Below are 57,671 nucleotides of genomic sequence, written 5' to 3' on the forward strand. Positions count from 1 at the left end.
CCGCAGCGACAGGCGCTCACAGCAAGAAGCAGGATCAGAGACGAACGCTGTTGCCATACGACAAAATTCGCAAAAATCGGAAGATTAGCGGAACTTTTTGCACCTCTTTATAGTCTATATTTAATAGGCTTAGTAGATTAGGCTGCTGCTGTCATCCCTTTTTCATATTTTCGACAAGGATGGAGCGAGCCTGAGATGGGAGAGTTGCAAAAATAATGCGCAAGTTAGTAAGAGGATACGACCAAGGTAACCGCGGAATAGGCAAAAAGGTAGCTATTGTTATAATCGGAGGAGCGTTGCTCCTGCATCCAATTTCAGAGCTTGCCCCGGCAAGCTGGAAGATGATAAAAATAGAAACGGCCGCAGCTGCGAGCAGCGGAACGCTTAAAGAGCTGCAGCAGTCCTACGTGACATCAGGCGCCAAACGAATCGATTATCTTTGGACGACAACACGCAGCGGCAAAACGGCGCAAGCGAACGTCCATGTCATTGAAGTGGATCTCACGAATAAATATGTGCAATTGAATGCGCTGAGCGGCAAAAACAATACGATTGGCGATCGCGATACGATTTTGAATATGGCGAAAACAAGTGGAGCGGTAGCTGGCATTAACGGCGACGTCTATGTGACAACGGGCGAAGGCTCGCCGATGGGATCGCAGATTACTAGCGGAACGCTCATGACGACGCCAATGCAAATTAAGGGCATGTATGCTTTTGGAGTTACGAAGGACCGTCAGCCGAAAATCGACAGCTACAGCTTCAGCGGAACGGTTACGTCTGCAAGTGGAGCGACTTTCACCCTTTCAGGCATTAACCAGTCGTCTTATACGCCGGAGAGCGGAGACTCTACTTACAGCCACGCCAACACGATGTATATCTATACAAGTGCGTGGGCTGGCTCGGAGCGTCCGAAAAATTCCGCTGCATTGCCGACCGAAGTGCTTGTTCGCAATGGCGTTGTCGAGCAGATTTCCGACGGAACTGCACTTACGATGGCTGCGCCTAAAGACGGATATATTTTACGTGCCAACGGTACAGCAGCTAAATTCATCCGCGCCGAGATCAAGGTCGGAGACAAGCTGAAATCGGACTACTCGTTAGTTTCCCAAACGACTGGGAGCAAAGTAGATCCGAATCAATTCGAAATGATGGTTAGCGGGCATACGATTCTGGTTAATAATGGGGCAGCATCGGCATTCTCGCGCAGCATCACAGGTGTTAGCGGAGCGGCATACCTTTCCCGTTCAGCCGTAGGCTATTCCAAGGACGGTACGAAGGTATATCTGATTACCAGCGAACAGTACGGAGACAGCAAGGGCGTGAATTTGGCGGAGCTGCAGCAGATTATGGTGAAGCTTGGCGTCTACAAAGGCATGAATTTGGACGGCGGCGGTTCAACAACGATGATCGAGCGCCCGCTTGGGCAGTTTGCTCTGCAATCGGCTCATTCCACGACGTATGGAACGACGATGCGCAGCGTCGCGAGTGGGATTGGCGTATTTACGACGGCGCCTAAAGGTGATGTCAAGGGCATTACAGTAGGCGGCACGAATGTATTGCTGATTGGGCAGCAGGCGACTTTTACGGTAAAAGGGTACGATACGTATTACAACCCGGTAGCGGTTGATGGTACCAATGCCAAATGGAGCAGCTCCTCATCGGTTGGAACATTTAAGGGCGCGGACTTTACGGCGACAAAAGCAGGCTCCACGACCATTAGCGTCAAATCGGGCTCGGCGAGTGCTACATACAAGGTAGATGTTGTCGGACAGGATCAAATTGCTTCGATGACAATTGATAGCGCAGCGGGCATGCTTTCCAAAGGAGCAACCGTTTCGGTACCCCTAACAATGACCTTGAAAAACGGCAAAAGCTATAAGCTGAGCGGCGATTCGCTTAAATGGGAGTTTGTAGGCTTCACTGGCAAAGTATCGGGCGATACGCTTACCGTGCAATCGGTCAATGAGGGCACAACGACAGGCTATGCCATCGGTCGATATGACGGCTATCCAACGATGCTCCCGCTTACGCAGGGAGGCTCGGAGAAGGCGCTTGAGGATTTTGAAAATGTGAACTATGGCATTTCGACGCAGCTAACTCCGTCTGCGACGACTAAGGGCAGCGTCAAGCTGACTAGCGATCTGGCAGGCCAGACATCAGCTAAAGCTTTGCAGCTTACGTATGATTTTAGCGCAGGAACAGGGACGAAGGCCGTCTATGCTGTGTTTAACGGTACTTCCGGTAAAGCGATTGAAGGCTCGCCTACTGCCATGACGCTTGATGTTTATAGCGATAAGAGCCTCAACTGGCTGCGGGCGGAGTTCACCGATGCCGATGGCAAATCGCATCTGGTAGACGTGGCGAAGCAGCTCAATTGGAGCGGCTGGAAGACGGTGAAGGCTGATTTGTCGTCTTATGGCATGAAATATCCGATCAAGCTGAAGCGGGTCTACGTCGTTACAATCGCGGAGGGCGCAGATGAGCGTGCGGCAACCGGCACGATTGGCATTGACAATATGAAGCTGCAATATCCAGGTGAAGCCGTATCTTCTCAAGCGAAAAACATTGTCATGACGATTGGCAGCAAAGCGGCTTCCATCGGAGGCAAGGCGACAACGCTCGACGTGACGCCAATTACGCTAAAGGGAACAACCTACGTTCCAATCCGTTTTGTATCTGAAGCGCTTGGAGCCAATCTGCAATGGGACAATAAGCTGAACCGGGTGACGGTATTTGATGGCGCCCATTTGCTTGAGATGGTTATTGGTAAAAAAGAAATCGTGGCGAATGGCAAGCGTTCCACGACAGAGGTTGCGCCTATTGTGCGGAACAATCGGACGCTCATTCCTATTCGACTATTTTCGGAGCAGCTGGGACTTAAAGTAGGCTTTGATAATAGCACGAAGAAAATCACCATTAACTAGGGAAGAGTCCTAAACCGGGATTGCAGGAGCGAGAGCGGATAATATAGGAGGTTTTGCCCGAATATAATGGGTAATTTCACCTCTATTCCCTCACGTTCCCGCAGCATCTGGCAGCTAGAGTTCAAGGCCAAGGAGGCGGCGGACTATGCAATTGTGTTATGATAGTCTAAAAGAACCTTCTATTGGAAAGGTTGCCGAATTTTTATGGATCAACATATTTTAGATATTAACCGTGTTATTACGAATGCGACGCAGGTCATGGAAGACAGCAAATTTCAGATTTTTGAAATTTGCGAGGCTGCTCGCGCTGAATTGGAATCACTTGAGCAGGAGCTCGAAGTGGTTATTCAGGAAACGGTAAAGACGATTGAAAGAGTCGATCAGCTTGAGCTGGATTATCGGCAGGCGAGAATCCGTCTAACGGAAGTTAGCCGTGATTTCGTCAGATATAAGGAAGAGGATATTAAATCGGCGTATGAGAAAGCGACGCAGATCCAGCTGGATTTAATGGTTTGCCGCGAGAAGGAAACATATTTAAAATCGAGACGCGATGATTTGCAAAAGCGCGTGCGCAATGTAGAATCCTCGATTGAGCGTGCAGAGATGATCGCTTCCCAAATTAATGTCGTATTGGAATATTTGTCGGGCGACCTCAATCAGGTCACGCGTATTTTAGAATCTGCTAAAACAAGGCAGCTGATTGGCCTGAAGATTATTTTAGCCCAAGAGGAAGAGCGCAAGCGTATAGCCCGTGAGATCCATGACGGACCGGCGCAGTCCCTTGCAAATATTGTCATGCGTACGGAAATTGCAGAAAGAATGTTTCTAAAGAAGGAATTTCAGCTAGTACAGGACGAATTAGTAGATTTAAAGGGTCAGGTTCGTCTAGGACTCGAGGAAATTCGCAAAATTATTTTTAATCTGCGTCCAATGGCGCTTGATGATTTGGGACTTGTACCCACGCTGCGCAAATTTGTACAGGACTTTGAAGAGAAAACAAAAATACATACTGTATTTGATCTTACGGGCAGAGAGATACGGATGCCTTCCGCCATGGAAGCTGCTATTTACCGTTTGGTCCAAGAAGCCTACTCCAATGCGCTTAAGCATGCTAATGCCTCTTACGTTACTCTAGACATGGTTTATACCTCAGATTCAGTTACAATCACCGTATTCGACAATGGTAGTGGATTCCAACAAGAGCTTATCCAGGTGCATAACGGAGACAACTCGCATTTTGGGTTAGTTGGCATGCAGGAAAGGATTGATCTCTTGGAAGGGAAGATGGATATAGACTCAAATTTAGGAAAAGGCACGAAGATTATATTTAAAATCCCTATTACAGCGGAGAATAGAAAGGAGTAAGATGACGAATGAACCAAAGCGCACCTAATCATAAACGTAAAATTAAAATTTTGCTTGCTGACGATCATCAGCTTTTTCGTGAAGGATTGAAACGTATCTTGAATATGGAGGAGGACCTGGAGGTCATTGGCGAATGCGGTGACGGTATTCAGGTGCTCGAATTTTGCAATCATACGATTCCAGAAATCGTCCTGATGGACATCAATATGCCGATTGAAAATGGGGTCGTAACGACCGAGAGGCTTAAGACGATTTTCCCAGATGTGAAGGTTATCATTTTGTCGATTCATGATGATGAAAGTTATGTGTTCGAGACGCTTCGCAAAGGAGCGACTGGCTACCTGCTGAAAGATATGGAGGCAGAGGCCCTCATTAATGCTATACGCTCCGTAGTTAACGGACATGCTTACATACATCCTAAAGTCACAGGCAAGCTGATCAACCAGCTGCGTCGCATGACGTATTTGGATGAAATGGGTGTCGTGTCTGGCGCGGCAGCAGCGAAAGAGCCAGGCGTGAAATTTGTCGCTGGCGATGACAACCCATTAACGCGTCGTGAGGCTGAAGTATTGCGCCTGATGGCTGAGGGCAAAAGTAACAAGCTCATCGGTGAATTTCTATTCATCAGCGAAAAAACGGTTAAAAACCATGTTAGCAGCATTTTGCAAAAAATGGAAGTGGATGATCGCACGCAAGCCGTTATCAACTCCATTAAGTTTGGGTGGGTTACGCTGTAGTTCTTCTGACAGGGAAATTGAAACAATCTACATAGTGCTGCATAGGACGCCTATTGGACTAGGTTGTATGAGCGAGCAGCAGCATTCTTATAGAAGAATAACTAAAAACGATTAAGATCGAATGATTAAATGAAGAGCTTCTTGAACCATGTTCACATGGCGGAAGCTCTTTTTTGCTGTCTCTATAGTACTAAAAAGAGGATGAACTCCAAAATTTGATTGCATGAGTCGGATAAATGACGAAGAGAAAGCTAGGCACAGGATGGGCTTAGGTCGCAGCTTTAACTGGCATTATTTTTTCGGCAATAGCTGTATGCATGTCCGTTAAGGAAGGAACCACTGGGCGCCCGCAGGCATATAATGCAGAACAAGACAGGTTGGGAGCAGCAGTAAAACCGTCTGTAGAATACTTTAAACCTGCCAGATAATAATTCGGACTTATGGCAAGAGCAGCTTGTGGTAAAAGAGATGCCTGCAAAATAGGGCCAAGCATGTATGGGGAAATGTCTGGGAGTTGGATAGGGAAAGAAGGCTTATATTATTTTCAGGAGGTGCGGTGCCATGATCAAAATTTTCTTGCTAGTCGTGGGCTGCTATGTGCTGGCTGGCTTCATGGTGCATGCAGTTTACCGCTTGAAACGACAGCGGCGGCGCTCCGCCAAACATTATGTGCTGCTTGCGAGCCGCCAGCATTCCAATATGGAACGGATTATTCGCTCTTTTTTTTCCTTCTCACGGTGGATGGGAGTGGATGTTCACCTGACTGTCGTAGATGCCGGGCTCAGTGAGCAGACACGCGAAATCATTGAGCGGTTGAACCGTCCCGCTGGGGGAGTTCACCTCTATGTAGATGGTTTTGAAGAAAGTGAGTTAACACATCCGTTGGCTAAGCAATTGGAGCGGGACAGGAGATTCGAAGGCGGACTAGAGCAAGAGTTGAGTGAACGTGTGCCGCAGCAGCAATTCAAGCCGGATGTAAACAAACCAGATACAGGGGCTTCCAGCCTGCTATGGCGACTTCAGGCTGATGGAGTAATAACCAAAAATGACTGTCCTGTCGTCATCGATTTGCATAACCCAGAGGATTTAGGGAAGATTCCTTTTTGAGTGATGAAGATGGCCAGAGAAGAGGAATCTGCAGGTGAAAGTGGGCGAGATGAAGAACAAATATTGAAGGAAGAGAAGCAGCAAAAGCAAGACTAGAATTGAAATAATGCAGGAAGTAGGCCATTGATTAAAACGGTATAATCTATTATAGTTAAAACAATAAAATAACAGCTGCAGCTTGTTTGACTATGTTCCTATTGGTGTAAGTGGAACTCAGCAAGCAGAACAGTTTTTAGAAAATCGGGATGAAGCACATCTTTGATAACGCTTAGGCGTTGTTGAAGGGTGCTTTTTTTGCGTTTTCTATCGAAAAGGAGGATATCTGGATGAAAGCCTATATGTATGTTGTACGGCAATTCGGCAACTGGTCTTGCAAAGTAACGATTGCACCCGAGGTAGACATCGACTTCTGGCAGCATGCTGAGAGGATGCTTTTATGGAAAACTCGTCTTCCGCTTGGTATTGCGCTGGAGGCTGCTGAGCACTTCAATGAATATGAAAATAGAAATGACCAGTATATTAGTCAAAGTAAGCAGAGAGCAGATCAGAATGCCGGAATGAATAAGTTAAACTCTTTTAGAAAATGGCTGGATATACGCCTGAAGAAATGGCGGGGTGGAACAACTAAAGATACAGGATCAGGGAGTGAGGGCGGTGGATGGAAAGGAGAACAATTGGGAAAATCGCTAGAGAAAACGCTGGGAAAACAGAAAGAGTACTCCAAAGGGGCGGGAGCTATTGCTGGAAGCGCCTCACGCTGTGGGAATGAAAGCAATCAGGAGGTGTCAGATAGGCTTGATGCTGCTATCCGTAAGGCAAGCAGCGGAGTATCTGGGCAGGTCGAGCATATTCAGGAGGTGCTTGCAGGGGAGCAAATGCGGATGATGCCAGTCGGACAGGCTGGGCAAAGCCTGTCTGGTTTAGGTAGGCAGGTAGCGCTCGCTGCGGATAGCTGCGAGCGCAGTGGGCAAGCGCGCGGAGTGGAACGCGCGCCTGCAGAGGCGCTTGCCGCCGCCGCGCAGCAGGCGGCAGCGGCGCTGCAAGGCCGTGCGCTGCTGCGCGGCGAAGCGCACGCACTGCTTGATGGGACAGCGCCTGCGGCAGCTGTCCCTGCCATGGATAAGGACGCTGCGCTGCAGCTGGCGTCCTTGCAGGGCTTGATACAGCTGCGCAGCGCTGTATCAAAGAAGGCCAGCCGCGAAGCCGGCTGGCCTCGGCGCGCCAAGCGCGCGCTCCGCTGCCTGCGCTGCGGCAGCGGAGAAGAGCAGCTGCACAAGGCGCCCTGTGCAGCCTGCGGGCGAGAGGCATGCGCATATTGCACCGCATGCCTCACTATGGGGCGCAGCCGCGAGTGCGAGCTGCTCATCATAGGAGGAGGAGCTGGCAGCAGCCGCTCCTCCATCGAGCTGCCGCCCCCACAGCAGCGTCTCGCGCGCTGGGGGCTAAGCCATGCCCAATCAGCGGCGGCAGCAGCCGCACTTCATTTTACAGAGCAGCCGCTTCGCGATGCCTTAGGTGGCCCGCTCGCCACCACGCAAAACAGCTTCCTGCTCTGGGCCGTCACCGGCGCCGGCAAAACCGAAATGGTGTTTCCTATAGTCGAGTCTACTCTGCTAAGAGGTGGCAGAGTCCTAATAGCTACACCGCGCAAAGATGTCGTGCTGGAACTGAGCCCGCGCATTAGAAAAGCCTTCCCGGACTGCAACGTGGTCACATTATACGGCGGCAGCGAGCAAAAATGGGAGCAGGGCGACATTACGCTGGCAACGACGCATCAATTGCTGAGATTCAATTTTGCATTTGACTTGGTCATTATTGATGAGTTGGACGCATTTCCTTACTTAAATGATCCCCAATTGCACTATGCGGCCAACAAAAGCTGTGCTCCTGCGGGCTTCAAAATTCTGCTCTCGGCCACACCTCCAGCAGAGCTGCAACAGCTGGCACGGCGCGGAAAGCTTGGGCATGCGAGAGTTCCCGTGCGTTTTCACCGCCACCCACTTCCCGTTCCAAGACTGCTTCGCACCTTGAGTGTTGCAAAAATGCTGGAAAAGCGTCACCTTCCTCACAGGCTGCGAGCAGAGTTGCTATGCTCTTGGCAGCGAGGAGCCCAACTGTTCGTTTTTGTACAGCGTATTTCGCAAGTCGAACGTTTGGTTTTGTTGTTGAAAGCAGAACTTGGAGTATCTCAGGTTGCTGGTGCATCCTCGCAGGATATGGAGCGGATAGATAAAGTGCAGCGGTTCCGCGAAGGCGACATTCGTATTCTGGTGACGACCACTATTTTGGAAAGAGGCGTTACTATCCCTCGAAGCGATGTTTTTATTTTAGATGCAGATGGGCGACTGTTTGATGAAGCTTCACTTGTCCAAATGGCGGGAAGAGCCGGACGCTCAAGTCATGACCCGAAGGGCAGGGTGTTATTTTGTGCCAAAGAGCGTACTCGCCCTCAAATCATGGCTATTCGGCATATTGCAAAAATGAATCGAATAGCAAAGACTGAGGGTTATTTAATCAAAAGTTAAAGTAGGAAGAATTACATGCAAACTTTAGAGGAAGAGGGATTCTATTGGGACTTTCAAATCGATTGCAATTAAAAAAACAAACAGTTTACTATATTCAAAAAATGATAGGATTGCTGGCACCTTCTTTAAAAATATGCCTTTTCTGCAACAAAACGATTACTCAAAAGATGTATATTTCTCATTCAATTGCAGCCGATGCTCATAATGCCATTCCACAAGCTCTTATTCAATCAATATGTGGCAGCTGTTTGCAAAGTATTCCTTGGATAAACAAGCTTCAATGCTGGGTATGCGGACGAGCTATTGCTTGCCCAGACTGTTCAAGACGCAGCAATACCTATTTTGTATGCAACAGGAGTGCAGTGGAGTACAGCAGTCAGATGCAGGAGCTTTTAGCGAGATATAAATATCGCGGAGAGGAGAAGCTTGAGCTTTATTTGGGAGCGATGTTGTTTCCGTCTATTGAGCGTCTGTCCTGTGACGTAGTTAACAGGTTAGGGATTTGGAATGTCATTGATTCCAAAAGTATGAAAGGAAAGAAGGTGAATTTGGATACTCTCTGGGATGCAATTACGTATGTTCCTGTTAGCGTAGAGAGGGCTGAGGAGAGGGGATTCAATCAGTCGGAGAGATTGGCCGCCGCCATTTCCAACAAGTACGGCATTCCATTATTTCATTTGCTGCTGAGAAAGAAGCATTCTGTTAAACAAAGCTTTAAAACGCGCTCAGAAAGATTGAAAGATATGCAAAATATATTCATGGTTGATCCTGAGGGATGGAGGGAATTATTCAACCATCCTTCAAGAGAATTCCGAGAAATGAGAGCGATCAGGCTGCTGCTGATAGATGATATTTATACGACAGGGAGTACGATTCAAGCTTGTTCAAAAGAGCTTTACACCTGCTCATATGGGAAAATAGAGATTTATGCGTTAACATGGGCACGTTCTTGAGACATAGCGGCTATCTGAATGACCAAAGGATTTATAAAATAAATCGTTGGCTAAATCTTTTAAATTATGATGATTCTGTCGAATCATTTGATTTAGGCATCTTGAGCAGGGATATGAATCTGGCTAATGATATTAAAGTGAGAAGTAGGCCGGTGACAGATTGTAACATAATTAAGATCATGGCTGGGCTATTAGTGATATTAAAATTAGGTGAGCCGAATGTTGTCATAGTGACAAAACTCATATAAAATGCTTGAATTAGACTGAACTTACGATCAGCGACATCAAACCAGTTCATTAAAAGCAGATAAGAGGCTGTAAACCAAAAGATGATTTCCATAAAATTATGTATGAGTGAAAGCACGGATCTCCTGTAGCTGCTCACCTGTGCATTTTGTTTATAAGCATCGATGATGGTGATCTTTATTTGGTAAATAAAGATTTCAAATGTTCGCCATATGCCATAGTATAAAAGAATATACTTAAGAATAGAACTGCTGCCATATCGAACAACGAGTATAGCAACTATTGAAAGAAGAGTATGCCCCATCACCCATAAATCAACAAACAAATACTTTTTTTGTTGAGGCCAATTTAATTTATTAATAATCAAAGTTTGTATCAGATTAAATAAAGAAATTCTATAAAGAAAATTAATCAAATTCTCCCAAAACCAAACCATTAATGTAGTTTCCCCAGTCCAACACGGTCTGCTCAAAAAAAGTCCTCCTAATTTATGAATTCAACAGCCTGAATTTTCAGGCAGATCGTCTAATCAAGGTTTTATATCGACAGGTATAATTAAAAACATTAGCTATATTTTCAATGGAAGCCGTTTGTGATATAACTAGTGAAATTTCCTCTTTTCAGCTAAAATAGAACCAATAAGATATTTTGAAAATTTGAAGAGGATAGATTAGGGAGGTAATAAATAGAATGATGAATTTAGATAATTGTCCACGCTGCGGCAAGCTGTTCTCCAAGAACTTTCGTGACGTCTGTCCGGCTTGCATTAAGGAAATAGATAAAGAGTATGAGCTTTGCTCCGATTATTTGCGTAAAAACAAAGGCACGAATATAAATGATCTATCCAATGAAACGGGAGTATCGGTCCGCCAAATTACAAAGTTTGTTCGAGAAGGCCGGATTTCGATTGTGAATGCGCCTAATATGGCTTATCCATGCGAAGTTTGCGGTACCCTAATTCGGGAAAACAATATGTGCGATAGCTGTAGAGCTCGTTTAATTAGCGATACGGGGAAAATGCGCAACGAGGATACCAGAAGGGCGGAAGAGCAGGAAGCCCAGAAGGCTAATCAGAACATTTATAAAGGTTTGGACCGCTATAAGGATCGTTAGAATTTATTAATATTTGTCAATCGTCAATATACTATAAATTTCTTGAGGAATCAGCCGATAATACTTTTAAAGGTTATCGGCTTATTAGCATGTGTCCAAATAAATGAGGTGAATAAATTGAAGATAAATGAACCTGGTCGTATCCATTCCATTAACCAGTACCAGAAGAAGAATGAAATGGCTGTGAATAATGCCAATAAGAAGCAGAAGAAGGATGAGGTACAGATCTCAGCCGCCGCGAAGGAGATGCTCTCTACGAGTCAGATGAACAGCCCCGAACGCGCAAAGCATATTGAGAGCCTGAAGCAATCCATAGCATCTGGAACGTATCATGTTGATTCGGGCAAGCTGGCTGAGAAGCTGCTTCCTTATTTCGGCAACAATCCAAGCGAATGAGGATAGGTGAACGGAGATGTCTCTTGAGTTAATTGCAGATACTCTGCAGCAGCAGCTAAAGCTGTATCATTCACTTCTGGAAATTGAACTTAGTAAGAAGGACATGATTATTCAGAATCATGTTCTGCAGTTAAATGTACAGACCCAGAAGCAGAAGTTGCTTGTTGCGAAAGCGGAAGAGCTTGAACGAATGCGTACCCAACTGACTTCCCGTTATTTTAAGGATATTGGGTTTAGAATTCGCAGCGGTATTTTGGCTGAGCTGATTCGCTCCGTAACGAATCCAGAAATTAAAGTGCAGCTACTGCAGCTTCATAGCCAGCTCAATGATGTGCTGGGGAAGCTGAAGGAAGCGAATGATTTGAATCAGCAACTAATTAAACAATCATTAGATTTTCTGGATTTCTCTATTGGCCTAATGATGGATGACCCGAACGAGGATCTCACCTACCAGCATCCGATGAATCAAGGATATGGAAATAAGTTCAATAAACTATTTGATTCCAAAGCATGATGAGGAGATGAAACGATGAGATCAACTTTTCATTCGCTGGAAACAGCGAAAAGAAGTTTATTCACGCAGCAGGCGGCTATTAACACCGTTGGTCATAATATTGCGAATGCAAATACTGAAGGCTTCTCAAGGCAAAAAGTTACGATGGTAGCCTCTAGGCCAATTGAAGCCTATGGTATGGATCGGTCATTAGCTCCGGGTCAACTAGGAACGGGCGTTGAATTCACCTCAATTACTCGAATTCGAAATGCGTTTCTCGATTCACAGTACCGTGAACAAAGTCAAGGCTTGGGTAATTTATCTATACAAACAGATACTTTAAGTAAGCTTGAACAGTTTGTGAATGAACCCTCAGATACAGGGATAAGAACGGTATTAGAGAATTTCTGGAATGCTTGGTCTGACCTTAGCAAAGACCCTCAAAATGTAACGGGCCGCGAAATTTTGCAAGAAACAGCACGTGGCTTAACGGATACATTCAATGAACTGAGCCGCCAGCTTACTGATTTAGACGCAGATTTAACATCGAATATAGAAGTGAAGGCAAACGAAGCCAACTCTCTTCTTACTATCATTTCTTCTCTAAATATGGAAATTCGCAAAATAGAGTCTATTGGTGACGATGCCAATGATTTACGAGACCAACGGGATTTGATGACAGACAAGCTTTCCGCGATCATTAATATAACAGTTACTGATACGGATCAAGGATATACGATTTCCTTAGGTGGGAATGAACTTGTGGAAGCAGGCGATGTAAACCCTCTAACTTCTCTGGCTTTAGAGACAGCCTATGCGAACGGATCACTGATCGGTGGTGAGGCGTACGGGATGATCGTATCGCGTGATGTTTTTGTAGCAGATTTTTCCCAACAGCTGGATACGCTTGCAAATACGCTTGCAAATGGTGAATTTCAAGTAACGCTCCCGAAAGGCACGGTAAAACCGGGAGAGACAACGGGTATACTTGCTGATGAAGTTATCACGGTTAAAGGGATTAATGGACTGCATAAGCTTGGCTATACGCTTGGAAACCCTGTTGAAGTAGGGGAGAATTTTTTTACCTTCAAAACAGGCTCGACTGGAATTACAGCATCAAGTATACAGCTTAATCCTAATATTGCTGCCGACTCTAATAAAATTGCAACTTCTCTCCGTACAACCACTGATACTACAGGGGCTACTACTGTAGTCAAAGGTAATAATGGGTTAGCCCTTCTGATGTCAGAATTAAAGGGGAGCAAATTTTCCTTTGACGAGACAGCGCAGGGTGGAGGAATTACTGAAGCAACGGTTGGTGATTTTTATAGTGCGGTAGTCGGTGCTTTAGGGGTTCAAAGTCAGGAGTCCTCTCGTTTATATCAAAATACCCAGGCCCAACTGGATCAAGTTGATGCTAGCCGAGCGTCAGTTAGCGGCGTGTCTCTTGATGAAGAAATGTCTGAGCTCATTAAGTATCAATATGCCTATAGTGCATCTGCAAGATTTATGACTACTTTTGACCAAATGCTAGAGAAGCTTATTAATGGAACAGGTGTGGTTGGAAGATAATTCAAATATAGCTGAACGACAAGTAAATTAGATTTATTTGAAAGAGGAGGGCTACGAACATGTCACTACGTGTTACACAAGGTATGATGCACATGCAGCTTACTAGAAACCTGAATCGAAATATGTCCCAGATGGAGCAATTGCAGCAGCAAACGACAACAGGTCGCAAGTTAAATAAAGCTTCCGATGATCCGGTGGGCATTACTTATTCTATTCGTTACCGTTCGGAGATTTCCGCCAATGATCAATATCAGAAAAATGTAGATGCCGCTTTGTCCTGGTTAGATTTTAATGACACAGTAATTGGTCAAGCAGGCGATGTCCTTCAACGTGTAAAGGAATTAACGACACAAGGAGCGACGGGGACAAATCCGCAAATAGCCCTCGATAACATTAAAAGTGAAATACAACAACTGAAAAGTCAACTTATTGATATTGCTAATAGTAAATTGAATGGCAAGTATATTTTCAACGGGGAGCAATTTGATCAAATGCCTTACGATATCTCTGCTCCCGGATCGGATGCCAAAGCTCTAGAAACGGACGAAGGCAAGATTCAATATGCAGTAGGTGTGAATGTGAAGCTGGATATTAATCTGACTGGAAATCAGGTATTTGGAGAACCTGATCCAGCAGGTACTGGAGATAATGTATTCTCCGTATTGGATCGAATTATAACGGCGCTGGGCACAGGAGATTATAGCGGAGTTAGCGATGAACTTGGAAATATTGAAGCTAGCATGGATCGTCTACTGAATATGAGATCTGAAGTAGGGGCAAGAGTAAATCGAGTAGAATTGATGCAAAGCAGATTAAGCGATCTTAAAATTAATTTGACAGATATGCAGTCCAAAACAGAAGATGCTGATTTTGAGAAGCTGCTTATTGATACACAAATTAATGAGAATATATACCAAGCTTCGCTCTCCGTAGGTGCCAAAGTAATAAGCAAATCATTAGTTGACTTCTTGAGATAGAGATGAAGCTGCCTCAGCTGCAAATTCAATCGACGTCGGGTAAAATTGGTATACAGTCAGGTCTAGGCAAGTATGATATTAAACAAGGTCATGCAACGATGGATATATCGACCGTTAATACTATCATAGATGTTAAGTCTACACAGCCGGTTTTAATCATTGACCAATCTAAAATGTGGGACGCGTTAACTGGAGGAAAGCCTGAAGCTTTCTGGAATCGGCTGTATAATCAATTTGGCCAATTTGTAATACAGGGTATTGAGCAAACGGTTCAAGAGTACGATCGAATTGGCGACATTTTGTATAATGGCGACCCGGTTGGCGATATTGCTGGTGAAAGCTTGTCCAGGCAACAGCCGGCCTTGCAAGTTTATGGGCCTGCTTCGGTACTGAATGTGCGCTTCGATGTGGTCATTGAGAAGCCGGAAATTAACGTGACCCCCGGTCATGTTAAAGTAGATGTACAGACCAATAAGCCGCAAATTGAGTATCGGAGGGGAGGAGTCAACATTTATATGGAACGGTATCCTTCCGTACAAATAACGCCTCCTCAAATTGATTTGACTTTATAAACCTGCCATAATGAATACAGAAGCTATAGAATCGTAACGCGATGCTATAGCTTCTTGTTTTAGTGTAACGATTAAAGGAGTGTGACTAAATTGAAAATACAAACGACGCGATTTGGTGAGATAGAATGTAAGGATGAAGAGCTGCTGACTTTTACTAATGGAATACCGGGCTTTAAAGAATATTTAAGATATTTCTTAATCGTGATTGAAGAAAGTCCCTTTATGTATTTACAATCTTTAGAAGATGAGTCACTTGCTTTTATAGTTGTTTCTCCGTTTGATTTTTTTCCTGATTATGAGTTTGAGCTGCCTGAACTTATAGAGCAGGAAATGAACGTAAAGCAAACGACAGATATTAAAATATTGAATATCATAAGTGTTAATGGAGAACTTGAGACAGCTACATTAAACCTTGCTGCTCCACTAATTATAAATTTAGCTAATAAAACAGGAGTGCAGTATATTATCTCCGATGAGAAGTACTCCATTCGGCAGCCTCTATTTGCGGATTCTTTAATAGTGGAAGGGAGTCGATAATATGCTTGTTTTGAGCAGGAAAAAAGGACAATCCCTGTTTATTGGTGATGATATAGAAATTAGTATTTTAGAAGTTAACAATGATACTGTAAAGATTGGCATAACAGCACCTAAAGATATATCTATTTTACGCAAGGAACTATATGTTTCTGTAGAGGATATGAATCGGGCAGCTGAGAAATCTCTTATCAGCAACACGGAGCTAAAAAAACAATTTGGTGAAATGAAAAAAAATAATAAAAAGCTATAAACTCTGACTGAATTTGGCCGATATATATATTATGGCTGATAAAGGGCGGCCGACCTGGCTCAGCATACCACAAGGATGTGGAACATTCATTTCATTTCAGGGAGGAAATAACAATGCGTATTAATCACAACATTACTGCTTTGAACACTCACCGTAACATGGGTCTGAATACTTCTGCTGCAGGTAAAGGTATGGAGAAATTGTCTTCCGGTCTTCGCATTAACCGTGCGGCTGACGATGCTGCTGGCTTGGCAGTATCCGAGAAAATGCGCGGTCAAATCCGCGGTCTTGAGCAAGCTCAACGCAACGTGCAAGATGGTATCTCCTTCGTACAAACAGCTGAGGGCGCAATGAATGAAGTTAGCTCCATGCTTACTCGTATGAAAGAACTGAACGTTCAGAAATTGAACGGTACGTACGGTGCAACTGATACAGCTAACATTGATCTTGAGCTTGATGAGCTCGGTGGTCAAATTGACAGCATCATGGCTGATACAAAATTCAACGGCATTTCACTGACTGCTGCTGACGTGAAAGTTCAATCCAATGATGCTGCACAACAAATTACTATCAAAAAAGTGGATACTGCTGGCTTTGCTACATTGACTAAAGCTACTGCACTTCCTGCTGTTGAAACTGCTATTGAGAAAGTTGCAACGCAACGTGCGACACTTGGTGCTACACAAAACCGTCTGGAATACACATCCAATAACTTGGGTACGACAGTTGAGAACATAACTGCATCCGAATCCCGTATTCGTGATACAGATATGGCGAAAGAAATGGTCGATCTTACGAAGAACAACATTCTTCTGCAAGCTTCGCAAGCGATGCTTGCTCAAGCAAACTCGCAGCCGCAAGGCGTTCTTTCCCTGTTACGTTAATTTTCGGAATAACCAACAGCCTGTTGAGAAAATCAACAGGCTGTTTTTTTTTATTTGCTCTAATAAAGTTTATTGTTTTTTCCGATACTAGTAATAGAGATATTGAATCGGTATGGGAGGTTTGTTAATGAACATTTCCTCAGTCAATCAGTCAACAGGTTATAAGCCTGACAAGAATGTAAGCAGCGAATCCTTGTCAGGTAGGGAGAGTGTAGTTTCTCAGATTAAAACAGTCGATGCCTTGCAGCAGGCAGAGTTGCAAGGCGAGAAGGTTACTATTGGAGACATGCAGGTAGTGAGGACCATTGATCGTGTTCTCAAAGCGATTCAGGGCCCGGATACAACATTTGATATGTCTGTGCATGAACAAACCAAAACAATCGTTATTAAAGTGTTAAACAAGGAGACAGGGGAGCTAATTCGGGAGATTCCACCCGAGAAAACTCTTGATCTGGTAGCGAAATTTATGGAGATAAACGGCATTCTAATTGATAAAAGAGTTTAAGAGGAGGAAAAGAAGATGAGAATATCAGGATTGGCATCTGGTATGCAAGTTGACGATATGGTCAAGGAAATGATGAAAGCTAAACGGACGTCGTATAATACGATGGTTCAGAAACGGCTATCAATGGAATATCAACGGGAAGCTTATAGGGAAATGAGCAGTAAAATTGTTGATTTTCGCAATAATAAGCTGCAGTCATATAATATGTCAAACGCGATAGCGGCAAAGACAACCGAGGTTACAGGCAATACATCTGCTCTGACAGTAAATGCGACTAATTCATCTGCTGCAGGATCATTAAATGTAAGTGTCAGCCAAGTGGCGTCTGCTGCTGGTACTGTCTTTACCTATAATCCGGATGCAGATACAAACACGGTAAACAGCACTGCAGGCATGAAGCTTACTGATCTTGGATTCACTGCAGTCGGCAGTGATATTACTGTTAAAGTCAATGATCAGGCTATAACATTAAATGCAGCAACAGCTACCCTAAGTGAATTAGCTTCGGCAATTAATGCTAACAAGAATGCAAAAGCATCTGCCTATTATAATGAGACGACGGGTCAGATATCCATTATGAATAGCCAGACGGGTTCAACTGCTGTGAAATTAGAAGGATTCAACACAATAACTGGGTTTGATCAGAAGGCTATCGTAGGTAAGGATGCAGTGATTTCGCTCAACGGAGTGGAATATACACAAAGCAGCAATCGATTTGAAATTAACGGCTTTGATTTTACGATCAAATCAGAATCTGGTGCGAACGGTGTAACAACGTTATCTTCTGTCTCAGATACGAACAAGATTATAGATTCAATTAAATCATTTGTTAACGACTATAACAATTTGATAGGGTCAATTAACTCCAAGATCTCTGAGGAGAAATACAGAACCTACCTTCCATTAACTGATGAGCAGAAAGAAGGAATGGAAGAAAGCCAGATCAAGTTATGGGAAGACAAAGCGAAAAGCGGATTAATTCGAAATGATAGTATTTTGACCAAGCTGGTATCAGATCTTCGTATTGCTGCAACACCACTCGTGGGAGGCTATGATACTGGTCAAGTTGATGGTGGTGGTAAAGCTATATACCAATCAATTGGAATTTCGACGGGATCTTATACAGAGAAAGGAAAACTGGTTCTGAACGAGGAGACGCTTCGAACTGCATTGGAGAAGGATCCTGATAAAGTCATCGAAATGTTTACGAAGCGTGGGACAGATGTATCGCCTGGTAGTACGGAGTCAGGAGTCTTTGCCAAAATGTCAGCATCTGCTGGAGTTTCCTTGCAAAGTCTGTCCACCAAGGCAGGTACATCCCTTACCAGTACAGAGCTGAAAGGAACATTTCTAGAAAGCTCTATAATAGCTGGTCAGCTTCGTCTGATGAAAGAACGTGAAAGCAGTATGATTACTCGTCTAAACAAAACGGAAACCCAATTATACAAACAGTTTACTGCTATGGAAACGGCCATCAATAAATTTAATTCTCAGGCCTCCAGCTTGTCCAGCTTCTCAGGCTAAAAGGTTATAAGGAGTGAACTGCATTGATTAATTCACCATATCAAATATACAAACAGTCATCCGTCCAAACCGCCGCGCCTGAGCAACTCATCATTATGCTGTATGATGGAGCCATTCGGTTCATTAAGGGCGGGATTGAGGGTATTCGTACTCGGAACTATGAGCAAGCCAATGTGAGTTTGCAGAAGTGCCAGTCTATTATTAATGAGCTTATTGCAGCGCTTAATTTTGATATTGCTTTATCAAAAGAATTGTACCGGATTTATGAATATATGCTGCATTTGACGATTCAAGCTAATGTTAAGAAGGATACAGTCCCAGCTGAAGAAGCATTGAGTTACTTAGAAGGGCTTCGCGACACATGGAGAGAAGTGATTAAAGGAACGACTTCAACCATTCAACTCCAACAGAGCGCTGAATAATATGGAAATCCAGAAATTATTTGATATGACACAAGCCATGGCAGCAAATCTAATAGAAAATACTGAAGAAGAATTTTATACTTTAGTTGATCTTCGAGACGAGGTTTTAAAGAATCTCCAAGCAAACCCTGAGATATCTGCATCGGATAAACAAATGCTTTCTAAAATATTAGAGCTTGATCAGGTTATTGTGGAGAGAATGATGACTATTAGAAGTGAAGCTTCTGCAGCACTTGGTAAAATTCAGTCGTTTCGTTTGCGAAAAAATGCATATGATTTGGGATATTCCACTGAAAGCTATTTTTTTGATCAGAAAAAATAATGCTTGTTGATAGAAGTCGCTTGGGATTTATATCCATGCGGCTTCTATCATTTTTTATGGGATTAATGCCGATATAACAGGAAGAAACGCAAATGGACCAAGAGTTATAATGAGGAGGATACATATGATCGAAGACTATGCGCTGATTCCTAAGTATATGGAACATTTTCAATGTATTGGAGCAGAATGTGAGGACACCTGCTGTGCTTTATGGCATATCTCAATTGATAAACGTAGTTATAATAAATATATGAATGTGAAGGATCGCGCGTGGCGCGAGCGCTTCAAAGGAAACGTAACTAAAATAGAGACGAATGCTCATGATGCCCATTATGCATCTATGAAATTGGATGAACAAACGGGTGGCTGCACCATGCTTGATAACGGCTTATGTTCGATTCAAGCTAATTTGGGAGAGGATTATCTCAGTCCGACTTGTGCTACCTATCCTAGAAAGATTAATGAGGTTAGCGGTGTGCAAGAGATATCAGCTACTCCTTCTTGCCCCGAGATTGCCAGAATCATGTTGCTTGAGCCAAATGGAATCGAATTTATTCAAGGTAAGTCACTTAGAAAGCCTAATATTTACGTGAATCGTAAAGTAAGCGCTAATACTGGGGAATTTTCTTCGTTTTTATGGGATATTCGTATAGCAGCTATTGAAATTTTGCAAAATCGGGAATTTGAATTACCACATCGCTTGTTGCTTCTTGGGTGGCTTTGCGATCAAATTTATGAAGCTACAAAAAACGGTGATTTTTCAGTAGTAACAGACGAAATAGCCAAGTTTAAATATCAAATGGAAACAAATACTGAACTTAGAGATTACAAGGTTTTCCCATCCAATACTAAATTTCAGTTGACGTTTCTTAATAAACTGATTATGAATCGTGCTGAGCAAAAGATTTGGAATATAAGATACAGGGAATGCCTAGACGATTATATTAATGGTCTTAAAGATGAGAATGAGGATCCAGAAAATATTATGAGTCACTACATACAAGCATATACAGAGTATTATTTGCCCTATATAAAAGATCATGAATATATTTTGGAAAACTATTTGGTTAATACCGTATATCATACGCTGTTTCCCGTCTCGGGAAAATTGAATATATTTGAGCAATTCATGATGTTGGCCGTTAATTTCTCATTAATAAAGATGCATCTAATAGGCATAGCAAAATATCATGAGGGTTTAACCGATGAAATAGTAGTTAAATTAATTCAGTCCTTCTCGAAAAATTATGAACACAATAATCAGTTCGTTAAGGATGTATGTGAAGAGCTGAAAAAGGCAAACTATGATACGATTGGTCATTTATCTCTACTGATTAAAAATGATTAACTATATAAATGGAAAGAATGTAACGCCTTAATAACAGCTATTAGAATATCAAACCAAGAAAAATCTCCTATGTTACAGGAGATTTTTCTTATTTTTGACCTGTAAAAACAAAAAAATTGAACGGTTCTGTGCTATGAGAAATGACTATAATATCATGATTACAAAAGAAACCAATAGAAAATACTCCCCTCGGAACATCGGTGTTTATGGAGAATTAGAATTAATGAGTGGTTTGGATGTCTGTTCTGTTGTTATCAACTCAAGAAGTTAACCAAATGCTATAGGCGACGGAGAAATTGCTGGCTTCATTCTAGCTTTATTCATTCAAGACCGGAAACTGACCAAGTTGATCAAGAGATAGATTGACATATTCACATCCCGTTTGATAACAACCAAGCTTAACGTGATTTTCTCATGCTAAAGGCTAAGAAAAAGAATCAGACACTTTTCGTACCCTCTTGAGAACCGAGGTATTTGTTAGAATGTACAATGTGATGATGATTGTATTCATACAACAACGTCCTTTACTCGCCTCATTATCTTTGGCTCAAAGAAATCATTTCTGTTTTGGATTTACCCAAGTAGCTAAGCAAGATGAGAGATTGATTAAAAAATACTTTTATATTTACCGAATTATAGGTTATAATATGGTTATATTTATATGTTATATAGAAAGATATTGGAGGGGAAGTTTAATGAAGAAGAGAGTATCGATAGTTGTTATACTGATGGCGTTATTACTAGCAATAATTCCTGTAGCTAGTGTTTATGCTTCGTCGGGAGGTTTGTTGGCTGGAAAACGTTTTATTGATGATAGTACAGGAGAACTTGCAAATGCGTATATTTCTGATGGATACAGATCTCCGGGGGTAACAATGGGTGTTGGGCAGACAGTATCCTATACATTTCTTGGTACAGCTGATCTAACCTCCTTTATGTTAAGTATGGAAAATGGTTATAAAATTGAATTGTACAACGCTTCCAATGAAATCATTTATACTTATGAACTTGTTAAAATGGTTGACCAGTATGTGATTACTGGCCCTTGGAACGGCGTGAAAAAAATTGTTATACACAACACAAGAAAAAACACGAATACGTTATATGATTTTGACGCTTTTGGTACAGAAACTATAACGCCTAATCCACCTACAGATCCAGTTCCAGACTCTGATTCAGATAGAGCAATTCTTACAATTACTATGACCAACGGTTTTGAAAAGGAATATGATCTTTCTATGATCCAAATAAATGCCTTTCTAGATTGGTTTGATGCTAGAGCGGCAGGTATTGGTCCAGCGAAGTATCAATTTTCTAAAACATGGAACAAAGGACCGTTCAAAGTGCGATCTGAGTATGTAATTTTCGATAAAATACTAACTTTTGACATTGATGAATATGAAGAAAAAACGAACTAAAACTTTAATTAAATACTCCTCTGAATTTCAGTTGAATCTCAGAGGAGTATTTTTATTTATCAATTTCTTGAAAAGACAATTCTATATTCGAGCCAAATTCAAGCCCCTATTCTAAGGAAAGCAATGATGTACTTTTATATAGTATGATGCTAAATAATATCGAGTGAGTCCGAAAAATAAGGATTCGAAAATCTGATCTCCAAGTCCGTTTATTAAACTAAAAAGGAATATGATGTTCAGCGACATCGTCTGAATAACCTCAGCAATTGAAGGTTAAATATCTCTGTTTAAGTATTGGGTGCTTATAAGAGCCTTTAATAAATACCCAATCCGAGATGCTGTATCCAAGATTCAGCAAGAATGTATTCGCTTACAATAAATTGTTTGACAATTCTAATAACGCGGTGTTATAGTCAAATTGTGGGCCACATGAGTAAGGTGTTTCACAGTATTTGAAGATGAAGGGACTGTTTATGCATGCAAGGTAAAGTTAAATGGTTTAACGCGGAGAAGGGTTATGGATTTATCGAAACTGATCAAGGCGGCGACGTATTCGTTCACTTCTCGGCTATTCAAACAGAAGGCTTCAAAACTCTTGACGAAGGCCAAGCGGTTGAATTTGACATCGTAGAAGGCGCACGCGGTCCACAAGCTGCTAACGTCACTAAACTGTAATCATCAGGCTGCAATAGCCAGTCTATAGGATTCATTTATATGTAACTTTAAGCTCCGGGCAACCGGGGCTTTTATTTTTTTGCAAAAAGTGTCCCTGAATCTGCACGAGATACCCGAATAAACCTCCGTTCAAACCTTCGACATAAATTATTAGAAAATTCTAAATAAATAGAAAATAGTTTTACTGTACCTCCCTTACTATGTTATAATAAGAACATGTAAAGGAGGCATGCCCCATGGAATACATCATTCGAGGTCAACATTTACAAGTGACAGATGCACTCAAGGAATATGTCGAGAAGAAGCTCGGCCGCTTAGAGAAGTATTTTGAAGCCCCTACCTCCGAAACAACCGTAACTTTATCGGTAACGAAAGGCATACACGCTGTCGAGGTCACGATTCCGATTGCCCGCAACTTTTTGAGAGCAGAGGAGAAAAGTGCCGACATGTACGCCTCAATTGATACAGTTGTGGATAAGCTGGAAAGACAAATTCGCAAACACAAAACGAAAGTCAACCGTAGATTCCGCCATGATAGCGGTGTGAAATCGCTGTTCAGGGAAGAAGGCTCCGCCGTAGGCGTTCTCGAGCATGAGGAAGAGGATTTCGAAGTCGTAAGGACGAAGAAATTTCTGCTCAAGCCGATGGATGTGGAGGAGGCCATTTTGCAAATGAATATGGTCGGCCATAACTTTTTCGTATTCGCCAATAGCTTAAATGAAGAGGTGAACGTCGTATACAAACGCGATGATGGAACATATGGATTAATTGAACAAGGCTAATAGAAGGCCAGTCGTACTTATACATCTATTGCAAATTCAAGCCTTTCCTCCTGCGGGAGGGAGGGCTTTTTCATTTTTTTTGAAATATAGGAAAGGATATGATTTTCCCACCCTTTCTCTATATTTCTCGGAATGAAACGCGCTGCACCGTCAAAGGACGGCGACAGCCGTTTCACCTTGAAATATAAGACCTTATAAGTTTTACACTTATAAATGGGCTTATATTCCACCCTCGAAACGGCAGCTTAGCCGCCAGAGGGCGGCTTCAGCCGTTTACGCTTGATATGGTGCATTTAACCATAGGAGAGAGAGCCGCTTTATAATAGGAAGTCGTTTTGATTTCGCCCTCTGCGCGATGTATAATGAACTCAGTTGAATACGTAGGCGATACGCCTTTTTTCCTTTTGGTAAAAATGGTTATATTCTTACCTGAAAATATTGGTGATGCGTTGCGGTGCATCCTGCAAACTGTTACAATTTAAGGCAAACAAGCGTAAGGTGAAAGGGGAAGCCCCATGCTCGGATTAGTGAAAAAAATATTTGGTGATGCGAACGAGCGCGAGGTTAAGCGCCTCACGCGTAAAGTAGAAGAAATCAATGCACTGGAGTCCACCATCTCGGCTTTGTCCGATGAGGAGCTCGCAGCTAAAACTGTACAATTCAGAGCTCGCCTAGCTAAAGGGGAGACGATTGATCAAATATTGCCAGAAGCTTTCGCAGTTACGCGTGAAGCTTCGAAGCGTACGCTCGGCATGCGTCATTTTGATGTGCAGCTGATGGGCGGTATCGTTCTTCATGAGGGCAAAATCGCTGAGATGAGAACCGGTGAAGGTAAAACGCTCGTAGCGACACTGCCTGTGTATTTGAACGCGCTGCTCGAGAAAGGCGTGCACGTCGTAACGGTCAATGATTATTTGGCTTCTCGTGACAGCCAGCTGATGGCTCAGCTTTACAATTTCCTCGGCATGACGGTCGGCTGCAACCTGAACGGCTTGTCGCATGAGGAGAAGCAAAGCGCCTATGCTTGCGATATTACGTACGGTACGAACAATGAGTTTGGCTTCGATTATTTGCGCGACAACATGGTTCTTTACAAAGAACAAATGGTTCAGCGCCCGCTTTATTTCTCAATCATTGATGAAGTTGACTCCATCCTTGTCGATGAGGCGCGTACACCGCTTATTATTTCGGGACAAGCTGCCAAGTCGACTGAGCTTTATTATTCGGCAGACCGCTTCTTGAGCCGTTTGAAGGCGGAAGAGGATTACACGATTGATGTGAAGCTGCGCAATGTCATGCTGACGGAAGAAGGCGTGGAGAAGGCGGAGAAGGCGTTCCACATTGAAAATCTTTTTGACCATGAAAATGTGACGCTCAATCACCATATCCAACAGGCGCTCAAAGCCAATGTCATTATGAAGCGCGATGTCGATTATGTCGTTCAAGATGATGAAGTCCTCATCGTCGATGAGTTTACTGGACGTCTAATGTCTGGTCGCCGTTACAGCGATGGCTTGCATCAAGCGATTGAAGCGAAGGAGCAGCTCAAAGTGCAAAATGAGAGCATGACCTTGGCTACGATTACGTTCCAGAACTATTTCCGGATGTATCGCAAGCTTGCGGGCATGACGGGTACGGCGAAGACGGAGGAAGAAGAATTCAAGCGGATTTACGGCTTGGACGTTATTCAAGTTCCAACGAACCGCTCCATGATTCGTAAAGACCTTCAAGATGTCGTTTATAAATCGGAAAAAGGCAAATTCAATGCCGTTGTGGAAGAGATCGTAGCTCGCCACGCGAACAAACAGCCTGTACTAGTCGGTACGATTTCCATTGAAAATTCCGAGCGTCTGGCAGAAATGCTTAAACGCCGCGGTATTGCACATAAAGTACTGAATGCGAAGTTCCATGCGGAAGAGGCTGAAATTATTTCGCGTGCCGGTCAAGAGGGCTCCGTTACTATTGCTACTAACATGGCGGGACGCGGTACCGATATTATGCTCGGTGAAGGGGTAGCTGAATTTGGCGGCCTTCATATTATTGGTACGGAGCGCCATGAGAGCCGCCGGATCGATAACCAGCTGCGTGGTCGTGCCGGACGTCAAGGCGATCCGGGCTCGTCCCAGTTTTATTTGTCGCTGGAAGATGAACTGATGCGCCGTTTTGGCTCGGATAATATTATGGCCATGATGGATCGTCTCGGTCTGGAAGAGGATCAACCGATCGAGAGCCGGATGATTACCCGTGCAGTAGAATCGGCTCAGAAGCGTGTAGAAGGAAACAACTTCGATCTGCGTAAAGTCGTTCTTCAATATGATGATGTCATGAACCAGCAGCGTGAAGTGATTTACAAGCAGCGTCTGGACGTGCTCACTTCCGATAACATTCGTGAAATCGTCATGGAAATGATTAAAGCGGTCATTGATCGCACGGTTAAAGCTCACTGTACGGAGGATATTCCAGAAGAGTGGGATTTGGAAACCATTATCGACTTCGTAGATGCGAACCTTCTGAATGAAGGCACCGTGACGAGAGACGATATTTGGGGCAAGGAAATTGAGGAAATTACCGAATTTATTTATGACAAAGTCGTTGCTTATTATGACGAGCGTGAAGCAGAGCTTGGCGAAACGACGATGCGTGAATTCGAGAAGGTCGTTTCACTTCGCGCGGTTGACAGCAAATGGATGGATCACATCGATGCAATGGATCAGCTGCGCCAAGGTATCCACCTTCGGGCATACGGCGGCACGGATCCGCTGCGCGAGTACCAATTTGAGGGCTTTGAGATGTTCAAGGCGATGATTGACACGATCCAAGAAGAAGTTGCCAAATACATTATGAAGTCGCGCGTAGAAAGCAACCTGGAGCGCCAAGAGGTAGCTCAAGGCCAGACGACGACGAACAGCCCAGGCGAAAGCCAGGAAAAGCGTCCGGCGAAGCGTTTGGACCGGGTCGGCCGCAATGATGATTGCCCATGCGGCAGCGGCAAGAAATACAAGCAGTGCCACGGTAAATAAGGTGCTGTGATCGGATAGGCAAGGCTTAACGCGCCAGTGTGCGGAGCAATGCGGCAAAAGCTGCAGCGCTTCGCAGCAGGCGCGTTTATGCCATGAGGCAGCAGCAGCAGCAGAGCAGCAGAGCAAGAAAAAGCTGGGCAACCAGACAAGATGAGAAATTTGAGGTGAAACGTACGCTATGATAGAACCAACGGTGAAACAAGATTTGCGGGAAATAGCGAAGCGGCTCCAAGATCTCAGGGGGTCTCTTTGACTTAGATCTAAAAAATGAATTAATCGCCAACTATGAGGAAAAGATGACGGCGCCTGATTTTTGGGATGACAATGACAAGGCGCAAAACGTTATTTCCGAAATGAATGCGGTCAAATCGGTCGTCGATCAATATTTGCGTTTGAACGGCGAGATGGAAGATTTGCAAACGATGCTGGAGCTGGCAGAGGAAGAGCAGGACGAGACGCTTGAGCCTGAGCTGCTGGAAGGAACAGCCCAGCTGCTGCGCAAGCTGAATGATTTTGAGCTGACGCTGCTCCTCAACCAGCCTTATGATAAGCTTAACGCAATCGTTGAGCTGCATCCTGGCGCAGGCGGCACCGAGTCGCAGGACTGGGGCCAAATGCTGTACCGGATGTATACACGCTGGGCAGAGAAAAGTGGTTTCAAGGTTGAGCTGCTAGATTATCTTCCCGGTGATGAGGCAGGCATCAAGAGCGTTACGATTTTGGTCAAAGGCTACAACGCTTACGGCTATCTTAAAGCGGAGAAGGGTGTACACCGCCTCGTTCGCATTTCGCCGTTTGATGCGTCAGGCCGTCGTCATACGTCCTTCGCATCTTGCGATGTAGTACCGGAAATAACCGATGACATCGATATCGAAATCCGCAGTGAGGATTTGAAGGTTGATACATACCGCGCCAGTGGAGCGGGCGGACAGCACGTCAACAAGACGGAATCGGCGATTCGTATTACACATATTCCTTCGGGGATCGTCGTGGCCTGCCAGCAGGAGCGTTCGCAAATCCAGAACCGTGAGCGAGCGATGAATATGCTGCGCTCCAAGCTTTATGAGCGGAAAATTGAAGAGCAGCGGCAGCATCTCGCGGAAATTCGCGGTGAGCAATCGGATATTGCCTGGGGCAGCCAAATCCGCTCTTATGTTTTTCATCCGTACAGCATGGTCAAGGATCATCGCACCTCGGTGGAGACAGGCAATGTAGGCGCCGTTATGGATGGCGACCTGAATGCCTTCATTAACGGATATTTGCGCCATCAAATTCGCCACGACTAAACGGCAGGCTGTTATAGCGCTCCTAGCAGTTAGCTACCGCATCTGGCAAATGCGGTTATAGGAAATAGGATATGGATGAATACGCATGGATCAAGCCATATTGACGTAAGCTAAGAAGAGTTCCGACTCGAACAAGGGTGGAACTCTTCTTTTTTATGAGCGCTTATAGGTATGACTTTATGAATTTGGGTGGGATTCGAGATGAGCAAAGAGACGAATGATGCACGAAACGGCAAGCTGCATGCGGCCAATTCGAAGGTAATAAACAAACGGAAGAAAAAACCGCTCAGCCCTGGTAAACAGCTCATTTGGAGCATGCTCCAGGTGCTGCTGGGCTCTTTTATAATGGCGGCAAGCTTTAATTTATTTCTGGTGCCTAATGAGATTGCCTCAGGCGGTGTTTCCGGCATTTCGATTTTGGTCCAGCGTTTTGCTGACATTTCGCCAGCATATACGCAGTGGGCTGTTAATATTCCTTTGTTTTTTGTAGGGCTGTGGCTGCTGGGCAAACGCTATGCGCTTAAAGTGGCGCTTGGCTCCGTCGTGCTGCCGTTATTCGTCCTGCTTACTTCCCATTGGGATACACCGACACATAATCCTTTGCTTGCTGCTATTTATGGCGGGATCGGCGTTGGGCTCGGGCTTGGCATCGTCTTTCGCGGAGGCGGCTCAACGGGAGGGCTTGGTTTGGCTGCGCAAATTTTGCATCGTTACACGGGATTGTCGCTGGGGCTCTCCGTCGCTATTTTTGACGGGTGTGTCATCATTGCGGCGGGCCTGCTTATTTCGCCGGAAGTGGCGTTGTATGCTTTAGTCGGGCTGTTTGTAACGAGTAAAACAATTGATATTATTCAAAGCGGGCTGCCGGTGTCGAAGGTTGCTTTTATTATTAGCAGCGAGCCGGAAAAATTGTCAGAGACGATTCTTTATGATCTCGACCGCGGTTTGACGAGGCTTGATGGACATGGCGGCTACAGTGGGGAGGGGCGGACCGTACTGATGGTCGTCGTGGGGCAAATGGAAGTAGCGAAGCTCAAGCAGCTCGTTCGTTCAGTTGACCCAACTGCTTTCGTCATTATTAGCAATACATCAGAGGTAGTAGGGGAAGGTTTTAAACTGGAATAGGAATAGCAATATTGCTCCATAACAGCGGGTAGTAGGAGCGGGCGTAGCACAAAAATACATCCATTCGCTCATTGTATTAATATGAAATGACATGTATAATAATACGGAAAAACAGTGTATTTTAATCGACTGCCGAATCATGTACAATATACTTTTAGATAGTCTCATAGGGAGAGATGATGGATATGAGCGAAAAACTGAAAATAGCTATTATCGGTTCAACCGGCTACGGCGGTGTTGAGCTTATTCGATTGTTAGCCTCACATCCTCTTGCTGAGGTGACCTCGGTTATTTCATCATCCAGCGCGGGGACGCCGATTACAGAAGGATACCCACACTTAACGGGCATTCGCGAAGAATTGCTAGATGATGTAGAGCCACAAGCGATCCGCAGCAAGGCGGATGTTGTATTTTTGGCAACACCAGCGGCTGTCGCATCTAGGCTGGCACCTGATTTGCTTGCTGTAGGTCTTAAAGTGATAGATTTATCCGGCGACTACCGCCTGCAAGATAGAGCTTTATATGAAAAATGGTACAAAAAGCCCGCTGCGGACGAGGAGTATTTGAAGCAAGCGGTGTACGGATTGGCTGAAGTGTACGGCGACCGTGTACAGGGTGCTAATCTCATTTCCAACCCGGGCTGTTACGTTACGGCGGCGCTTCTCGGCCTTGTTCCAGCTGTGCAAGCTGGCTTTATCGATCCGGACAGCATCATAATTGATGCGAAATCCGGCGTTTCTGGAGCGGGACGCGGCGCGAGCCTTGGCACTCACTATTCCGAGCTGAACGAGAGCTTGAAAGCGTACAAGCTGAATCAGCATCAGCATACGCCGGAAATCGAAATGGTGCTTTCCGATGTTGCAGGCCGCTCGGTTGTGATTACGTTCTCGACGCATCTCGTGCCGATGACGCGCGGCATTATGACGACGATGTATGCAACGGTGAAAGACGGCAGAAGCGCGGATGATTTTATGGACCTGTATCGCAGCTATTACGAGAACCGTCCATTTGTGCGCATTCGTCCTGAAGGACAGTTGCCTGCCACGAAGGAAGTATGGGGCTCGAATTATTGCGATATCGGCTTTGCGTTCGATAGCCGTACGGGCAGAGTGACGATTGTTTCGGTCATTGATAATTTGGTCAAAGGCGCAGCGGGACAAGCGATTCAGAACATGAACCTTATGATGGGCTGGGATGAGACGCTTGGTTTGCAGTTTGTTCCTGTTTATCCATAAGAAGCAGCATAACCTAATTTAGAATGAAGCGAAGGAGAACGATGTAATTATGGGACAGGGACACACTGCACCCCTTTATAAGGTTGTGGCGGAAGGCTCGATTACAACACCGAAGGGCTTTACAGCGGGCGGCTTACACTGCGGCCTCAAAAAAACGACGCGCAATGACCTCGGTGCAATCGTATGCGAGGTTCCGGCGGCAGCGGCGGGCGTTTACACGACAAATGTTTTTCAGGCGGCACCGCTTAAGGTGACGCGCGAGAGCATTGGCGAAGGCGGCCGCCTGCGTGCTGTGCTGGTCAATAGCGGCAACGCCAATGCATGCACTGGCGAGCAGGGCGAGGCGGATGCCTATGAAATGCGCAATAAATTCGCTGAGCGTGTTGGCATTGCAGCAGATGAAGTGGCGGTAGCTTCTACCGGCGTCATTGGCGAGCTGCTCAAGATGGACAAAGTGCGCAGCGGCATCAGCGAGCTGCCAGCTAACCTGGGTTCGGACAAGCAAGCGGCAGAAAGCTTCTGCCAAGCGATTTTGACGACCGATTTGGTGCAAAAAATGGTCTGTGTATCCGTTGAAATTGACGGACAGCTCATTCATATCGCTGGAGCGGCGAAAGGCTCCGGCATGATTCACCCAAACATGGCAACGATGCTTGGTTTCGTTACGACGGATGCGGCAATTGGCAGCGAGGCGCTGCAGCAGCTGCTGCGTGAAGCGACGAACCATACTTTTAATATGATTACGGTAGATGGCGACACAAGCACGAACGATATGCTCGTTGCGATGGCGAGCGGACTAGCTGGCAACAGCGAGCTTAATGCGCAGCATGAAGGCTGGGCAGCTTTCGGCGCGGCGCTTCGCCATGTGTGCGAGGTGCTTGCGAAAGCGATCGCGCGTGACGGCGAAGGCGCAACGAAGCTTGTCGAGGTTCAAGTGCGTGGAGCGGTTAGCGATGCATCGGCGCAAGCGATTGCGAAGACGGTCATAGGTTCTTCCCTTGTGAAATCGGCAGTGTTTGGCGCAGATGCGAACTGGGGCCGGATTATTGCGGCAGTAGGCCGCGCTGGCGAGCCTGTCAACCCGGATACGGTCGATATTTCGCTGGGCAGCATTGTGACGCTGCAGCAGTCGAAGCCGGTCGCTTTTGACGAGGAGAAGGCGCTGGAGTATTTGAAGGGCGATACGGTCGTCATTCATGTGGATCTGCATATGGAAGCAGGCGCAGCAACGGCTTGGGGCTGTGACCTGACTTATGACTACGTGCGAATTAATGCGGCTTACCGTACATAACGGTGCATGAGGCGGCATTAAGCGATAAAGGAGCTCATAATAGCATGACGCAACGATTTGTAATGAAATGCGGCGGCAGCACACTTGCTGCGCTGCCTGAATCCTTCTTCGGCGAGCTGCGGGAGCTGCAGCAATCTGGCGTTAGCCCGGTTATTGTACACGGCGGCGGACCGGCGATCTCGGAGACGCTGGCAAAGCTCGGCATAGAGACGGAGTTTGTCGGCGGCTTGCGCAAGACGAGCGAAGCGGTGCTGGATGTCGTCGAAATGGTTTTGTCGGGACGCATCAACAAGGAAATTGTACGGAAAATGTCTTCCTGCGGCGCACAGGCGCTCGGCTTATCTGGTGTGGATGGCCAGCTGATTACCGCACGTCCTGTGGCGAACGCCGATGAGATCGGCTTTGTAGGCGATGTGACGGACATTAACGCTGCTGTTATAGAAGGCGTGATGGCAATGGGTTATATTCCTGTTATTGCGCCTGTAGGCATTGATGCACAGGGGCAGCGCTACAACATTAACGCGGATACCGCGGCTGGGGCTGTAGCTTCCCATCTGGGTGTCCATCAAATGATCGTAGTAACCGATGTGCCGGGCATTATGCGCACGGTTGATGGTGTGAAGCAGGTGCTGCCTGTGGTCACCGTTGCCGATATTGACGAGATGATCGCAAGCGGAGAAATATATGGCGGAATGATTCCGAAGGTTCGCGCAGCTGTACAATGTATTCAAGGACAGGTGCAGGAAGTCGTCATCGTCAGCGGCGAGGAGCCAGGCGTATTGACTAAGGCAGTGCGCGAGGGTGGAGTCGGTACGCGTATTGTCAAAGGGGTTTAAATCGCGAGAGCGGGAGGGAGGATATAAACGATGAGTGAGAAAACAACATCTGCGGCAGCGGCAAATTCGCTGCTGCCTACTTATGCGAGATACCCAATCGCGCTGGTGAAGGGCGAAGGAAGCTGGCTGTGGGATGATCAGGGCAAGCGTTACCTCGATTTCATGAGCGGCATCGCCGTTACGAATTTGGGACATGCGCCTCGCAAAATCAAGGAAGCTTTAGTGAAGCAGCTCGATGAGCTGTGGCATGTATCCAACCTGTTTCATATTCCGAATCAGGAGGAAGCTGCTAAGCTGTTGACGGACAACAGCAGCGGCGACGCTGTATTTTTCTGCAACTCGGGCGCAGAGGCGAATGAAGCGGCAATCAAGCTGGCGCGCAAATACCAGCAGAAGATTAAAGGCAATGGCCGTTACGAAATCATTACATTCGAAAATTCCTTCCATGGACGGACGCTGGCAACTTTGACAGCGACAGGCCAAGAGAAGGTTAAGGAAGGCTTTGCTCCGTTGCCGGAGGGCTTCCGCTACATTCCTTACAATGATATTGAAGCTTTGGAAGCGGCAATCAGCGACAAAACAGCGGCGGTCATGCTGGAGCTGGTTCAGGCAGAGGGCGGCATTTATCCAGCTGATCCGGCATTTGTGCATGCCCTGTGCAAGCTGTGCCGCAAGCACGGCATTTTGCTTATTGTCGATGAGATCCAGACAGGCATGGGCCGTACAGGCAAGCTGTTCGCTTACGAGCATTACGGCATTGAACCGGATATTTTCACGCTGGCCAAAGGGCTGGGCAGCGGCTTCCCGGTAGGGGCAGCTGTGTGCAGGGAAGAGCTTCGCGAAGCGTTTGGCCCAGGAAGCCACGGTTCGACCTTTGGCGGAACACCTATCGCAACAGCTGTTGTGAAGGCGACGCTGGAGACGATTGTCGGCGACCGTCTGTCTGAGCGTGCGGAGGAGAAGGGCGAATATTTGACGTCGCAACTGAAAGCGAAGCTTGAAGGCAATCCTTTCGTGAAAGACATTCGCGGCAAAGGGCTGCTCGTAGGTATCGAATGCGCGGCACCAATCGCTGGCTTGCTTACTGCAGCGCAGGATAAAGGGCTGCTCGTCATTTCGGCGGGGCCGAGTGTCATCCGTCTGCTGCCAAATCTGCTCGTGACGAACGAGGAGATTGATCAAGCGGTGGGCATTTTGGCAGAGCTGCTGGCAGGCGCAGGCGACAATAAATAACAGCTATCATTAATAAAATGCATAGATGGAAGTGGAGGAGATACGATTGCAAGAAGCAGTAAAAGAAGAAATGGCTGCGAGCCTGAAAGGCCGCGATTTTCTCATGCTGGTCGATTATGCGCCAGCGGAAATCCGTTACCTGATCGATCTCGCTATCGAGCTTAAGCAAAAGCTGAAAGCGGGCGAAACGCATCATTTGCTTAAAGGAAAAACACTCGGGATGATTTTTGAAAAATCCTCGACGCGTACGCGCGTATCGTTCGAGACAGGTATTTACCAGCTCGGCGGTCACGGATTGTTCCTCAGCGGCAATGATTTGCAAATCGGGCGCGGCGAGTCCATTTGGGATACGGCACAGACGCTTTCCCGCTATTTGGACGGCATTATGATTCGTACATTCGCTCATCGCAAAGTAGTGGAGCTGGCGCGCGGTGCAACGATTCCGGTTATTAACGGCTTGACCGACCTTTCACATCCTTGTCAGGCGCTGGCCGACTACCAGACTATTCTGGAGCATAAAGGCAAGCTGGAAGGGCTGAAAGTAGCTTACATCGGCGATGGCAACAACATGGTTCACTCCCTGCTGATGGGAGCGGCTAAGCTGGGCATCGACATGTCGGTAGCTACTCCGGAAGGCTACGAGCCGGATGCGGACATCGTGCAGCAAACGAAGGATCATGCAGCTGAGACGGGCTCGCGCATTCATGTGTGCCGCGATCCGAGAGAAGCAATTGAAGGCGCTGACGTCGTTTATACGGACGTATGGGCAAGCATGGGACAAGAAGCGGAGCAGAAGGAACGCGAGCTTGCTTTTGCCGCTTATCAAGTGAATGAAGCCTTGACTGCACATGCCAAGAAGGACTTTTTGTTCATGCACTGCCTGCCTGCACATCGCGGCGAGGAAGTGAGCGAGGGCGTCATTGACGGCGACCACTCGATCATTTTTGACCAGGCGGAAAATCGTCTTCATGCTCAAAAGGCCATCATGGCCGCCATTATGTAATAAAGCTTAACTCGGCGTTATTCGGCTTGCCACCCGCATAGCGGGATATTCGCCGAGATTATTCATATTGATTTTAAGGAGTGCGACAATAACAATGGCTAAGGAAAAAATCGTATTGGCATATTCGGGCGGTCTGGACACGTCCGTTATTCTCAAATGGCTGAAAGAAACGTATGATGCGGAAATTATCGCATTCACAGCAGACATCGGACAAAAGGATGAGCTAGACGGACTGGAAGCAAAAGCGCTTGCGACTGGCGCTTCGAAAGTTTATATCGACGATCTGCGCGATGAGTTCGCGTCTGATTTTATTTTCCCTATGTTCCAAGCTGGCGCTTTCTATGAAGGTCAATACCTGCTGGGAACTTCGATTGCCCGCCCGCTAATCGCGAAGCGTATGGTTGATATTGCCCGCGCTGAAGGTGCGACTATTATCGCTCACGGCGCGACTGGCAAAGGGAACGACCAAGTTCGTTTTGAGCTCGGCGTTGCTGCGCTTGCTCCTGATATTAAAGTGATTGCGCCTTGGCGTGAAGAGCAGTTCCGTGAAGAGTTCCCGGGACGCGCGGAAATGATCGCTTATGCGGAGAAGCACAACATTCCAGTTCAAGCTTCGGCAGCCAAGCCCTATTCCACTGACCGCAACCTGCTGCACATCAGCTTTGAGAGCGGAATGCTGGAAGATCCTTGGTTCGACCCTAGCTCCGATGAGAACAAAGATATGTTCGTGCTCAGCGTAGCGCCGGAAGATGCGCCGGATCAATCCGAATACGTGGAGCTGTCCTTTGAAGCGGGCAACTGTACGGCGATTAACGGCGAGTCGCTTACTCCGCTGCAAGTCATGGACAAGCTTAACGACTTGGGTGGCAAGCACGGTATTGGCCGCGTGGATATGGTCGAGAACCGCTTTGTCGGCATGAAGAGCCGTGGTGTGTATGAGACGCCAGGCGGCACGATCCTGTTCAGCGCCCACCGCAAAATGGAGTCGCTCACGATGGACCGTGAAGTCATGAATCTGCGTGATTCCCTCATTGCAAAATACAGCCAGCTTGTATATAACGGCTTCTGGTTTGCGCCTGAGCGTCTTGCGCTGCAAGCTCTTGTGCTGGAATCCCAGAAAAACGTGACTGGTACTGTGCGCCTGAAGCTGTACAAAGGCAATATCATTGGCGCTGGCGTACAAAGCCCTGTGAGCTTGTACAACCCAGAAATCGCTACGATGGAAGCTGATCCGACACAAGCCTATGATCAAGGCGATGCTACAGGCTTTATCCGCCTGAACGCGCTGCGTTTGAAAGTCGGAACGAAATACAGCGGTAAATAAAAATAAGTGTACGTCATTTATTAATAGATGCCGGAAGCAAAGGAGAGGCCGCTGCATGCAGCGGCCCCGCGCCTTTTCCGGGAGGGAGTGCGATAACGTGAGCAAGTTATGGGGCGGCAGATTTACGAAGAAGACCGATCAGCTGGTGGAGGAATATACAGCATCCATCCTGTTCGACAAGGAACTGGCGGAAGAAGATATTCAAGGCAGCTTGGCTCATGTAACGATGCTGGGCAAGCAGGGCATTTTGCCAGATAAAGATGTGGAGACGATTCAGGACGGCCTGCACCGCGTCTTGCAGCGCATTAAGCGCAATGATCTGGAGTTTTCGGTGTCCGACGAAGATATTCATATGAATATCGAGAAAACGCTCATTGACGACATTGGCTCGGTAGGCGGCAAGCTGCACACCGGACGCAGCCGTAATGACCAGGTTTCGACCGATATGCATCTCTATTTGCGCAAGCGTGTTGTTGAGTTTGTGGATTTGCTGCAAAAGCTGCAATCGTCGCTTGTAGAGCAGGCGAAAGCGAATACGGCTACAATCGTGCCGGGCTACACGCATTTGCAGCGTGCCCAGCCGATTTTGTTCGCCCATCATCTGATGGCTTACGTAGCGATGTTCGGACGCGACATTGAGCGCCTGCAAGACAGCTACAAACGCATCAATATGCTGCCGCTTGGCGCAGGCGCGCTTGCGGGAACGACGTTCCCAATCGACCGCCATTTTGTAGCGAGCCAGCTGAAATTTGATCGTGTTTATGAAAATAGTCTGGATGCGGTCAGCGACCGCGACTTTATTTTGGAATTTCTCTCCCATGCTTCGATCATTATGATGCATCTGTCGCGTCTGAGCGAAGAGCTCATCATGTGGTCCAGCACAGAGTTCAATTTCGTCGAGCTGGATGATGCTTTCTGCACAGGCAGCAGCATTATGCCGCAGAAGAAAAATCCGGATGTGCCTGAATTGGTTCGCGGCAAAACAGGCCGTGTCTATGGCAACCTGGTTGGCCTGCTGACGGTTTTAAAATCGCTTCCGCTGGCGTACAACAAGGATATGCAGGAAGACAAGGAAGGCATGTTTGATACAGTTCGCACGCTGCAAGGCGCGCTGCAGCTGTTCGCGCCGATGATTGCGACGATGAAGGTCAACAAAGACCGGATGCGCCAAGCGGTCAATCAGGATTTCTCCAATGCGACGGATATTGCCGATTTCCTCGTAGGCAAAGGGCTGCCTTTCCGCCAAGCGCATGAAGTTATTGGCAAAACGGTGCTTTATTGCATCGAGCAGGGCAAATACTTGCTAGATCTGAAGCTGGAGGAATTCAAGCAATTTTCCGAGCTGTTTGATGATCGCATTTATGCGGTGCTCCAGCCGGAGCAGGTTGTCGATGCCCGCAACGTCTATGGCGGCACAGCGACTGTACAGGTTGAAGCAGCTATTGGCCGTGCCGATGAGGACCTGCTGAAGGTAGCTGCATGGGTAACGGAATACGCTGAGCGCAGCCGTTAAGCTATGCTTAGGGTTTAAAATCAAAAATCTCCAAACCCGCCGTAAAGGTGGGTTTGGAGATTTTTTTGCTTTCTCGCGTGAGCTTGTGATCATTGTAATCGCAAGTGTAGGTGCTTCTCCTTTAAGGGGCAAGTACAGGAGCGACGCGATGCTTCGTCCCTTGCTCGTATGAGTAAGCCAGCTTGATCAGTGTCGGCTCGCTGTATTCGCGGCCGAGGAATTCAATGCTCGCTCCGAGCCCTTCAGCTGTGTAGCCGGCAGGCACGGTAATGGCTGGGAACCCGGAGAACGGGCTGAGGCGATTGTTGCCGCCTGCATTTTGCGCTTCGCCAATCAATGCAGCTGTTTGCGTAGTGGATGGATAGACAATCGCATCCAGCTTATTGTCAGCCATCACCTTCAGCAGCGCGTCTTTTGTCGTTTTGGTACGGAACAGCACGATGTCCTTGTAATCCTCTGTGTTCAGCGATTGCCGGGCATCACGTGTTTTGAGCGAAGCTTCCATCGATTTGTCGAATTGGCCGGAAGCGATAATTTCAGTAAGCGAGTGGTAAGGGGCTTTGGAGCCCAGCTCTGCCAAATATTCATTCAGCTGGAATTTGAATTCATAGCCGCTGAGGCTTGGGTAAGCCATAATTTCCTTCAGGTTCGGAATGGTAACATCGACAGTTACCGCACCTAGTTTAGCTAAGTCTTTAACAGCTGCTTGTACCACTTCAGTGGTCGGCTGCTCCGCTTCTGTAGTACCGAATAGCTCTGTCGCCACTCCGATGCGTGCGCCCTTTAAGCCTTTTGCGTCCAGATAGCTCGTGTAGCTGCTTGGAATGTGGCTAATGCTTCCTGCTGTCGCTACGTCGTCAGGGTCATAACCGACCGTTGCATCGAGTACGATGGCTGCATCCGTTACGGTGCGGGTCATAGGTCCGCCTACGTCCTGCGACAGGGCGAGCGGAATGATGCCGTCGCGGCTGGAGAGGCCGATTGTTGGGCGAATGCCGACCAGACTGTTATAGGTCGATGGGATGCGGATGGAGCCGCCTGTATCGGTGCCCATGCCGATGACGCCGAAGTTTGCCGCAATGGCAGCGCCTGTGCCGCCGCTGGAGCCGCCGGGGTAGTGGTCAAGCGCATAAGGGTTCAAGGTTTGGCCGCCTAAGGAGCTGCTCGTTGTAATGCCGAATGCAAACTCATGCAAGTTGGCTTTGGCTAAAATAATGGCGCCAGCTGCCTTAAGCTTGGCAACCTGATCGGCATCCTCAGAAGGAATGGAATCCTTTAGGCACAGACAGCCTGCCGTCGTAGGCATATCATTCGTGTCATAGTTGTCCTTCACGATGACGGGAATGCCGTGCAGCGGGCCGCGAATGCCAGAGGCTGCGCGTTCTTTATCCAGCTCCTCGGCCATTTCGAGCGCCTTTGGATTGATCGTCAAAATCGCGTTCAGCTTAATGCCTTGGTCATCGTATTTCTCGATGCGATCCAAATATTGCTGAACCAGCTCTTTGTAGGTGAGCTTGCCTTGGCCGACAGCCTGCTGAATGCTGGCAATCGTCGCTTCCGGCAGCAGGAATGGCATGCTGTAATTATAAATGCGATAGGCAAGTGCATAGGCGCCCGCATAAGTCAGCGATTGGTTTGGTGCAAAATGGGATTGGTTCACGCCAAGCATCAGCTTCGCTTCCATAACTGCTCCTACTGATGAAGCATAGGATGCTTTATCCGGCACATCTTTATATGGCTCGGCAGCTGGGGACAAATGCAGTCCCTTTGCAATCATAACTGCAGCATCCTTGCGAGTGATGGTCGCCCCTTTCGCCGCAGCTGTAAACGTAGCGTCTCCGCCTGCGAGCTTTGCGCTTTGATCAAACAGTTTTTTTAGCTCCGCAGTTGGGATGAGCTTATCAGGGGAAATGCTGGCATCCCCCAGCTTAAGCTCTATCGCTTTCGTAGCTTCTCCTTGATAGACAGCTGCTGCCGCAGCAGCGGTAGAGGCTGTTAGAGGCCCTGTGAGCAGCAATGCGCCGGCAAGCAAAGCAGCACTGTGTTTTTTCCATGATGAAAGAAGATTTGGCATCTTTAAACTCCCTCTCTAATATGTAATGTAACCTAACATTAATAAAAGAGTATAGTAGGGAGCGTAGAGAGCGCAAGTCTTGAAAACCATCCAAGTAAGCGATTGAATAAGTATATTTCTAACTGTATCGACGATTTAATCTCGTTATCTCATTATGTTAATAATAATGACATTATTTATAACTAAGAACCTATTTGCGTTATGTCTATGTTACATTTTCCGGGCATGAAATGAACACTAGCTAATGCCGTCTTCAAGCAGCGGCCCTGTCGGTGTGCCCGATCCATTTGGTGTACTCGGTGCGTTTGGAGCCGGATCGAGTTGTGGTGCTGGTGCTTGATCGGTGCCCCCTGCTTTCCCCGTGCCAATATGAATGACAGTAGGCTGGGCACGGTAAGTGTCGCGCGAAATGCGTTCCTTAATTGGAGGTTTGCCATTTTCCAGCGTCACTCTGAATGTGTCGACGACATAGCCGTTTCGTCCTGGAGCAATCACCTTGCGTGTGCCAGCTGGCAGCGCAGGGTCTTGAAGCTGCTGCACCTCTGGAGACAAAGTGCCGACGGTAACCGATTCAATGCGGTATTGGACATCCTCGGACATTTTTCCGAACAGTTTGATTGTCAGCTTGCGGCCCGCAGATGTTGCGCGAATGACGATGTACTTGTCCGTTGAATTGCGAAATCGAAAGTTTATGGCGCCGTCGGCATAGGTAGCGTCTTGTCCAACGGGCAAATAAGAGACGGGCAGCGAGTGGTTGCGTCTTTCGACAATTTCAAGGCCTGCGCGCAGTGCGGCGTTGTAAAGTGTGCTGGACACTTGGCAGATGCCGCCGCCGATACCGGGAACAAGCTTGCCGTTCAAGATGACGGGAGCTTCCCGAAAGCCGTATTTTTCCTCAACCCTGCGAATGACTTTGCTGTAATCAAAAATTTCGCCCGGAGCCAGCAGCCAGTTGTCGAGAGCCGCCGCCGTTGAGGCGACATTATAGGCGCGGCCCTCGGCGCTTGCAGCAAAGTCGGTCGTGAATGACATCAGTTTGCGCTCAACCCCTTGCGCCTTAAGCTGCTCGAGCGTGACGGAAGGAGACAGGGTAAGGATAGGAAGCTCAGTGTTATATGCCGCTTGCTCCGCAGGGAATTTAGCATCAGCGGCGAGCCAAAGCCAGCTCTTCACGTCAGCGGATAGTCGGCTCATTTCAATACGGTATGCTTCTGCTTCCGGCTCATAAAAAATTTCATCCTGGTCCGTAATAATACGAGCAGCGTCCTTGGGCTCATTTTGCTCCAGCCAGCCCCACTGCTGGCGAATAAGCTTTTCGAACAAAGCTTGATCAAACGTCTGCGCAAGCTCAAAGTTTCGCGGAAAATGATAGCGGTATTTCACTGCTTCCCATAACTCTCCTTTGCCAAGCTGCTGCAAAGCCCTGCGCACCTCGGAGGTATCGGCCTTGTAGCCAAACGCTTCGGCCTTCCACGTGCGCCTGTCCGAGCCGGCATTGCCGGTAGCGACCGTCAGTTCACGCGCTCCAAGCGCCTGCTCATAGTCATTCAGCAGTTTAATCGCTTCTGGGATAGGCAGCCCGCCAATATTCAGCCCTCCCGCCGTTACGCCTGCCGGCACGGTGCGCTGCTCGGCATAATACGTGAGTCCACCTGAGCTGACGGACGCTGCAAGCAGCAGGGCAAATACAAAAATGCTGATGAGATGCAATTTTTTCAATGGGACAATCCCCCTTCCTTCGGGTCAAGCAAAAATGACTTCGTCGTCCTTCTGGGACGAGCGAAGAGCTTTGCCCTAGAATTCTAAGCGGATAAAAGATGAAACTTTTAAATTCTTAGAATTCAAGGTGAAACGGCTTTCGCCGTCCTTTGGCGGCGCAGCTCGTTTCACTCCGAGAAATATAAGCCCATTTATAAGTGCGTAACTTATAAATTCTTATATTTCAAAAGTGACTCTGTTATGTATATGCAAGCAGCTAGAATGAATATGAGAATTGTGAAAAATGAGGAAAGAAACCGTCGAAAAGAAAGGATTTACCACGTCATTGTCGAATTACTAATGCTGACTAAAAACAGGATGTGATAACGTGATTGAAATGCAAGACATTTGGAAGACTTACGTCGACGGTACTCATGCACTGCGAGGGGTGTCCGTACGCATAGATCGCAATGAATTTGTGTATTTGGTAGGGCCTTCCGGGGCAGGGAAATCAACCTTCATGAAGCTGATCTATCGCGAGGAAGTGCCTACGAAAGGGCAGCTTTCCGTAAATGGTTTTAATATAGGCAAGCTGAAGCCGCGCAAAATTCCATTTGTACGGCGGAACATAGGCGTTATTTTTCAAGATTTTAGATTGCTTCCGAAGCTGACCGTGTTTGAAAATGTCGCTTTTGCGATGGAGGTTATCGAAGCTCCCAAGCGGATTATCAAAAAAAGGACGATGGAGGTTCTCGATCTCGTCGGCCTCAAGCATAAGCATGCCAGCCTGCCGGCCCAGCTTTCAGGGGGAGAGCAGCAGCGTGTGTCGATTGCCCGGGCAATAGTGAATAACCCGTCGGTTATTGTAGCGGACGAGCCTACCGGCAATTTGGACCCGGAGACGTCCATGGAAATTATGGCTTTGCTGGAGGAAATCAACTTTCGCGGCTCGACCATCGTCATGGCGACGCATAACCGCGATATTGTAAACAGCTTGCGCAAGCGTGTCATCGCAATCGAGAATGGCTTGGTCGTTCGGGATGAGGCAAGAGGGGAGTACGGTTATGAAATTTAGAACCCTGCTCCGCCACCTTAGAGAAGGCTGTAAAAATATTATTCGCAACGGCTGGATGTCGTTTGCTTCCATCAGCTCGATTTTTATTTCGTTATTTTTACTCGGGGCTTTTATGCTGCTGGCGCTGAATGTCAACAATTTTGCCTCCTCGGTGGAGAGCAAGGTGGAAATTCGCGTATTTCTGCAGCTGGATATAGACAAGGCGAAGATGGATGAGGTCGAGAATAAAATCCGCCTCATTCCTGAGGTGAAGAAGGTTACGCTGGTTACGAAGGAACAGGGGCTCGAGGAGCTTCGTAAAAACTTGAGCGACGAAGGCTTGCTTGACGGCTATGATGATGCGAGCAATCCGCTGCCGGACTCTTTTACGGTAGAAGTATTTAAACCTCAGTCTGTCAGTATTGCAGCTGCGCAGATCGAGGCACTTAACACAGGCGATGAAACAGCGCCTATTACGAGCGTGAAATATGGGGAAGGCAAAATCGAAACGCTGTTCAAAATTACGAATGCGGTACGTACCATTGGCCTCGTGATCGTGCTTGCGCTTACGGTAACCGCTATGTTCCTCATTTCCAACACGATTAAAGTGACGATTGTTGCTCGGCGCCGGGAAATTGGCATTATGAAATTGGTAGGTGCGACGAATGCGTTTATCCGCTGGCCGTTTTTTATTGAAGGTGCGCTTATTGGCATGATTGCTTCGATATTGACGACGGTTGTGCTGCTCATCAGCTACGCACAGTTTGTTACATTGACGCAGGAGGGACTTGGGCTGATGATGCTTAGTCTCGTATCGGTTCAGGAAGTAGGACTTCAAATTAGCGGTGTATTGATTGGACTTGGCACCTTGATCGGCATATGGGGCAGTACGATATCCATTCGAAAATATTTGAAAGTGTAGGTGGAAGCGTCGGTGAAGAGAAGAAATCTAATCGTTCTTATGGTGATAATGACGGTATTGCTTGTACAGCCACTGAGCAGTAGTGCCGCATCGCTGGACAGCATTAATAAGCAGCTTTCGGATGCCAAGAAGGCCATTGACAAGGCGCAGAAGGAAGCTGACGCGACAGAGCAGCAAAAGACGGAAGTATCGACACTCAAATCTGATGTACAAGCTTCTATCAAAGCCGTATTGGCACAGCTGGATGCTGTTGTAGTCAATATGAATAATACGCAAGCAAAGGTTGATCAAACGGAGTCGGAGCTGCAACAGGCTGGCGCGGAGCTGGTAGAAGCGGAAGGCCGTGTCAAAACACGCGACATTCTGATTCAGCAGCGTCTGCGGCTTATGTATGAGAACGGCTCGGTGTCGTATCTTGACGTTTTGCTGAATGCGAGCAGCTTTTCCGATTTTATCGACCGCTTCGATTCGCTTCAGCTGATTTTAAGCCAGGATCGCAGCATTTTAGAGCAAAACAAGGTTGATCAGGCGCTGGTTGAGGAGAAAAAAGCTGAGGTCGAGCACAAGCTTGAAGAAGTCAAAACGATGTACACCAAGCTGCAAAACTACCAAAGCGATCTAGCGAAAAAAGAAGCCGAGAAAAACAAGCTCGTTGCTGAATATGATCATCAGCTTGAGGATCTCGAAGATATAAGCGCAGAGCAGGAAGCGCTAATGATTGAATTTGCACAGAAGGTATCCGAGCTGGAAGCCGAGAAGGTGGCGAAGCTGGAAGCGGAAAGAATCGCGAGGGAAAAAGCTGCTGCAGCTGCGGCTGCTGCTGCGGGTAAAGGCAATGGCAGCAGCGGAGGCGGAAGCGGCGGTACGGTCTATACGGGCGGTAAGCTGGGCATGCCTATTTTTGACTCTTATCGTGTCAGCTCGGGCTATGGCTATCGGATTCACCCGATTACGGGTGCCAAGAAGCTCCATACCGGCATCGATTTTGCAGCTCCGCAGGGAACGGCTATTCATGCAGCGGAAAGCGGCGTTGTTATTATGGCGCAGCGCTGGAGCGGTTATGGCAATGCCGTCATTATCGACCATGGCGGCGGCATGTGGACGCTGTATGGCCATATTCGCGAAGGCGGCATTAAAGTAAGCAAAGGCGACAGTGTTACAAAAGGCCAAAAAATTGCCGAGGTTGGCAGTACGGGCAATTCCACCGGACCGCATTTGCATTTTGAGGTGCGTATTAACGGGACAACAACCGATCCAAGCAGCTATTTAAAATAGGATGATCAGCAACAAGCGGCAGCCTTCGGGCTGCCCTTGTTCGAAATACAAGCAATTATACATGACTTTATAATAAGTCAGCTTCTATTTCTGCTTCTGCGTGAAACGAGCGTTGCCGTCAAAGGATGGCAGCGCCGTTTACGCTTGAAATATAAGCATTTATAAGTTACCCACTTATAATGGGCTTATATTTCAACGCGAAACGGTAGCTTGGCCGCCAGAGGACGGCGACAGCCGTTTACGCTTGAAATATAGAGAAAGGATATTCTAACGCTATCCATTCTCTATAGTTCTCGGAATGAAAAATATGGAATGAGCAGGTCGCTGGTCGGACGCAAATAAATGGACAGAACTTGTCATATACTAGGGCGTGTCCTCCAAGCGGGAAGGCATTAACCGAAGTAGGTTCTATTTAATGCTGTGGTCAAACGAGAAGGTGGTGTCCTGAATATGCAGTTTAGAGGCCGTACAGTCATTGCTTTTGTAATGATTACGATGCTCGCTTCTGTTCTGGTCACGCTTGTAGTGGCTCGCGATCTTGTCGTGAGCAGCTACCAGGCGTCAGGCTCCGCTCCGGCAGCTGCCGAAACTAGCGGGCAACATGATCTGAATGAAGCCGAGATTGACAAAATGAATGCGGTGCTTGATTTGATTGAAACCAAATATGTGAAGAAGACGGATCGTGAAGAGCTGGTAGACGGCGCAGTCAAAGGCATGCTGGAATCGCTGGATGATCCTTACTCCGTTTATATGGAGAAGACGTCAGCGCAGCATTTTTCCGAATCCATCGAAGGATCTTTCACAGGTATTGGTGCGGAAGTGACGCTGCAAAACGGCAAGCTCGTCGTCGTATCCCCGATCAAAGGCTCTCCTGCCGAACGGGCGGGACTGCTGGCGAAGGATGTCGTCATTTCGGTCAATGGAGAGAAGCTGGAGGGTCTTGGGTTGAATGAGGCCGTAGACAAAATTCGTGGCCCGAAAGGGACGAAGGCCAAGCTGCAGATCCAGCGGGTGGGCACAAGCGAATCGATCCAGCTGATTTTAATACGGGATGATATTGATGTGGAAACCGTATATGCCCATTTGTCCGATGACCGGATTGGCGTCATTGAAATCCGTCAGTTTTCGCTCAATACGGCCGAACGCTTCAAGGAAGAGCTTGCCCGTCTGGAGCAGGAAGCGAAGCAGCAGGCAGCAGGGCAGGCACAGGTACAGTCTGGTGCCCAGGTCAGCGAAGGAGCAGGCGATAAGGGACGGCAAGGGCTTAAGGGCCTCGTAATTGACGTCCGCAATAACCCTGGCGGCGTATTGCCGGTCGTTGTAGAAATTGCCGAGCAGTTTATTGCGAAGGGCAGTGCGATTGTTCAGGTGGAGGATCGCGACGGCAAGCGGGAGAAGACGTTGTCCAAGGGCAGCCGCAAAGCTTATCCGGTCGCCGTAGTCATGAACAAAGGCAGCGCCAGCGCCTCGGAAATATTGGCTGGTGCGCTGGGCGAGGAAGCCGGTGCGATACTGGTCGGCGAGACGACGTTCGGCAAAGGAACGGTACAGGTGAGCTACAATAAAGCGCTGGGCGATGGCAGTCTTGTGAAAATGACGATTGCCAAGTGGCTGACGCCAGAAGGCATCTGGATTCATGAGAAGGGCGTTGAGCCGACCGTGGCCGTAGCCCCGCCTTCGCTTTACACCGTTGCGCGGCTGACGATAACCGAAACGCTGAAGCGCGATATGAATAATGAGCAAATTCGCAGTGCGCAAATTATGCTTAAAGGGCTTGGGTATGAGCCGAAGCGTGATGATGGTTATTTCAATGAGGAAACCGTGCAGGCAGTTAAGCAATTTCAGCGAAACTCAAGTCTTCCGGTGACGGGAGAACTGGACAAGTCAACAGCCGCAGCATTGGAAAAGGCGGTTATTGCATGGATTAAAGACAAGAACAACGATGTGCAGCTTCGGGAAGCGATTGAACGGGTAGGCAGGAAATAACGCCTCGTTGTCGAATCCATTACAAGGTTGACTCTGTCTTCGGAGTCAGCCTTTTCTTTTGAATAGGCAGCAGGTGTGAGTCATGAAAATGCCGCAAAGGCGGCTGAAGGAATAAGTTGGTAAAAATGAAGGAGTGTATGCGGTGAATCAGGCTCTTGCTTTGTTGCAGCAATTCCAGCTGGCGTTGCTTCAACTGCTGGTACAACCTTTTTATTATGTAGCTATTTTATTTATTTTGCTCCAATACACAAAGCAGATTAAGCTTGAACGGCAATTGTTCGCCGTCAAGCTGCATATATGGCCCCGGCTGCTCGGCCGGGCAATCGTCACAGGCTTGCTGGTAGGACTAGCTGTATCTCTGGTAGGCGCGTTTATTGGCGTTGCAGTTACCCAGCAATCAGTGATGTGGTTATGGGGCGTCTCAGCGCTGCTCATGCTGTTTCGCATCCGTTATTTATGCTTCGCTTATGCTGCCGGCGTACTTGGCCTGCTGCAGTGGATCGTTGGGTTTACGCCGCTGGCTTCGGGCGAAGGCATAGCCAGTCAAGCTGCAGCTTCACTCGCCGCCATGGATATGACGGGGCTGTTCATGCTGGTAGCTCTGCTGCACTTGGCAGAGGCGCTGCTTGTGCGAAATCAGGGCGGCAAGCTGGCGACGCCACTGTTCCTCTCGGGCAAGAGAGGGAAAATTGTCGGCGGCTACATGCTGCAAAGCTTTTGGCCGGTGCCTTTGCTGCTGCTCGTTCCTGTTGGTGGAGGTGCAGGCACTGGCGCTGCAACAGCAGCCTTGCCGTGGACGCCGCTGCTCGGTGCAGACTGGTCGCAGGGCTGGACGATTGCCGCGCTGCCGATGATTATCGGCTTTAGCGAATTGACACGCTCGATGCTGCCTGAGGAGAAGGCCAGACACGCCGCGAAAGGCTTGCTGCTCTACAGCGTCGCACTCGCAGCAGCAGCTTTGCTGGCTTGGTGGCTGCCCGTGCTGCTGCCAATTGCCGCGCTCTGCTCGCTGCTGCTCCATGAAGCGATCATTTGGCGCAGCCGCAGGCTGGAAAATGCCAGCAGCCCGCTATTCGTCCATGACCAGCGCGGCTTGCGCTTGCTAGGTATTTTGCCGCAAACGCCGGCTGAGGCCCTGGGGCTTCAAGCTGGAGAAATTATTTCCAAGGTTAATGGTGTTCGCGTGCATTCGAAGGCTGATCTGCATGCCGCGCTGCATCTCAACTCGGCTTTCTGCAAGCTGGAAGTGCTGAACTATGCGGGTGAAGTAAAGTTTGTGCAGCGCGCGCGTTATGAAAATGAGCATCATCAGCTCGGAGTTATTTTGGCGCCAGACGAGGATGCGAATTTCTATGCGGCCTCAGGCCCTGCCTCGCTGATTGACTTGTTGAAGCACAAGCGTACGGCGCATCGCCGGGGTTCATCTAAAGTGTCGGCTTCTGAAAATAATGCTGCGTCTGGCGAAAAAACGCCAGTATAGCACAAGCTTCAGTACTACCGTTCTAAATGGCTTTTGTCTAGGCTTGCTTGACAGGCTAATAGCAAATATTGTTCCAAAAGCGTGGTGACAGATTTTTCGATTCTGTCCCTACGCTTTTTATTTGGCCTCATGTAGGGAAATTTAGCTGGTTGCATCGGAGAATGCTTAGAGCTATAATAAACGGGAACACATATTCTTATAAAAGAGTAGATTTGCCTGAATGAAATGGAATTACTTGTAACAGTATGAACAAATTGAGGCTTGCTGCTTCTTTTGCACGGTATTGACTATAATGATAGATAGCTGAGGAACGAAGAAGGAGTGGATGGCTGAAGTGAGTAATCTTGCACCGCAAGCCCGTAACTTTGAGATTAAGTCCGACTATACGCCGCAAGGCGACCAGCCGCGTGCTATTAAGCAGCTGGTTGAAGGCGTTGAAGCAGGACAGAGATTTCAAACGCTGCTTGGGGCGACTGGAACGGGAAAGACCTATACGATTGCCAATATGATTGCGCAGGTGAATCGGCCTACGCTCGTTATTGCGCATAACAAGACGCTCGCAGCGCAGCTGTGCAGCGAATTTAAGTCTTTTTTCCCCGATAATGCAGTTGAGTATTTCGTCAGCTATTACGATTATTTTCAGCCGGAAGCTTATATTCCTTCAACCGATACGTATATTGAGAAGGATTCGAGCATCAATGAAGAGATTGATAAGCTGCGCCACTCTTCGACCAGCTCGCTGTTCGAACGCAGAGACGTTATTGTTGTAGCCAGCGTTTCCTGTATCTATGGCTTAGGTTCGCCGAAGGAGTACGGCAGCATGCTGCTGTCGCTGCGCGTAGGGATGGAGAAGCCCCGCGATGCGATTTTGCATAAGCTGGTCGATATTCAATATCAGCGCAACGATATTAACTTTATTCGCGGGACATTCCGTGTCCGCGGCGATATTATAGAGATTTTTCCCGTTGCCAATAATGAGCGGGCGATTAGAATTGAACTGTTCGGCGACGAGATTGAACGGATTACGGAAATTGACGTATTGACCGGCGAGATCGTGGGCGAGCGTGAGCATGTAGCGATTTTTCCAGCGTCTCACTTTGTAACTCATGAGGAGACGATGAAGCTTGCGCTCGTTAATATTGAGCGAGAGCTGGAGGAGCGGCTTGCTGAGCTTAAGGAAGCGGGAAAGCTGCTGGAGGCGCAGCGGCTTGAGCAGCGTACGCGCTATGATATTGAGATGATGAGCGAGATGGGTTTTTGCTCAGGCATCGAGAACTATTCGGGTCCATTGACGTTCCGGGAACGGGGAGCAACGCCTTATACGCTCTTCGATTATTTTCCGGATGACATGCTCATTGTGATTGATGAGTCGCATGTATCGCTGCCGCAGATTCGCGCCATGTACAATGGCGACCGGGCTAGGAAGGAAATGCTCGTCAATCACGGTTTCCGGCTGCCATCGGCGATGGACAATCGGCCGCTTAAGTTCGAGGAGTTTGAGGCGAAGGCTAAGCAGACGATTTATGTCTCTGCTACACCGGGGCCTTTTGAACTGGAGCAATGCCCGACAATGGTAGAGCAAATTATTCGCCCTACCGGCCTGCTTGATCCGATCATTGAGCTTCGGCCAACGAAGGGGCAGATCGATGATTTGCTGGGCGAAATTCGCGATCGGGTAGCGAAGGATGAACGGGTATTGGTGACGACGCTGACGAAGAAGATGGCGGAGGATCTAACCGATTATTTTAAGGAAATTGGCGTGAAGGTGCGTTATTTGCACTCGGATATTAAGACGCTGGAGCGGATTGCGATATTGCGCGATCTAAGGCTTGGCGTATTCCACGTGCTGGTGGGCATTAACCTGCTTCGGGAAGGACTTGATTTGCCCGAAGTATCGCTGGTAGCGATTTTGGATGCGGATAAGGAAGGCTTCCTGCGCTCAGACCGCTCGCTCATTCAAACGATTGGACGCGCGGCGCGCAACAGCGAAGGCCGGGTTATCATGTACGGCGATAAGGTGACGGATTCTATGGGTCGTGCGATGAAGGAAACGGAACGTCGGCGGACGATTCAAGAAGCTTTCAACGAGAAGCATGGCATTACGCCGCAGACGATTCGCAAGAAAGTATTGGAAGTGATTGAAGCGACCAAGGTTGCCGAGCAGAAGGCCGATTATTTGGCGGATGCCGGATCTGGCAAGATGTCGAAGAAAGACCGTCAGTCGATGATTAATAGATTGGAAGTTGAAATGAAAGATGCGGCGAAAAACCTGCAATTTGAGCGGGCAGCCGAGCTTCGTGACGCGTTGCTGGAACTGCGTGCAGGATTGTAGAATCGAAGCAAGAGGATGGACAGGATAGAGGAGGAAATAAGATTGGGTAGCGACAAAATTGTAGTCAAAGGCGCTCGTGCACACAATTTGAAAAATATTGATGTCACCATTCCGCGCGACAAGTTTGTTGTATTAACGGGATTGAGCGGCTCAGGCAAATCGTCCCTTGCATTTGATACGATTTACGCCGAAGGACAGCGCCGTTATGTGGAGTCCTTATCTGCCTATGCCAGACAGTTTCTCGGCCAGATGGAGAAGCCCGATGTGGATTCCATTGAAGGCTTGTCTCCGGCCATTTCGATTGACCAGAAGACGACTAGCCGCAATCCTCGTTCGACTGTAGGTACGGTAACGGAAATTTACGATTACCTACGCTTGCTGTTCGCGCGGATTGGCAAGCCGCATTGTCCGGAGCATGGGATCGAGATTACTTCGCAGACCGTAGGACAAATGGTTGACCGTATTATGGAATATCCCGAGAAGACGAAGCTGCAAATTTTGGCTCCACTCGTATCCGGCCGCAAGGGCGAGCATACGAAGCTGTTTGCCGATATTCAGAAGCAGGGCTTTGTCCGTGTTCGTGTAAATGGCGAGCTGCGCGAGCTCAGTGAGAAGATCGAGCTGGAGAAAAATAAAAAACATAGCATTGAGGTCGTTGTCGACCGCATCGTTGTGAAGGCAGACGTCCACAGCCGCTTGGCTGATTCAATAGAAACGGCGCTTAAATTAGCTGATGGCCGGGTGCTCGTTGACGTAATGGAGAAAGAAGAGCTGTTGTTCAGCTCAAACCTGGCTTGTCCAGTATGCGGCTTTAGCGTAGAGGAGCTCGCGCCGCGGATGTTTTCGTTCAACAGCCCGTTCGGTGCTTGTCCGGATTGCGACGGTTTAGGCGCGAAGATGATCGTCGATCCAGATTTGCTCGTTCCCGATACGAGCAAATCCATTAAAGATGCAGCATTTCTTGCCTGGGCCGGAAGCACATCCAATTATTATCCGCAGTTTTTAAGCTCGGTTTGCGAGCATTATGACATTCCACAGGATGTGCCCGTTTCTGAGCTCAGCGACGAGCAAATGAATAAGCTGCTTTATGGTACGGGCGGAGAACGCGTTCGCTTCCTATATGAAAACGATTTTGGTCATCGTAAAGAGGCTTATGTGCCGTTTGAAGGTATCGTTAACAATTTGGAGCGGCGCTACCGCGAGACGGCGTCTGATTCCATGCGGGAATATATCGAAGCTTATATGAGTGCCAAGCCATGTGGCGGCTGCAAAGGCCAGCGGCTGCGCAAGGAAACACTAGCTGTAACGATTGCCTCCCAGAACATCGCTCACGTCACTTCGCTTTCCATCGGCGATTCGCAGCGTTTCTTCGAAGGATTGGTATTAACGGAGAAGGAACAAACGATTGCCAATCTGATTTTGAAGGAGATCAATAGCCGGCTGGGCTTCCTTGTCAATGTCGGGCTGGAATATTTGGCAATGAACCGTGCGGCTGGGACGTTGTCTGGCGGTGAAGCACAGCGAATTCGATTGGCAACGCAGATCGGTTCGAGCCTGATGGGCGTTCTTTATATTTTGGATGAGCCGAGTATCGGACTTCATCAGCGGGACAATGATCGGCTGATTGAGACGCTTGTGCACATGAGGGATATCGGCAATACGCTTATTGTTGTAGAGCATGATGAGGATACGATGCTGGCGGCTGACTACATTATTGACATTGGCCCTGGTGCGGGCATTCATGGCGGTACCGTTATCGCCGAAGGAACACCAGCGGAGATTATGCACAATGAGCATTCGTTGACAGGCCAATATTTGAGCGGTCGCAAGTTTATTGAGGTACCGCTGGAGCGCCGTGCTGCGGGCGATAAGTGGCTGGAAGTTCGCGGTGCGAAGGAAAATAATTTGCGCGGGGTCAATGTGAAAATTCCGCTTGGCATTTTTACGGCGGTTACTGGCGTATCTGGTTCGGGCAAATCGACCTTCGTCAATGAAATCGTATATAAGACGCTTGCTCGTGATTTGAACCGAGCGAGAACACGTCCAGGACAATATAAGGAAATGCGCGGTATCGAGCATTTGGAGAAGGTCATCGACATTGACCAATCGCCGATTGGCAGAACGCCGCGCTCGAACCCCGCTACGTATACAGGCATGTTTGATGACGTTCGCGACCTTTATGCCTCGACTAATGAGTCCAAGGTACGGGGCTATAAGAAGGGCAGATTCAGCTTTAATGTGAAGGGCGGCCGCTGCGAGGCTTGCCGTGGAGATGGCATTATCAAGATTGAAATGCATTTCCTGCCTGACGTGTACGTTCCTTGTGAAATTTGCAAAGGCAAGCGTTACAATCGCGAAACGCTGGAAGTGAAATATAAAGGCAAGAGCATTGCTGATGTTCTCGAAATGACGATTGAGGATGGCTGCAAGTTTTTTGAAAATATTCCGAGAATCCAGCGCAAATTGCAGACGCTGCTTGATGTAGGCTTAGGCTATATGCGCCTGGGACAACCTGCAACTACATTGTCTGGCGGTGAAGCACAGCGTGTTAAGCTGGCTTCCGAGCTGTATCGCCGGAGTACGGGCAAAACGATGTACATTTTGGATGAGCCGACGACAGGCTTGCATGCTGATGATATTGACCGTCTGCTAATGGTGTTGCACCGCCTTGTTGATTCGGGTGAATCGGTACTCGTCATTGAGCATAATCTGGATGTTATTAAGACAGCTGATTATTTGATCGATTTGGGCCCGGAAGGCGGAAGCGGCGGCGGAATGATCGTGGCAACGGGAACGCCTGAGGAAGTGGCCAAGGTAGACAAGTCCTATACAGGAAAATACCTGAAGCCTATTATGGAGCGTGACCGGGAACGGACTATTCAGCGGCGCGAGACGGAATCTTCCGTTGCTGCAGCATCTAATTAAGCTTAGTATTATGAGGCTAGCCAACCGATGGGGGCTAGCCTTTTTTCTATGTTTGATTTTTCCTCTAGCTACATTTCATGACGGCCGCAGGTTATAAGGTTGGACAAAGCTGGACACCGTATAAGGAGATAGCAGCAAAGCCTCCTGCTAGCGGTTAGTCAGGATGCGGCGTACTTCATGGACAAACGTGACAAAGTTGTTACGAAAACAGATTCGGACTTGCGTCAGACGCATGGAAAAGATAACATATAGGTTAGGATAGGATGAGTATGGCCAAATGGATTTTTTAAAATATAGGAAAGGATATGATGTTTCCATCCTTTCTCTATATTTCTCGGAATGAAACGCGCCGCGCCGTCAGAGGACGACGAAAGCCGTTTCACCTTGGTTTGGAAGACTGGTCCTAAAGCAAGTGGAATGGAGCAAAAGCTTAACTGTGGGAGGGGTCATTCAAATGTTTTTGGCAGAAGAAGCAGCACAAACGACCAGCAACATTAACACGTTTGACTGGTTCATGCTTGCGTTTACAATTTTGTTATTGATCGGCTTTGTCCGGTTGGTCAAAGAGCGCAAGAAGAACATTTTTGCGATTGGTTTCACAGCTGTATCTTTGGGATTGTTTTTGTTTATTGATTACATCATGATCGCCAAAGTATGGTTGGCATAAGGAAAAACAAAAAAAGTTCGTCCAAGTTGAATCCAACCTGGGCGGACTTTTTTTGTTGCCTACTTGACAATATACCAGTGATCCGATAGGATTTAAATCAAAACTGACTGACGAGTCAATCAATGGAGGCGATGCTTTATCGGAACCGTAGATCGGAATACGGCGAACAATGCGGAGCGCAAACACCAGATTATGGAGTCCGCACTGAAGCGTTTTGCCCTTTATGGTTACCATTCGACGAAAGTTTCGGATATTGTAGCGGATGCAGGGGTTGCACAAGGCACTTTCTATTGGTATTTCAAAAGCAAAGAAGCGATAGCTATAGAAATTGTACAGGATGGTCGGGAGCGGCTGCTTACGGTTATTGGACAAGGCTACCGTAAAAATGCTGGTTCGGTGCAGGACATGGTTTCGGCCTCCGAGCATTTGTTGACCGAGCTGTTCCATTTTGCCAAGGAAAATCGTTATTTAATGGGAATGCTGCTGGATGGCACGGGATTCAGCGAAGTCGTTAGACAGGAAATAACGGTTACTCAAATGGCGATGGAGCAATCTTTTGTAAATAATATTGAACGCGCCACTGAGCTGGGAATGCTGCCGGCTACCATTGATGCCAAGCTGCGAGCAGCATTTCTAATGAGCCTCATTGAAGGCGTATTGTCTCGTTGGCTGTTTCGCAGCACGCCGGAAAGCGATGCTATTGCGGTGAAATCTGCGGAATTGCTGGCTGCTGAAACGGCGCGTTTTGAATTTTTCGGCTTATTAGGCATTTAGCTGCATTTCCCTGAGAAAGCCGGACACATTAATAAGCAACAATATAAATATTAGAGAAGCTATGAAGGAGAGAGTGGAAGATGAGGATTCAAATGAAAAAAACAACATTATGGATGATGACAGCTATTTTGCTGCTGGCGGTTATTGTGGCGGGCTGCGGCTCGAAGAACGGCAATAGCGGCAATGCGGGTTCGGCTTCGCCAACAGCGGAAGCAGGAGCAACAGCATCTTCTAATTTGCTGGAGCAGGTGAAACAGGCTGGTGTACTTAAGGTGGGCTTAATGGGAACCTATGCCCCGTATAACTTTTTGAACGAAAACAAGGAAATGGATGGCTTCGACGCGGATATTGCCAAAGAAATTGCGAAGCGCCTTGGCGTTAAAGCCGAGTTTGTCGCACAGGAGTTTTCCGGCATGATTGCCGGTCTGCAGGCGAAGAAATTTGATGTCGTCATTAGCCAAATGACGATTACTGACGAGCGCAAGGAGCAGATGGATTTTACCGAACCGTATATTACGAACTCTGTCAAAATTATCGTTGCCGAGAAAAACGATACGATCACGAAGCTGGCTGATTTTAAAGGCAAAAACATTGGCGTAGGCCTTGGTACGAACGACGAAACGTATCTTCGCAAAACAGTGCTGCCTGAAGTCGGCAACTTCACCATCAAAACCTATGACGATGTCATTACGTCGCTGCAGGATTTGAATGCAGGCCGTATCGATGCGACGATCAACAATATGTATGCTCTGAAGCCGATCGTCGAGAAAAATGGCTTTAAAATCAAAGAGGTTGGCGATCCAATCAAATCGGACAATGCAGGCATTGCAGTGCGCAAAGACAATCCTGAATTCCGCGACGCGCTGAATGAAGCTTTGAAGGCGATGAAAGCCGACGGCACGTATAAAACTATTTTTGTAAAATGGTTCGGCGAGGAGCCAGCGGCTGAGTAAGCCCGGCTCTCGTCAAAATTTTTGGCTCATATGAAGGGAACCTTCACGATATGAATCTCGTTTTTGAAAATTTCTTTTTTCTGCTTAAGGGCGCTTATTATACGCTGCTGCTGACGATGATGTCGATGTTTTTTGGCCTTATTATCGGCGGAGTAGTAGCGATTGCCCGTTTGAAAGGCAACAAACCGGTTCAATGGCTGGCTCGGGGGTACGTCTCGATTATTCGGGGCACCCCGGTGCTTATCCAAATTTTTGTCGTTTATTATGGGCTGGTTGATTACGGCATTGTATTCGGGCCGCTTACGGCGGCAACACTAGCGCTAAGCATTAATGTGGGTGCGTATTTATCGGAGACGTTCCGCGGGGCGATTGTGTCCATTCCAAAAGGACAGATGGAGGCCGCTTATGCAACGGGCATGACCTCATGGCAGGCGCTGTACCGGATCGTGCTTCCGCAGGCGGCAAGGGTGGCTATTCCGCCAATGGGTAATACATTTATCGGAATGCTCAAGGAGACCTCGCTCGTTTCATTTATTACCGTAACCGAGCTGCTGCGCCAGGCGAATTTGCTTATCGCGCAGTATTACGTCAATATGCCGTTTTATATCGGAATTGGAGTCATGTATTGGGTGATGAGCACCGCTTTTTCAGCTATTTTGGAAGCGATTGAGAAGCGCTTGTCCAAAGCTTATTAAAAATATAAGAAATGATAAGTTTCACTCTTATAATGGGCTTATATTTCATCGCGAAACGGAAGCTTTTCCGCCAGAGTACGGCGACAGCCGTTTACGCTTGGGTTGGGGCGTGAGAGATACAATGATTACGACAGAAAAATTAACGAAGTCCTTTCAAGGCACCGAGGTGCTGAAGGGGATTAATCTTCAGGTCAACGCGGGAGAGATCATAGTCCTGCTCGGGCCAAGCGGTTCGGGAAAAAGCACACTGCTTCGCTGCCTGAATGGGCTGGAGACGCTGAGCGGAGGCAGTATTGAGATGAACGGTGTTCACCTGAATACACAAATGAAGCCACGCGAGCGCACGCAGAATGTCCGAACCATTCGCCGCCATAGCGGGATGGTCTTTCAGCAGTTTAACTTGTACCCGCACAAAACGGCGCTAGGCAACGTCATTGAATCACTGCTCATCGTGAAAAAGCTGCCCAAAAGCGAAGCCATCGCGATCGGCAAAAAAATGCTGAAGCGCGTCGGGTTGGAAGGCAAGCTGGATGAATATCCGTCCAGGCTGTCTGGCGGGCAGCAGCAGCGGGTAGCGATTGCCCGGGCGCTCGCGATGGAGCCGGACGTTTTATTGTTTGACGAGCCGACATCGGCGCTTGATCCGGAATTGGTCGGCGAGGTGCTCGATGTCATGCAGCAGCTGGCGCGCGAAGGGATGACGATGCTGGTGGTGACGCATGAAATGGCTTTCGCTCGCCATGTCGCGAACCGGGTTGTGTTTATGGATGACGGGCAAATTGTCGAGGAGGCTGCGCCGGAGATATTTTTCGACCATCCAGCTACCGAACGGGCCCGACGATTTCTAAATAAGCTGGGCCAGCACAGAGGGGTGCAGCAAGAGCAGCAATAACGAACAACAGAACATTATAAAATAAGTTTCACATAACGAAGCGACCTAGGCAATACACGAACTTCAGAGTTAAAGTAGGAGGCATGGCCTTCGATTCTTACGAAAGAAAGAGGGTACACCGCAATGAAGGTTACAACAACATGGACAGGCAAACGTGCATTTACATCTGTAGGGCCATCTGGCTACAGCGTTGGAATGGATGCAACCGCAGCATATGGCGGCGACGGACAAGGAGCTACACCGATGGAGCTGCTGCTGGCGGGCCTCGCGGGCTGCATCGGCATCGATATTACGATGATTATGGATGCGTTCCTCGGTTCGATCACCAGCATCGAGATTGATGCGGAAGGCACGCGCAAAGAGGAGATGCCGAAAGGCTTTACGGCTATCGATCTGATTTTCAAAGTAAACGGCGATGTGCCGGATTA

49 protein-coding genes (1 of these 49 cut by a window edge) are annotated in these 57,671 nt (G+C 47.5%); 46 read left to right on the forward strand and 3 right to left on the reverse strand.

Annotated features, from left to right (window positions below; translation table 11 throughout):
* The first annotated feature begins 215 nt into the window (after positions 1-215).
* The 6 genes from ASF12_RS16965 (at position 216) to ASF12_RS34535 (ending at position 9,614) form a co-directional block, all read left to right on the forward strand.
* Positions 216-2,927, forward strand: a complete 2,712-nt coding sequence (locus tag ASF12_RS16965; RefSeq protein ID WP_056036889.1) for a stalk domain-containing protein — start codon at positions 216-218, stop codon at positions 2,925-2,927.
* Between the two features lie 204 nt (positions 2,928-3,131).
* Positions 3,132-4,292 (forward strand): sensor histidine kinase, encoded by a 1,161-nt coding sequence (locus ASF12_RS16970; protein ID WP_056036892.1) that lies wholly within the window; start codon positions 3,132-3,134, stop codon positions 4,290-4,292.
* 8 nt (positions 4,293-4,300) lie between these two features.
* Positions 4,301-5,029, forward strand: a complete 729-nt coding sequence (locus ASF12_RS16975) for a response regulator (RefSeq protein WP_056036894.1) — start codon at positions 4,301-4,303, stop codon at positions 5,027-5,029.
* A 561-nt stretch (positions 5,030-5,590) separates the two neighbouring features.
* Complete coding sequence (locus ASF12_RS16980) at positions 5,591-6,136, forward strand: hypothetical protein (protein WP_056036897.1); 546 nt, start codon at positions 5,591-5,593, stop codon at positions 6,134-6,136.
* A 326-nt stretch (positions 6,137-6,462) separates the two neighbouring features.
* Positions 6,463-8,661, forward strand: a complete 2,199-nt coding sequence (locus ASF12_RS16985; RefSeq protein ID WP_056036899.1) for a DEAD/DEAH box helicase — start codon at positions 6,463-6,465, stop codon at positions 8,659-8,661.
* A 44-nt stretch (positions 8,662-8,705) separates the two neighbouring features.
* Positions 8,706-9,614: a ComF family protein gene (locus ASF12_RS34535; RefSeq protein WP_155973213.1), complete on the forward strand. Its 909-nt coding sequence runs from the start codon at positions 8,706-8,708 to the stop codon at positions 9,612-9,614.
* Positions 9,615-9,678: 64 nt separating this feature from the next.
* Here ASF12_RS34535 and ASF12_RS16995 read toward each other — a convergent pair whose 3' ends face one another.
* On the reverse strand, positions 9,679-10,332 hold the full coding sequence (locus ASF12_RS16995; RefSeq protein WP_056036906.1) for an ion channel: 654 nt from the start codon (positions 10,330-10,332) through the stop codon (positions 9,679-9,681).
* Between the two features lie 221 nt (positions 10,333-10,553).
* Between ASF12_RS16995 and ASF12_RS17000 the strand changes: the two genes are divergently transcribed.
* The 27 genes from ASF12_RS17000 to argH all read left to right on the forward strand — a co-directional run bounded on the left by ASF12_RS17000 (position 10,554) and on the right by argH (position 37,516).
* A complete protein-coding gene (locus ASF12_RS17000) occupies positions 10,554-10,973 on the forward strand; it encodes a TIGR03826 family flagellar region protein (RefSeq protein ID WP_056037096.1) in 420 nt (139 codons plus the stop codon).
* 108 nt (positions 10,974-11,081) lie between these two features.
* Complete coding sequence (gene flgM, locus ASF12_RS17005) at positions 11,082-11,369, forward strand: flagellar biosynthesis anti-sigma factor FlgM (RefSeq protein WP_081418858.1); 288 nt, start codon at positions 11,082-11,084, stop codon at positions 11,367-11,369.
* A 16-nt stretch (positions 11,370-11,385) separates the two neighbouring features.
* Positions 11,386-11,883, forward strand: a complete 498-nt coding sequence (locus tag ASF12_RS17010) for a flagellar protein FlgN (protein WP_056036911.1) — start codon at positions 11,386-11,388, stop codon at positions 11,881-11,883.
* 15 nt (positions 11,884-11,898) lie between these two features.
* Entirely contained in the window at positions 11,899-13,434 is a 1,536-nt protein-coding gene (gene flgK, locus ASF12_RS17015; RefSeq protein WP_056036913.1) for a flagellar hook-associated protein FlgK, read from the forward strand.
* A 59-nt stretch (positions 13,435-13,493) separates the two neighbouring features.
* A complete protein-coding gene (gene flgL / locus ASF12_RS17020) occupies positions 13,494-14,411 on the forward strand; it encodes a flagellar hook-associated protein FlgL (RefSeq protein ID WP_056036917.1) in 918 nt (305 codons plus the stop codon).
* Positions 14,412-14,413: 2 nt separating this feature from the next.
* Positions 14,414-14,983, forward strand: coding sequence for a DUF6470 family protein (locus ASF12_RS17025; protein ID WP_056036920.1), 570 nt, complete (start codon positions 14,414-14,416; stop codon positions 14,981-14,983).
* Positions 14,984-15,073: 90 nt separating this feature from the next.
* Positions 15,074-15,520 (forward strand): flagellar assembly protein FliW, encoded by a 447-nt coding sequence (fliW, locus tag ASF12_RS17030; protein WP_056036922.1) that lies wholly within the window; start codon positions 15,074-15,076, stop codon positions 15,518-15,520.
* A gap of 1 nt (position 15,521) precedes the next feature.
* Positions 15,522-15,770: a carbon storage regulator CsrA gene (csrA, locus tag ASF12_RS17035; protein WP_056036925.1), complete on the forward strand. Its 249-nt coding sequence runs from the start codon at positions 15,522-15,524 to the stop codon at positions 15,768-15,770.
* Positions 15,771-15,883: 113 nt separating this feature from the next.
* Positions 15,884-16,654 carry a flagellin N-terminal helical domain-containing protein gene (locus ASF12_RS17040; RefSeq protein WP_056036927.1) on the forward strand — a complete coding sequence of 257 codons (771 nt, stop codon included), beginning with the start codon at positions 15,884-15,886 and terminating at the stop codon, positions 16,652-16,654.
* 127 nt (positions 16,655-16,781) lie between these two features.
* Positions 16,782-17,159, forward strand: coding sequence for a flagellar protein FlaG (locus ASF12_RS17045; protein ID WP_063892572.1), 378 nt, complete (start codon positions 16,782-16,784; stop codon positions 17,157-17,159).
* A gap of 15 nt (positions 17,160-17,174) precedes the next feature.
* The gene (gene fliD, locus ASF12_RS17050; protein WP_056036930.1) at positions 17,175-18,683 is read left to right on the forward strand and encodes a flagellar filament capping protein FliD; all 1,509 of its coding nucleotides are present in this window, start codon (positions 17,175-17,177) and stop codon (positions 18,681-18,683) included.
* A gap of 23 nt (positions 18,684-18,706) precedes the next feature.
* On the forward strand, positions 18,707-19,105 hold the full coding sequence (gene fliS / locus ASF12_RS17055) for a flagellar export chaperone FliS (RefSeq protein ID WP_056036933.1): 399 nt from the start codon (positions 18,707-18,709) through the stop codon (positions 19,103-19,105).
* Between the two features lies 1 nt (position 19,106).
* On the forward strand, positions 19,107-19,427 hold the full coding sequence (locus ASF12_RS17060; protein WP_056036936.1) for a flagellar protein FliT: 321 nt from the start codon (positions 19,107-19,109) through the stop codon (positions 19,425-19,427).
* Positions 19,428-19,551: 124 nt separating this feature from the next.
* Complete coding sequence (gene fliB, locus ASF12_RS17065; protein ID WP_056036938.1) at positions 19,552-20,775, forward strand: flagellin lysine-N-methylase; 1,224 nt, start codon at positions 19,552-19,554, stop codon at positions 20,773-20,775.
* Between the two features lie 494 nt (positions 20,776-21,269).
* Positions 21,270-22,193 (forward strand): hypothetical protein, encoded by a 924-nt coding sequence (locus ASF12_RS35225; RefSeq protein ID WP_200931626.1) that lies wholly within the window; start codon positions 21,270-21,272, stop codon positions 22,191-22,193.
* A gap of 477 nt (positions 22,194-22,670) precedes the next feature.
* Entirely contained in the window at positions 22,671-22,868 is a 198-nt protein-coding gene (locus ASF12_RS17075) for a cold shock domain-containing protein (protein ID WP_056036940.1), read from the forward strand.
* Positions 22,869-23,104: 236 nt separating this feature from the next.
* Positions 23,105-23,650: a ribosome hibernation-promoting factor, HPF/YfiA family gene (gene hpf, locus ASF12_RS17080; protein ID WP_056036942.1), complete on the forward strand. Its 546-nt coding sequence runs from the start codon at positions 23,105-23,107 to the stop codon at positions 23,648-23,650.
* A 515-nt stretch (positions 23,651-24,165) separates the two neighbouring features.
* Positions 24,166-26,670 (forward strand): preprotein translocase subunit SecA, encoded by a 2,505-nt coding sequence (gene secA / locus ASF12_RS17085; protein WP_056036945.1) that lies wholly within the window; start codon positions 24,166-24,168, stop codon positions 26,668-26,670.
* 178 nt (positions 26,671-26,848) lie between these two features.
* Positions 26,849-27,956, forward strand: a protein-coding gene (gene prfB / locus ASF12_RS17090; RefSeq protein ID WP_099518255.1) for a peptide chain release factor 2 whose coding sequence is annotated in 2 segments (ribosomal slippage) — positions 26,849-26,920 and positions 26,922-27,956 — 1,107 coding nt in all. Because the reading frame shifts where the segments join, the coding sequence is not laid out codon by codon here.
* 201 nt (positions 27,957-28,157) lie between these two features.
* Positions 28,158-29,081 (forward strand): YitT family protein, encoded by a 924-nt coding sequence (locus ASF12_RS17095; RefSeq protein ID WP_056036950.1) that lies wholly within the window; start codon positions 28,158-28,160, stop codon positions 29,079-29,081.
* 185 nt (positions 29,082-29,266) lie between these two features.
* Entirely contained in the window at positions 29,267-30,316 is a 1,050-nt protein-coding gene (gene argC, locus ASF12_RS17100; protein WP_056036952.1) for an N-acetyl-gamma-glutamyl-phosphate reductase, read from the forward strand.
* Between the two features lie 49 nt (positions 30,317-30,365).
* Positions 30,366-31,607: a bifunctional glutamate N-acetyltransferase/amino-acid acetyltransferase ArgJ gene (gene argJ / locus ASF12_RS17105; RefSeq protein ID WP_056036954.1), complete on the forward strand. Its 1,242-nt coding sequence runs from the start codon at positions 30,366-30,368 to the stop codon at positions 31,605-31,607.
* Between the two features lie 44 nt (positions 31,608-31,651).
* Positions 31,652-32,443, forward strand: coding sequence for an acetylglutamate kinase (argB, locus tag ASF12_RS17110; RefSeq protein WP_056036956.1), 792 nt, complete (start codon positions 31,652-31,654; stop codon positions 32,441-32,443).
* 30 nt (positions 32,444-32,473) lie between these two features.
* Positions 32,474-33,676 carry an acetylornithine transaminase gene (locus ASF12_RS17115; RefSeq protein ID WP_056036958.1) on the forward strand — a complete coding sequence of 401 codons (1,203 nt, stop codon included), beginning with the start codon at positions 32,474-32,476 and terminating at the stop codon, positions 33,674-33,676.
* Positions 33,677-33,701: 25 nt separating this feature from the next.
* Positions 33,702-34,679, forward strand: coding sequence for an ornithine carbamoyltransferase (gene argF, locus ASF12_RS17120; protein WP_056036959.1), 978 nt, complete (start codon positions 33,702-33,704; stop codon positions 34,677-34,679).
* A 94-nt stretch (positions 34,680-34,773) separates the two neighbouring features.
* Complete coding sequence (locus tag ASF12_RS17125; protein ID WP_046229721.1) at positions 34,774-36,003, forward strand: argininosuccinate synthase; 1,230 nt, start codon at positions 34,774-34,776, stop codon at positions 36,001-36,003.
* A gap of 97 nt (positions 36,004-36,100) precedes the next feature.
* A complete protein-coding gene (gene argH, locus ASF12_RS17130) occupies positions 36,101-37,516 on the forward strand; it encodes an argininosuccinate lyase (RefSeq protein WP_056037105.1) in 1,416 nt (471 codons plus the stop codon).
* A gap of 121 nt (positions 37,517-37,637) precedes the next feature.
* Here the strand turns inward: argH and ASF12_RS17135 are convergent, their stop codons facing one another.
* Positions 37,638-39,590: an amidase family protein gene (locus tag ASF12_RS17135; protein ID WP_056036961.1), complete on the reverse strand. Its 1,953-nt coding sequence runs from the start codon at positions 39,588-39,590 to the stop codon at positions 37,638-37,640.
* A 237-nt stretch (positions 39,591-39,827) separates the two neighbouring features.
* Entirely contained in the window at positions 39,828-41,309 is a 1,482-nt protein-coding gene (locus tag ASF12_RS17140; protein WP_063892574.1) for a VanW family protein, read from the reverse strand.
* 367 nt (positions 41,310-41,676) lie between these two features.
* Between ASF12_RS17140 and ftsE the strand changes: the two genes are divergently transcribed.
* The 13 genes from ftsE to ASF12_RS17205 all read left to right on the forward strand — a co-directional run.
* Positions 41,677-42,363, forward strand: a complete 687-nt coding sequence (ftsE, locus tag ASF12_RS17145; RefSeq protein ID WP_046229739.1) for a cell division ATP-binding protein FtsE — start codon at positions 41,677-41,679, stop codon at positions 42,361-42,363.
* Positions 42,353-43,264, forward strand: coding sequence for a permease-like cell division protein FtsX (gene ftsX, locus ASF12_RS17150; protein ID WP_056036962.1), 912 nt, complete (start codon positions 42,353-42,355; stop codon positions 43,262-43,264). Before ftsE ends, ftsX begins: the two co-directional genes overlap by 11 nt.
* Positions 43,265-43,276: 12 nt before the next feature.
* A complete protein-coding gene (locus ASF12_RS17155; RefSeq protein ID WP_063892575.1) occupies positions 43,277-44,539 on the forward strand; it encodes a murein hydrolase activator EnvC family protein in 1,263 nt (420 codons plus the stop codon).
* A 450-nt stretch (positions 44,540-44,989) separates the two neighbouring features.
* Positions 44,990-46,525 carry a S41 family peptidase gene (locus ASF12_RS17160; RefSeq protein ID WP_056036967.1) on the forward strand — a complete coding sequence of 512 codons (1,536 nt, stop codon included), beginning with the start codon at positions 44,990-44,992 and terminating at the stop codon, positions 46,523-46,525.
* Between the two features lie 142 nt (positions 46,526-46,667).
* On the forward strand, positions 46,668-48,005 hold the full coding sequence (locus tag ASF12_RS17165; RefSeq protein ID WP_081418861.1) for a PDZ domain-containing protein: 1,338 nt from the start codon (positions 46,668-46,670) through the stop codon (positions 48,003-48,005).
* A gap of 334 nt (positions 48,006-48,339) precedes the next feature.
* Positions 48,340-50,337 (forward strand): excinuclease ABC subunit UvrB, encoded by a 1,998-nt coding sequence (gene uvrB / locus ASF12_RS17170; RefSeq protein ID WP_056037112.1) that lies wholly within the window; start codon positions 48,340-48,342, stop codon positions 50,335-50,337.
* Between the two features lie 42 nt (positions 50,338-50,379).
* Positions 50,380-53,262, forward strand: a complete 2,883-nt coding sequence (gene uvrA, locus ASF12_RS17175; RefSeq protein ID WP_056036969.1) for an excinuclease ABC subunit UvrA — start codon at positions 50,380-50,382, stop codon at positions 53,260-53,262.
* Positions 53,263-53,716: 454 nt separating this feature from the next.
* The gene (locus tag ASF12_RS17180) at positions 53,717-53,929 is read left to right on the forward strand and encodes a hypothetical protein (protein WP_056036971.1); all 213 of its coding nucleotides are present in this window, start codon (positions 53,717-53,719) and stop codon (positions 53,927-53,929) included.
* Positions 53,930-54,121: 192 nt separating this feature from the next.
* The gene (locus ASF12_RS17185; RefSeq protein WP_081418862.1) at positions 54,122-54,703 is read left to right on the forward strand and encodes a TetR/AcrR family transcriptional regulator; all 582 of its coding nucleotides are present in this window, start codon (positions 54,122-54,124) and stop codon (positions 54,701-54,703) included.
* An 80-nt stretch (positions 54,704-54,783) separates the two neighbouring features.
* Complete coding sequence (locus tag ASF12_RS17190) at positions 54,784-55,656, forward strand: transporter substrate-binding domain-containing protein (protein ID WP_200931628.1); 873 nt, start codon at positions 54,784-54,786, stop codon at positions 55,654-55,656.
* A 50-nt stretch (positions 55,657-55,706) separates the two neighbouring features.
* On the forward strand, positions 55,707-56,351 hold the full coding sequence (locus tag ASF12_RS17195) for an amino acid ABC transporter permease (RefSeq protein WP_056036976.1): 645 nt from the start codon (positions 55,707-55,709) through the stop codon (positions 56,349-56,351).
* 121 nt (positions 56,352-56,472) lie between these two features.
* Positions 56,473-57,243 carry an amino acid ABC transporter ATP-binding protein gene (locus tag ASF12_RS17200; RefSeq protein ID WP_056036982.1) on the forward strand — a complete coding sequence of 257 codons (771 nt, stop codon included), beginning with the start codon at positions 56,473-56,475 and terminating at the stop codon, positions 57,241-57,243.
* 123 nt (positions 57,244-57,366) lie between these two features.
* Positions 57,367-57,671, forward strand: partial view of an OsmC family protein gene (locus ASF12_RS17205; protein ID WP_046229750.1) — the 5' portion only. 118 nt of this gene lie beyond the right edge of the window; only the first 305 of its 423 coding nucleotides appear in the window; its start codon is at positions 57,367-57,369; its stop codon lies beyond the right edge, outside the window.

The organism is Paenibacillus sp. Leaf72 (genome assembly GCF_001422685.1).
In the GTDB taxonomy this organism is placed as follows: domain Bacteria; phylum Bacillota; class Bacilli; order Paenibacillales; family Paenibacillaceae; genus Pristimantibacillus.

Bases quoted from the DNA above. Each gene is read 5' to 3' on its own strand.
- ASF12_RS16965 (WP_056036889.1), top strand. From the start codon at position 216: ATGCGCAAGTTAGTAAGAGGATACGACCAAGGTAACCGCGGAATAGGC.
- ASF12_RS16970 (WP_056036892.1), top strand. From the start codon at position 3,132: ATGGATCAACATATTTTAGATATTAACCGTGTTATTACGAATGCGACG.
- ASF12_RS16975 (WP_056036894.1), top strand. From the start codon at position 4,301: ATGAACCAAAGCGCACCTAATCATAAACGTAAAATTAAAATTTTGCTT.
- ASF12_RS16980 (WP_056036897.1), top strand. From the start codon at position 5,591: ATGATCAAAATTTTCTTGCTAGTCGTGGGCTGCTATGTGCTGGCTGGC.
- ASF12_RS16985 (WP_056036899.1), top strand. From the start codon at position 6,463: ATGAAAGCCTATATGTATGTTGTACGGCAATTCGGCAACTGGTCTTGC.
- ASF12_RS17000 (WP_056037096.1), top strand. From the start codon at position 10,554: ATGAATTTAGATAATTGTCCACGCTGCGGCAAGCTGTTCTCCAAGAAC.
- ASF12_RS17010 (WP_056036911.1), top strand. From the start codon at position 11,386: ATGTCTCTTGAGTTAATTGCAGATACTCTGCAGCAGCAGCTAAAGCTG.
- flgK (WP_056036913.1), top strand. From the start codon at position 11,899: ATGAGATCAACTTTTCATTCGCTGGAAACAGCGAAAAGAAGTTTATTC.
- flgL (WP_056036917.1), top strand. From the start codon at position 13,494: ATGTCACTACGTGTTACACAAGGTATGATGCACATGCAGCTTACTAGA.
- ASF12_RS17025 (WP_056036920.1), top strand. From the start codon at position 14,414: ATGAAGCTGCCTCAGCTGCAAATTCAATCGACGTCGGGTAAAATTGGT.
- csrA (WP_056036925.1), top strand. From the start codon at position 15,522: ATGCTTGTTTTGAGCAGGAAAAAAGGACAATCCCTGTTTATTGGTGAT.
- ASF12_RS17040 (WP_056036927.1), top strand. From the start codon at position 15,884: ATGCGTATTAATCACAACATTACTGCTTTGAACACTCACCGTAACATG.
- ASF12_RS17045 (WP_063892572.1), top strand. From the start codon at position 16,782: ATGAACATTTCCTCAGTCAATCAGTCAACAGGTTATAAGCCTGACAAG.
- fliD (WP_056036930.1), top strand. From the start codon at position 17,175: ATGAGAATATCAGGATTGGCATCTGGTATGCAAGTTGACGATATGGTC.
- ASF12_RS17060 (WP_056036936.1), top strand. From the start codon at position 19,107: ATGGAAATCCAGAAATTATTTGATATGACACAAGCCATGGCAGCAAAT.
- fliB (WP_056036938.1), top strand. From the start codon at position 19,552: ATGATCGAAGACTATGCGCTGATTCCTAAGTATATGGAACATTTTCAA.
- ASF12_RS35225 (WP_200931626.1), top strand. From the start codon at position 21,270: ATGATGATTGTATTCATACAACAACGTCCTTTACTCGCCTCATTATCT.
- ASF12_RS17075 (WP_056036940.1), top strand. From the start codon at position 22,671: ATGCAAGGTAAAGTTAAATGGTTTAACGCGGAGAAGGGTTATGGATTT.
- hpf (WP_056036942.1), top strand. From the start codon at position 23,105: ATGGAATACATCATTCGAGGTCAACATTTACAAGTGACAGATGCACTC.
- secA (WP_056036945.1), top strand. From the start codon at position 24,166: ATGCTCGGATTAGTGAAAAAAATATTTGGTGATGCGAACGAGCGCGAG.
- ASF12_RS17095 (WP_056036950.1), top strand. From the start codon at position 28,158: ATGAGCAAAGAGACGAATGATGCACGAAACGGCAAGCTGCATGCGGCC.
- argC (WP_056036952.1), top strand. From the start codon at position 29,267: ATGAGCGAAAAACTGAAAATAGCTATTATCGGTTCAACCGGCTACGGC.
- argJ (WP_056036954.1), top strand. From the start codon at position 30,366: ATGGGACAGGGACACACTGCACCCCTTTATAAGGTTGTGGCGGAAGGC.
- argB (WP_056036956.1), top strand. From the start codon at position 31,652: ATGACGCAACGATTTGTAATGAAATGCGGCGGCAGCACACTTGCTGCG.
- ASF12_RS17115 (WP_056036958.1), top strand. From the start codon at position 32,474: ATGAGTGAGAAAACAACATCTGCGGCAGCGGCAAATTCGCTGCTGCCT.
- argF (WP_056036959.1), top strand. From the start codon at position 33,702: ATGGAAGTGGAGGAGATACGATTGCAAGAAGCAGTAAAAGAAGAAATG.
- ASF12_RS17125 (WP_046229721.1), top strand. From the start codon at position 34,774: ATGGCTAAGGAAAAAATCGTATTGGCATATTCGGGCGGTCTGGACACG.
- ASF12_RS17135 (WP_056036961.1), bottom strand. From the start codon at position 39,590: ATGCCAAATCTTCTTTCATCATGGAAAAAACACAGTGCTGCTTTGCTT.
- ftsX (WP_056036962.1), top strand. From the start codon at position 42,353: ATGAAATTTAGAACCCTGCTCCGCCACCTTAGAGAAGGCTGTAAAAAT.
- ASF12_RS17160 (WP_056036967.1), top strand. From the start codon at position 44,990: ATGCAGTTTAGAGGCCGTACAGTCATTGCTTTTGTAATGATTACGATG.
- ASF12_RS17180 (WP_056036971.1), top strand. From the start codon at position 53,717: ATGTTTTTGGCAGAAGAAGCAGCACAAACGACCAGCAACATTAACACG.
- ASF12_RS17185 (WP_081418862.1), top strand. From the start codon at position 54,122: ATGGAGTCCGCACTGAAGCGTTTTGCCCTTTATGGTTACCATTCGACG.
- ASF12_RS17190 (WP_200931628.1), top strand. From the start codon at position 54,784: ATGAGGATTCAAATGAAAAAAACAACATTATGGATGATGACAGCTATT.
- ASF12_RS17195 (WP_056036976.1), top strand. From the start codon at position 55,707: ATGAATCTCGTTTTTGAAAATTTCTTTTTTCTGCTTAAGGGCGCTTAT.
- ASF12_RS17200 (WP_056036982.1), top strand. From the start codon at position 56,473: ATGATTACGACAGAAAAATTAACGAAGTCCTTTCAAGGCACCGAGGTG.